54 protein-coding genes, 3 tRNA genes and 2 pseudogenes (1 of these 59 cut by a window edge) are annotated in these 54,649 nt (G+C 66.6%); 27 read left to right on the forward strand and 32 right to left on the reverse strand.

Going from position 1 to position 54,649, the window contains the following annotated elements:
* Together I6N89_RS13470 and I6N89_RS13475 are read left to right on the forward strand one after the other, a co-directional pair.
* Positions 1-123, forward strand: a pseudogene (locus I6N89_RS13470) (IS3 family transposase); the annotation flags it as partial.
* Positions 108-399, forward strand: a pseudogene (locus I6N89_RS13475) (IS5/IS1182 family transposase); the annotation flags it as partial. The pseudogenes I6N89_RS13470 and I6N89_RS13475, both read left to right, overlap by 16 nt.
* Here I6N89_RS13475 and I6N89_RS13480 read toward each other — a convergent pair.
* From I6N89_RS13480 to I6N89_RS13505, 6 genes are all read right to left on the reverse strand, one after another.
* Positions 315-761 (reverse strand): metallophosphoesterase, encoded by a 447-nt coding sequence (locus tag I6N89_RS13480; protein ID WP_236016625.1) that lies wholly within the window; start codon positions 759-761, stop codon positions 315-317. The pseudogene I6N89_RS13475 and the gene I6N89_RS13480 sit on opposite strands and share 85 nt — an antisense overlap.
* Before the next feature lie 277 nt (positions 762-1,038).
* Positions 1,039-1,113: transfer RNA gene (locus I6N89_RS13485), tRNA-Gln, on the reverse strand.
* 82 nt (positions 1,114-1,195) lie between these two features.
* Positions 1,196-2,185: a GGDEF domain-containing protein gene (locus I6N89_RS13490; RefSeq protein ID WP_207018969.1), complete on the reverse strand. Its 990-nt coding sequence runs from the start codon at positions 2,183-2,185 to the stop codon at positions 1,196-1,198.
* Positions 2,182-2,799, reverse strand: coding sequence for a heme NO-binding domain-containing protein (locus I6N89_RS13495; RefSeq protein ID WP_207018970.1), 618 nt, complete (start codon positions 2,797-2,799; stop codon positions 2,182-2,184). The genes I6N89_RS13490 and I6N89_RS13495 overlap by 4 nt, the downstream gene beginning before the upstream one ends.
* 93 nt (positions 2,800-2,892) lie before the next feature.
* Positions 2,893-3,591, reverse strand: a complete 699-nt coding sequence (locus I6N89_RS13500) for an HAD family hydrolase (RefSeq protein ID WP_207018971.1) — start codon at positions 3,589-3,591, stop codon at positions 2,893-2,895.
* Positions 3,588-3,872 (reverse strand): DUF3572 domain-containing protein, encoded by a 285-nt coding sequence (locus I6N89_RS13505; RefSeq protein WP_207019158.1) that lies wholly within the window; start codon positions 3,870-3,872, stop codon positions 3,588-3,590. The genes I6N89_RS13500 and I6N89_RS13505 overlap by 4 nt, the downstream gene beginning before the upstream one ends.
* A gap of 105 nt (positions 3,873-3,977) precedes the next feature.
* On the opposite strand from I6N89_RS13505, the gene I6N89_RS13510 reads away from it, so the two are divergent.
* Positions 3,978-5,387, forward strand: a complete 1,410-nt coding sequence (locus I6N89_RS13510; RefSeq protein ID WP_207018972.1) for a diguanylate cyclase — start codon at positions 3,978-3,980, stop codon at positions 5,385-5,387.
* A 14-nt stretch (positions 5,388-5,401) separates the two neighbouring features.
* On the opposite strand, the gene I6N89_RS13515 is transcribed toward I6N89_RS13510, so the two are convergent.
* The 4 genes from I6N89_RS13515 to I6N89_RS13530 all read right to left on the reverse strand — a co-directional run bounded on the left by I6N89_RS13515 (position 5,402) and on the right by I6N89_RS13530 (position 7,659).
* Positions 5,402-5,911: a periplasmic heavy metal sensor gene (locus I6N89_RS13515; protein ID WP_207018973.1), complete on the reverse strand. Its 510-nt coding sequence runs from the start codon at positions 5,909-5,911 to the stop codon at positions 5,402-5,404.
* A 3-nt stretch (positions 5,912-5,914) separates the two neighbouring features.
* Positions 5,915-6,292: a hypothetical protein gene (locus I6N89_RS13520; RefSeq protein WP_207018974.1), complete on the reverse strand. Its 378-nt coding sequence runs from the start codon at positions 6,290-6,292 to the stop codon at positions 5,915-5,917.
* A complete protein-coding gene (locus tag I6N89_RS13525; protein WP_419247623.1) occupies positions 6,279-6,863 on the reverse strand; it encodes an RNA polymerase sigma factor in 585 nt (194 codons plus the stop codon). Before I6N89_RS13525 ends, I6N89_RS13520 begins: the two co-directional genes overlap by 14 nt.
* Before the next feature lie 85 nt (positions 6,864-6,948).
* Complete coding sequence (locus I6N89_RS13530) at positions 6,949-7,659, reverse strand: EF-hand domain-containing protein (RefSeq protein ID WP_207018976.1); 711 nt, start codon at positions 7,657-7,659, stop codon at positions 6,949-6,951.
* A 244-nt stretch (positions 7,660-7,903) separates the two neighbouring features.
* On the opposite strand from I6N89_RS13530, the gene I6N89_RS13535 reads away from it, so the two are divergent.
* Together I6N89_RS13535 and I6N89_RS13540 are read left to right on the forward strand one after the other, a co-directional pair.
* The gene (locus I6N89_RS13535; RefSeq protein WP_207018977.1) at positions 7,904-8,365 is read left to right on the forward strand and encodes a DUF983 domain-containing protein; all 462 of its coding nucleotides are present in this window, start codon (positions 7,904-7,906) and stop codon (positions 8,363-8,365) included.
* 96 nt (positions 8,366-8,461) lie between these two features.
* Positions 8,462-9,106: an NUDIX hydrolase gene (locus I6N89_RS13540; protein ID WP_207018978.1), complete on the forward strand. Its 645-nt coding sequence runs from the start codon at positions 8,462-8,464 to the stop codon at positions 9,104-9,106.
* A 149-nt stretch (positions 9,107-9,255) separates the two neighbouring features.
* Here I6N89_RS13540 and I6N89_RS13545 read toward each other — a convergent pair whose 3' ends face one another.
* A complete protein-coding gene (locus I6N89_RS13545; protein ID WP_207018979.1) occupies positions 9,256-9,636 on the reverse strand; it encodes a hypothetical protein in 381 nt (126 codons plus the stop codon).
* 121 nt (positions 9,637-9,757) lie between these two features.
* Between I6N89_RS13545 and I6N89_RS13550 the strand changes: the two genes are divergently transcribed.
* Positions 9,758-10,522, forward strand: a complete 765-nt coding sequence (locus tag I6N89_RS13550; protein WP_207018980.1) for an alpha/beta fold hydrolase — start codon at positions 9,758-9,760, stop codon at positions 10,520-10,522.
* A gap of 27 nt (positions 10,523-10,549) precedes the next feature.
* Here the strand turns inward: I6N89_RS13550 and I6N89_RS13555 are convergent, their stop codons facing one another.
* The 3 genes from I6N89_RS13555 to I6N89_RS25475 form a co-directional block, all read right to left on the reverse strand.
* Positions 10,550-11,518, reverse strand: coding sequence for a LysR family transcriptional regulator (locus I6N89_RS13555; protein ID WP_207018981.1), 969 nt, complete (start codon positions 11,516-11,518; stop codon positions 10,550-10,552).
* 113 nt (positions 11,519-11,631) lie between these two features.
* Entirely contained in the window at positions 11,632-11,973 is a 342-nt protein-coding gene (locus I6N89_RS13560) for a hypothetical protein (RefSeq protein WP_076705275.1), read from the reverse strand.
* A 195-nt stretch (positions 11,974-12,168) separates the two neighbouring features.
* Positions 12,169-13,644, reverse strand: coding sequence for a hypothetical protein (locus I6N89_RS25475; RefSeq protein ID WP_236016627.1), 1,476 nt, complete (start codon positions 13,642-13,644; stop codon positions 12,169-12,171).
* A 68-nt stretch (positions 13,645-13,712) separates the two neighbouring features.
* Between I6N89_RS25475 and lepA the strand changes: the two genes are divergently transcribed.
* The 4 genes from lepA (at position 13,713) to I6N89_RS13585 (ending at position 17,158) form a co-directional block, all read left to right on the forward strand.
* On the forward strand, positions 13,713-15,512 hold the full coding sequence (gene lepA / locus I6N89_RS13570; protein ID WP_207018982.1) for a translation elongation factor 4: 1,800 nt from the start codon (positions 13,713-13,715) through the stop codon (positions 15,510-15,512).
* A 173-nt stretch (positions 15,513-15,685) separates the two neighbouring features.
* A complete protein-coding gene (locus I6N89_RS13575; RefSeq protein ID WP_207018983.1) occupies positions 15,686-15,928 on the forward strand; it encodes a DUF4160 domain-containing protein in 243 nt (80 codons plus the stop codon).
* A complete protein-coding gene (locus tag I6N89_RS13580; RefSeq protein WP_207018984.1) occupies positions 15,909-16,163 on the forward strand; it encodes a DUF2442 domain-containing protein in 255 nt (84 codons plus the stop codon). Before I6N89_RS13575 ends, I6N89_RS13580 begins: the two co-directional genes overlap by 20 nt.
* An 80-nt stretch (positions 16,164-16,243) precedes the next feature.
* The gene (locus I6N89_RS13585) at positions 16,244-17,158 is read left to right on the forward strand and encodes a hypothetical protein (protein WP_207018985.1); all 915 of its coding nucleotides are present in this window, start codon (positions 16,244-16,246) and stop codon (positions 17,156-17,158) included.
* Positions 17,159-17,255: 97 nt separating this feature from the next.
* Here the strand turns inward: I6N89_RS13585 and I6N89_RS13590 are convergent, their stop codons facing one another.
* A complete protein-coding gene (locus I6N89_RS13590) occupies positions 17,256-17,675 on the reverse strand; it encodes a DUF4168 domain-containing protein (protein ID WP_207018986.1) in 420 nt (139 codons plus the stop codon).
* 400 nt (positions 17,676-18,075) lie between these two features.
* Between I6N89_RS13590 and I6N89_RS13595 the strand changes: the two genes are divergently transcribed.
* From I6N89_RS13595 to I6N89_RS13625, 7 genes are all read left to right on the forward strand, one after another.
* Positions 18,076-18,675, forward strand: a complete 600-nt coding sequence (locus tag I6N89_RS13595; protein WP_207018987.1) for an outer membrane protein — start codon at positions 18,076-18,078, stop codon at positions 18,673-18,675.
* Positions 18,676-18,762: 87 nt separating this feature from the next.
* Positions 18,763-19,038 (forward strand): hypothetical protein, encoded by a 276-nt coding sequence (locus tag I6N89_RS13600; protein WP_236016628.1) that lies wholly within the window; start codon positions 18,763-18,765, stop codon positions 19,036-19,038.
* 112 nt (positions 19,039-19,150) lie between these two features.
* Positions 19,151-21,109: a DNA topoisomerase IV subunit B gene (gene parE, locus I6N89_RS13605; RefSeq protein ID WP_207018989.1), complete on the forward strand. Its 1,959-nt coding sequence runs from the start codon at positions 19,151-19,153 to the stop codon at positions 21,107-21,109.
* An 11-nt stretch (positions 21,110-21,120) separates the two neighbouring features.
* Positions 21,121-21,699 carry a hypothetical protein gene (locus I6N89_RS13610; protein WP_207018990.1) on the forward strand — a complete coding sequence of 193 codons (579 nt, stop codon included), beginning with the start codon at positions 21,121-21,123 and terminating at the stop codon, positions 21,697-21,699.
* Positions 21,700-22,152: 453 nt separating this feature from the next.
* A complete protein-coding gene (locus tag I6N89_RS13615; protein WP_207018991.1) occupies positions 22,153-22,794 on the forward strand; it encodes an adenosylcobinamide amidohydrolase in 642 nt (213 codons plus the stop codon).
* 97 nt (positions 22,795-22,891) lie between these two features.
* A complete protein-coding gene (locus I6N89_RS13620) occupies positions 22,892-23,596 on the forward strand; it encodes a DUF1194 domain-containing protein (RefSeq protein ID WP_207018992.1) in 705 nt (234 codons plus the stop codon).
* Positions 23,597-23,643: 47 nt separating this feature from the next.
* Positions 23,644-24,327, forward strand: a complete 684-nt coding sequence (locus I6N89_RS13625; RefSeq protein ID WP_207018993.1) for a hypothetical protein — start codon at positions 23,644-23,646, stop codon at positions 24,325-24,327.
* A gap of 281 nt (positions 24,328-24,608) precedes the next feature.
* On the opposite strand, the gene I6N89_RS13630 is transcribed toward I6N89_RS13625, so the two are convergent.
* The 3 genes from I6N89_RS13630 to I6N89_RS13640 form a co-directional block, all read right to left on the reverse strand.
* Positions 24,609-25,031, reverse strand: coding sequence for a L,D-transpeptidase (locus I6N89_RS13630; protein WP_207018994.1), 423 nt, complete (start codon positions 25,029-25,031; stop codon positions 24,609-24,611).
* Between the two features lie 22 nt (positions 25,032-25,053).
* The gene (locus I6N89_RS13635; RefSeq protein ID WP_207018995.1) at positions 25,054-25,461 is read right to left on the reverse strand and encodes a c-type cytochrome; all 408 of its coding nucleotides are present in this window, start codon (positions 25,459-25,461) and stop codon (positions 25,054-25,056) included.
* An 82-nt stretch (positions 25,462-25,543) separates the two neighbouring features.
* Entirely contained in the window at positions 25,544-27,043 is a 1,500-nt protein-coding gene (locus tag I6N89_RS13640) for a bromoperoxidase (RefSeq protein ID WP_207018996.1), read from the reverse strand.
* A 263-nt stretch (positions 27,044-27,306) separates the two neighbouring features.
* Here I6N89_RS13640 and I6N89_RS13645 point away from each other — a divergent pair, with 263 nt between their 5' ends.
* Complete coding sequence (locus I6N89_RS13645) at positions 27,307-29,343, forward strand: S8 family serine peptidase (RefSeq protein ID WP_207018997.1); 2,037 nt, start codon at positions 27,307-27,309, stop codon at positions 29,341-29,343.
* A gap of 89 nt (positions 29,344-29,432) precedes the next feature.
* Here the strand turns inward: I6N89_RS13645 and I6N89_RS13650 are convergent, their stop codons facing one another.
* Complete coding sequence (locus I6N89_RS13650; protein WP_207018998.1) at positions 29,433-30,530, reverse strand: phosphatase PAP2 family protein; 1,098 nt, start codon at positions 30,528-30,530, stop codon at positions 29,433-29,435.
* A 197-nt stretch (positions 30,531-30,727) separates the two neighbouring features.
* On the opposite strand from I6N89_RS13650, the gene I6N89_RS13655 reads away from it, so the two are divergent.
* Positions 30,728-32,326, forward strand: coding sequence for a transcriptional regulator (locus I6N89_RS13655; protein WP_207018999.1), 1,599 nt, complete (start codon positions 30,728-30,730; stop codon positions 32,324-32,326).
* Between the two features lie 7 nt (positions 32,327-32,333).
* On the opposite strand, the gene I6N89_RS13660 is transcribed toward I6N89_RS13655, so the two are convergent.
* Complete coding sequence (locus I6N89_RS13660; RefSeq protein ID WP_207019000.1) at positions 32,334-32,849, reverse strand: MarR family winged helix-turn-helix transcriptional regulator; 516 nt, start codon at positions 32,847-32,849, stop codon at positions 32,334-32,336.
* Positions 32,850-33,118: 269 nt separating this feature from the next.
* Between I6N89_RS13660 and ectA the strand changes: the two genes are divergently transcribed.
* From ectA to I6N89_RS13680, 4 genes are read left to right on the forward strand one after another with little or no spacing between them, the layout of a single operon-like run.
* Positions 33,119-33,655: a diaminobutyrate acetyltransferase gene (gene ectA / locus I6N89_RS13665; protein WP_207019001.1), complete on the forward strand. Its 537-nt coding sequence runs from the start codon at positions 33,119-33,121 to the stop codon at positions 33,653-33,655.
* Between the two features lie 53 nt (positions 33,656-33,708).
* Entirely contained in the window at positions 33,709-34,983 is a 1,275-nt protein-coding gene (ectB, locus tag I6N89_RS13670; RefSeq protein WP_207019002.1) for a diaminobutyrate--2-oxoglutarate transaminase, read from the forward strand.
* Between the two features lie 5 nt (positions 34,984-34,988).
* Positions 34,989-35,381, forward strand: a complete 393-nt coding sequence (locus tag I6N89_RS13675) for an ectoine synthase (protein WP_076705323.1) — start codon at positions 34,989-34,991, stop codon at positions 35,379-35,381.
* A gap of 3 nt (positions 35,382-35,384) precedes the next feature.
* Positions 35,385-36,812 carry an aspartate kinase gene (locus I6N89_RS13680; RefSeq protein ID WP_207019003.1) on the forward strand — a complete coding sequence of 476 codons (1,428 nt, stop codon included), beginning with the start codon at positions 35,385-35,387 and terminating at the stop codon, positions 36,810-36,812.
* Between the two features lie 108 nt (positions 36,813-36,920).
* Here I6N89_RS13680 and I6N89_RS13685 read toward each other — a convergent pair whose 3' ends face one another.
* The 3 genes from I6N89_RS13685 to I6N89_RS13695 form a co-directional block, all read right to left on the reverse strand.
* The gene (locus tag I6N89_RS13685) at positions 36,921-38,180 is read right to left on the reverse strand and encodes a vWA domain-containing protein (RefSeq protein WP_207019004.1); all 1,260 of its coding nucleotides are present in this window, start codon (positions 38,178-38,180) and stop codon (positions 36,921-36,923) included.
* 76 nt (positions 38,181-38,256) lie between these two features.
* Positions 38,257-38,523, reverse strand: a complete 267-nt coding sequence (locus I6N89_RS13690) for a hypothetical protein (RefSeq protein WP_207019005.1) — start codon at positions 38,521-38,523, stop codon at positions 38,257-38,259.
* Positions 38,520-41,300 carry a glutamine-synthetase adenylyltransferase gene (locus I6N89_RS13695; RefSeq protein WP_207019006.1) on the reverse strand — a complete coding sequence of 927 codons (2,781 nt, stop codon included), beginning with the start codon at positions 41,298-41,300 and terminating at the stop codon, positions 38,520-38,522. Before I6N89_RS13695 ends, I6N89_RS13690 begins: the two co-directional genes overlap by 4 nt.
* A 104-nt stretch (positions 41,301-41,404) precedes the next feature.
* Between I6N89_RS13695 and I6N89_RS13700 the strand changes: the two genes are divergently transcribed.
* The 3 genes from I6N89_RS13700 to I6N89_RS13710 all read left to right on the forward strand — a co-directional run bounded on the left by I6N89_RS13700 (position 41,405) and on the right by I6N89_RS13710 (position 43,270).
* The gene (locus tag I6N89_RS13700; protein ID WP_207019007.1) at positions 41,405-41,872 is read left to right on the forward strand and encodes a YbaK/EbsC family protein; all 468 of its coding nucleotides are present in this window, start codon (positions 41,405-41,407) and stop codon (positions 41,870-41,872) included.
* 67 nt (positions 41,873-41,939) lie between these two features.
* Positions 41,940-43,004, forward strand: a complete 1,065-nt coding sequence (locus I6N89_RS13705) for a site-2 protease family protein (RefSeq protein ID WP_207019008.1) — start codon at positions 41,940-41,942, stop codon at positions 43,002-43,004.
* 189 nt (positions 43,005-43,193) lie between these two features.
* Positions 43,194-43,270: transfer RNA gene (locus I6N89_RS13710), tRNA-Ile, on the forward strand.
* 500 nt (positions 43,271-43,770) lie between these two features.
* Here I6N89_RS13710 and I6N89_RS13715 read toward each other — a convergent pair.
* The 6 genes from I6N89_RS13715 to I6N89_RS13740 all read right to left on the reverse strand — a co-directional run bounded on the left by I6N89_RS13715 (position 43,771) and on the right by I6N89_RS13740 (position 49,289).
* Positions 43,771-43,845, reverse strand: a tRNA-Glu gene (locus tag I6N89_RS13715).
* A gap of 147 nt (positions 43,846-43,992) precedes the next feature.
* A complete protein-coding gene (recJ, locus tag I6N89_RS13720; RefSeq protein WP_207019009.1) occupies positions 43,993-45,732 on the reverse strand; it encodes a single-stranded-DNA-specific exonuclease RecJ in 1,740 nt (579 codons plus the stop codon).
* 124 nt (positions 45,733-45,856) lie between these two features.
* The gene (gene glpX / locus I6N89_RS13725; protein WP_207019010.1) at positions 45,857-46,819 is read right to left on the reverse strand and encodes a class II fructose-bisphosphatase; all 963 of its coding nucleotides are present in this window, start codon (positions 46,817-46,819) and stop codon (positions 45,857-45,859) included.
* 158 nt (positions 46,820-46,977) lie between these two features.
* Complete coding sequence (locus I6N89_RS13730; RefSeq protein ID WP_207019011.1) at positions 46,978-48,264, reverse strand: homoserine dehydrogenase; 1,287 nt, start codon at positions 48,262-48,264, stop codon at positions 46,978-46,980.
* Positions 48,265-48,408: 144 nt separating this feature from the next.
* Positions 48,409-49,017, reverse strand: a complete 609-nt coding sequence (locus I6N89_RS13735; RefSeq protein ID WP_207019012.1) for a GNAT family N-acetyltransferase — start codon at positions 49,015-49,017, stop codon at positions 48,409-48,411.
* Complete coding sequence (locus I6N89_RS13740; protein WP_207019013.1) at positions 49,005-49,289, reverse strand: hypothetical protein; 285 nt, start codon at positions 49,287-49,289, stop codon at positions 49,005-49,007. Before I6N89_RS13740 ends, I6N89_RS13735 begins: the two co-directional genes overlap by 13 nt.
* A 97-nt stretch (positions 49,290-49,386) precedes the next feature.
* Here I6N89_RS13740 and I6N89_RS13745 point away from each other — a divergent pair, with 97 nt between their 5' ends.
* The gene (locus tag I6N89_RS13745; protein WP_207019014.1) at positions 49,387-49,998 is read left to right on the forward strand and encodes a TetR/AcrR family transcriptional regulator; all 612 of its coding nucleotides are present in this window, start codon (positions 49,387-49,389) and stop codon (positions 49,996-49,998) included.
* 85 nt (positions 49,999-50,083) lie between these two features.
* Here I6N89_RS13745 and purH read toward each other — a convergent pair whose 3' ends face one another.
* The 3 genes in view from purH to I6N89_RS13760 are tightly spaced (at most 51 nt apart) and all read right to left on the reverse strand, a layout consistent with a single transcriptional unit that may run on beyond the window.
* Positions 50,084-51,673, reverse strand: coding sequence for a bifunctional phosphoribosylaminoimidazolecarboxamide formyltransferase/IMP cyclohydrolase (gene purH / locus I6N89_RS13750; protein WP_207019015.1), 1,590 nt, complete (start codon positions 51,671-51,673; stop codon positions 50,084-50,086).
* A 22-nt stretch (positions 51,674-51,695) separates the two neighbouring features.
* Positions 51,696-53,444, reverse strand: coding sequence for a heparinase II/III family protein (locus I6N89_RS13755; protein WP_207019016.1), 1,749 nt, complete (start codon positions 53,442-53,444; stop codon positions 51,696-51,698).
* A gap of 51 nt (positions 53,445-53,495) precedes the next feature.
* On the reverse strand, positions 53,496-54,649 hold the 3' portion of the coding sequence (locus I6N89_RS13760; RefSeq protein ID WP_207019017.1) for an RsmB/NOP family class I SAM-dependent RNA methyltransferase. 151 nt of this gene lie beyond the right edge of the window; the window shows 1,154 of its 1,305 coding nt (coding positions 152-1,305); its start codon lies beyond the right edge, outside the window; the stop codon is at positions 53,496-53,498.

Below are 54,649 nucleotides of genomic sequence, written 5' to 3' on the forward strand. Positions count from 1 at the left end.
GCCGCCTACTTCGCCAAGGACCAACTGTGATGTTTGGGTTTGTAGCGAAGCACCGAGGGGTCTGGCCCGTAAGTTGGATGTGTGATGCGCTCGGTGTGTCACGAAGCGGCTTCCATGCCGTCATACCGCCCCGCAAGAACGCGAAGCCGTGGAAGACCATCACCGCCGGAGCCATGGCGCGAAACGAGGCTCTGCGCGCGGCGAAATACCTGGGCCGCGCGCTCTGGAGATGATGGAGCGGATACCACCGCCGAAGCCGCGTCGAGACAAAAAAATGCACTGTGTGAAGTTGCTGGGGCAGCGCCTTGTGGCGCTCAGGTCGCTGAACTCCAGGTCCGCATCGCCGTCCTGAACGGATACACCGCGCTTGGCATACCCGTCACGGAAGCTGTGGGATAAGTTCTTCTGGGGAAAGGGGAGCCTCGGCCATCACCCGATTTGTACAACAGAGTCTGGCCGACCAGCTGCAGGGCGCCTCTGCGTGCGCCGTTCCAAGTGATCATCGGATAGTGGCAAAGGGCGAGGCTATGTTCGCCGTCCTGGATCTCGGCCATGTACTCGGTGCTTGCCCAGGGGAGAGAGATGACCGCTTCATCGTCGTGGTTGCCAATGATCAGATGCTTGCGACCGGGGAGGCTGTGAAACCAGCTCTCGAACTGTGCATTATCATCAGCGCGGCCAAAGGCGAAATCACCCAAAATCCAGAGGTCATCATCGTGCGCGACGCAGGCCTGGAAGTTGGCGATCAGGGCTGCGTTCATCTCCGCGGTTGAGGCGAAGGGGCGCTTGCAGAAGTCGATGATGCGGTGGTGGCCGAAGTGCAGGTCGGCCGTATACCAGTTGGCATAGCTGTGCCCTCCCGTGTTCGTCAGACCTCAGTTTAGGGACGACATCATACGGGCGCAAATGTCTGTCAGTTCAGAGGGATTCTGGATGGTGAGACGTTTGGAATATCAGCAGATGCCAGTCTTGCCCGGGCAAGATGCCAAGTGGAACCGGATAGGTTCCAATCTTCGGCGAACGTCACAATTAGGAAACTGGCTGGGGTGGCAGGATTCGAACCTGCGGTACGCGGTACCAAAAACCGTTGCCTTACCACTTGGCTACACCCCAACCGTGGCGGCGGTCTTACGCTACCCGTTCACGGGGATCAAGACCTCCAATCGCAAAAAAATGCGCCTTTCTCGCGAAGCCGTCAGCGCGGGCCTGCAACGCTCTCGGCCTCGTGAAAGGCGTGCTGCCCGCGACCAAGCCGTTTGGCGGTGTAAAGCGCGATATCCGCTTGTTCCAGAAGCGCTTCGGCGGCCTGTGGCGCATCGTTTCCCGGCCGGTTCAGGGCGATACCGATACTGGCCGAAACCCGGCACAGCGCGTCGTCGAGCGGGATCGGTCGCTCGATCCGGCGGATCAGCCGCTCGGCCAGTTCCGACAGCCGCGCGACATCGGTCAGCCCGGCCAGCAGGATCACGAACTCGTCGCCGCCGACCCGTGCCACGGTGTCCTCCTTGCGGGTCAGATCGAGCATGATGCGCGCCACCGCCTGCAAAACCTGATCCCCCGCCGCATGGCCGCGCGTATCGTTCACCTGCTTGAAGAAATCGAGGTCGAGATGCAGCACCGCGAACTGTTCGCCGCCGCGGAGCAGCCGGTGCAGCACGTGATCCATGGCGCGTCGGTTGCGCAGCCCCGTCAGCGTGTCGGTATAGGCGCGCTGCTCGGCCGCGAGCATGGCGCCCTGAAGCCGGCGGTTGAGCGTGCGCGAGGCCTCCATCGCCGCGGATTTCGCCTCCACCAGATAGAGCATGTCGATGGCCAGATCGGTGACCGCGAAATCGGTGCTGGTCAGCGCGTGCAGCCGCACCGCATCGACCACGCTGATCCCGAAGGAGAGATTGACGATCGCCCCGCCCTCCCCGTCGGGCATCGCCAGACCCTTCAGCGTCATGCGCGGCCCGCAGCAGAGCCGCAATTGCAGCTTGCGGCCCGCCATCTCCAGCAGTGACGGCAGTGTGGTCACGCGTTTGGGGCGGAAGACCTGGATCACCTCGGCAAAGGGCATGCCGCGCCCGCAGCGCCCCTCCAGAAGCTTGTGCAGTGTCGGCCCCAGGCGCCGCACGCACCCATCCGCCCCGATCTGGAGATACATCGGGCAGAGCGTGTCCATGGTTTCCGGTGGCAGGCTCATAACGCGGAACTCCGTCGTGCCGGCAGCGCCGCGCCGAGATCAAAATCCCGCCCCTCGGCGAAATCGGTTTCGACCACGGTAATGTCGACGATCTCGGCCCCGTCGAGCGCGCCGCGATGGTCGAGGATCACCAGCGCACCGTAATCGTCGGCCATCGCCCGCAGCACCCCCACCAGCACATGGCCAAAACCCGGCAGATCACGCAGGCTGCCATGGCAGGAGAGCAGGAACTGACCGGGTGAGGAATCGGTCAGCTCCAGCTCGGGCAGATCGAGATCGGCGACGGCCAGCCGGGCGCGCCCCGGCAGATCCTCCAGCGAATGCAGGAAGTCGATGAAGTCGACCCCGCCATAGCGCATCAGCCGCCTCAGCCCCTCATTGTTGGGGTGGGTGATGAGATAGGTGCCGATATCCTCAAGAATCGCCTCGCGCGGCTTGTCCAGCCGCGTCACGGCGGCGTCGAGCACCTGCTCGACCACGCGGGTCTCGTAGTCGAGCATCGCCTCGAAATCCGCGAAATCGATATCCGCGTTATGCGCGATCTCCTGCCACGCCGTCTGCCCGTAGGTATCCTGCAGGAAACACTGAAGTGTCCTGGCGATCAGCCCGTGCATCGGTTTGTCCTGCTTGCCTGTCGTTGCGTGCAGAGTTGCAGAGCGGGCTTAAGAAGTCGGTAATAGCGACAATTGTCGGCAAAAGCCCTGACCTCAGACGGCACCGAGCCAGGCGGGCAGATGGCCGATATCGGGCAGCACGACATCGGCGAGCGGCGCCAGCTCCGCCGCGCCGATAGGCCCGGTGAGCACCGCCACGGTCTGCATCCCCGCCGCCCGACCGGCGGAAAGATCGTGCGGGCTGTCGCCGACCATGACGACGCGTCCGGGCAACAGACCCACCGCATCGGCAAAGGCCAGAAGCGGCGCCGGGTCCGGCTTGGCGCCAAAGCCACTGTCGAAACCGGCGATAAAGCGGAAAGCCATCTCGATCCCGGCGCTGCGCAGATGCGCGCGTGCGGCGATCTCGGCGTCGTTGGTCATCACCCCCAGCGCCAGCCCCAGCGCGTCGAGCCGCGCCATCAGCGGCACCAGCGGCACCGCCTCGATCAGCGGCGCCTCGCTGCCGGTTTCCGTGAGGTAGCGCTCGACCTCCTCGGCCACCAGATGCGGCAGCGCGCCGGCCAGGCACTCCGCCGCCTCGCGGTTGGTGCCGGCCACCACCGGACTGTCGGGCAGAAACGCGCCCTGCACCAGATCGAAGCGCGACGCGGTGGCCAAAGCGCTCAGCGACGCATCGCAGCCGCCCGCGAGCTCGCGCAGCGCATTATGGCCCCAGGCGTTCCAGGTGGCGCCGAATTCGAACAGGGTGCCGTCCTTGTCAAACAGCACCGCATCGGCGCGCAGGCTCATGTCCAGTGCACCTCGCCGCCGCCGGGCAGCATGGCGCGGGCGGCGCGCGGGCGCTCGTAATCGAGCCCCTCCGCCTCGCAGAACGCCGACACCCAGGCATCGTCCATCAGGATGAAATCCAGCACTGCGCCCTGAAAGCCCGGATCCTCAAGCCCGGCGCGGAACTCCTCCACGGAGGCCCCGGTCGCGCCGAGAAACACCGGCAAGAGCTCTTCGTTCGCCGCCAGCCAGGCGACGGCCCGCAAACCGATCAGTTCGGCGGATTCCCGCGACAGCATGATTTCGCCTCAAATCCGAAAGAGTTTGTTAACCGTTTCTAAGGAAGACTGGCATCAACAGGAAGCGCAAGCCATGCGCCTGCCTACCCCATGGCCGGGACTGGTTCAATGACGGGAAGGATACTGATCGCCGATGGTGTGCCCACCAATCGGATTTTGCTGCGGGTTGCCCTGAACACCGCGTTCTACAGCGTGTCGCAGGCCGGCACCGGGGCGGAGGCGCTGGTCGCGGTCCGGCGCGATCCGCCGCATCTGGTGATCGCCTCGACAGAGCTGCCGGATATGAGCGCGGAGGATTTCTGCACCCGGCTGCGCGCCCTGCCCGGTGCCGCCGGAACCCAGGTGATCCTCGTGCATCCCGATCCCGACCGTGCGCAGCGTCTGCGCGCGTTGGCCGCCGGCGCCGACGACGCCATCGCGCGGCCGGTCGGCGAACAGGTGCTGCTCGCCCGCATCCGCAACCTGCTGCGCGCCCGCCTCGCGGAGGATGAGTTGCAGCTGCGCGACGACACCCGCCGTGCGCTCGGCCTGTCCGAGCCGCCTGCGGGATGGCAGAGCCCGGCACGCGTCGCGGTGGTGCCCGTCGATCCCGATCTCAACCTCTACGAGGGGCTCGCGGCGCTGCGCCGCGGGCTGCCCGACAAATTCGACCCGATCCCTCCAGAAGAGGTCCTGCGCGCCGATCCGGCCCCGGAAGTCTTTGTCATCGTCGATACCGGGGCGGCGCCGAGCAGCGGGCTGAACCTGCTCACGCAGCTGCGTGCGAGCCCGGCACGGCGGCATTCCGCGATCATCTACATCACAGGCAGGGACGCCGTGCAGCTGGGGATCAGCGCCCTGGATCTCGGCGCCAACGACCTGCTGGAAAACGGCTTCGACGCCGAAGAGCTGGTGCTGCGCCTGCCGCGCCAGATCGCACGCAAACGCACAGCCGACCGGCTACGCGCCAATATGCGCCAGGGGCTGCGCGCGGCGGTGACCGATCCGCTGACCGGGCTCTACAACCGCCGCTACGCCCTGCCCCATCTCGCCCGGCTGTCGGAGCACTCAGCAGGGCGGAGCCGGCCCTATGCGCTGCTGCTCGCCGATCTCGACCATTTCAAGCGGATCAATGACAGCCATGGACACACCGCCGGCGATGCGGTGCTGATCGAGGTGGCGCGGCGGATCTCTGAAAACCTGCGGGCGGCGGATCTGGTGGCACGCATCGGCGGCGAGGAGTTTCTCGTTGCGATGCCGGATACCGGGCGAGAGGCGGCACTGCGCACCGCCGACCGGTTGCGGCGGGTGATCGAGTGCAGCACCGTGAGCCTGCCCGGCGGCGGCGCGCGCATCGGCACCACGGTCAGCATCGGTGTGGCAATGGCGCGGCATGGCGTGACCGAACGGCCCGAAACCCTGCTCGACCGTGCCGACCGGGCGCTGTATCTGGCCAAGGGTGCCGGGCGCAACCGGATCGCGCTGGCCGCCGATGACGACCCGGGCGCGGCAGACCGCGCCGCCTCCGCGCTGAGCTGACGCCCTGCGCCGGCTCAGCGGCGGTATTTCTGGAACCGCTCCGCCATCTCGTCGATTTCAGCCTCGAGCCGGTCGGCATAGGCCACGCGCGCCTCTGGCGGCAGCGAGGCCACATAATCGATCAGCACGCGCTGGCCTGCCGCCTGCCGCGCCTCGGCGCGGGCGCTCTGCGCGTCGAGCGCGGCACTGAAGGCCTGCGGATCGAAGGGCTCGGCGCGCAAGACGTCAAGCGCCGCGCGATAGCCGCCGAGCAGGCCGCCATGCATCGGCGCGCGGGCGCGGTCCCGCTCGAAGGCGCCGCGCAGATTTCGGCCCAGCTCGCGGCGCTGCCCCTCGTCGAAGGCGCGGGTATAGGGAAAGACGAAGTCGCGCCCATGCGGCGGCCCGGCCCGGTCGAAGGGCGGGCGCAGCAGCACGGCGCCGAGCACCACCCCCACCACCGCGAGGTTCGCCGCCAGAGAGGCGAAAAGCGCGAGGCGCAGCCAGCGCGCCGATTTCTTAGGTGTTTTCGCGTCGTCACTCATCGGTCAAAGCCCCAGCATGGCGTAATCGAACCCGCTTGCCGGTTCGAGCGCCGTGATCGCGTCGCCCTCGGAGACCGACAGCCAGTCCGGCAGCCCCGAGGGTGCCGCCGCGCCGAACCAGATGCCCGTGGCGCAGGCCGCCGCCAGACCGGCCATGGCCGGCCAGCCGCCAAGCGCCGCAAGCATCTCGCGCAACCGGCCGCGGCGCGCAGGCTGCGGCACAGGAACCTCGACCGCCCGGGGCGCGGGCTGTTCCTCCAGCGCCATCGCCTCCATCCGCGCGAGCCAGTCTCCCGACGGCGCCGGCGCCTCGGCGCGGCCCGCCTCGAACCAGGGGGCCAGCCCCCCTTCCTCCGCCTTGCGCTTGTCAGTCATCGTCATATCCCAACTCCGCGCGCCTGGAGCGCAACAGCCCCTCCAGCGCCTTGCGGCCGCGCGCGGTCAGACTTTCGACCGCACGCACGCCAATGTCCATGATCGCGGCGATCTCGGGGTTCGAAAGCCCCTCGAGATGCCGCAGTACCACCGCCTGTTTCTGCCGTTCGGGCAATGTGTCGAGCGCCGCCTGCAAGGCCGCGCCACGGGCGCTTTCCTGCAATTCACTCTCTGCCGAAGGCGCCGGATCGGCGGGTTCGGCAATCGCGTCGAGATCGACAGTGCCACCGCGTCGCCGGCGCATGCGGTCGATGCAGAGGTTCGACACCACCCGGTAGAGCCAGGTCGAGACCTTCGCCTCGCCCTCGCGCCAGCCCGGCGCCGCGCGCCAGAGCCGCAAGAGCGCCTCCTGCGCCACGTCCTCGGCCTCGGCCCGGTCCTTCAGCATGCGCATGGCGAGACCGAAAGCCCGCGGCCCCAGCCGCAGCGTCAGCGCACGCGCCGCCGCCGGCTCGCCCGCCGCATAGGCCGCAAGCAGGGACTCATCGCTCCTGTCACTCATCGCGTCATACGGCATCCGGTCCATCCCAATGCGCTAGCCCGAAGCCGGGCCCGGCGCAACGGTCCCGGGCGGCAGGCGCCGCCCGGTGCCTCGCCTCGGCTCAGCGGTTCCAGCGCGGCATCTGACCGCAATCGCCCGGGCGCATGCCGCCCTGCGGGCCGTACCCTTGCGGGCCGTATCCTTGGTGGCCATAGCCCTGCGGTCCATAGCCCTGGCCATGCATATACATACCGTGGCCGTAATGGCCGTGCGGCGCGCCCCAATGACCGTGCATATACTGGCGGTTCATGTCAGGGCCGCGCTGGCGGTCGTCCGGACGGTTCATCCGCATGCGCGAGCCATTGCCCTGCCGACCGAAATCGAAGGCGCCCATTTCCTCCTCGCTCACCGCTCCGTCATTATCGGTGTCGAGACGGTCGAACATGCGCTGCGGACCCTGCGCGGTCGCCTGAAGCTCTTCAAGGCTCAGCTTGCCGTCGCCATCGGTATCGAAGCGTTGCAGCATGCGCTGCTGGCGCTGCGCCTCGCGGGCAGCCTGGCGGGCGGCCTGAAAGGCGGTCAATTCGTCGCCTTCGAGCAGCCCGTCATCATTGGCGTCCGCATCCGCAAAAGCCGAGCCCGGCCCCATCGCCTCCAGCTCCGCTTGCGTGACGCTGCCGTCGCCATCGGTGTCGAGCCGTTCGAACATCTGCTGGAACATCGGCGCGCGGCCCTGGGCGTTGCCGCCCTGCCCGTTGCCGCCCGGAAAGGCCGAGGCAAGACCCGCGGTGCCCATCACGAGGATGGCGGCACCGGTAAGAAGTTTGGTCATGCGTGTCATCGCTGCGATCTCCTGTCTGTCGCGTCTGTGTCGGCATCCTCTCCGGCGCCGATCTGTTCCTTGCACGCGCCAGCACCGCCATCCCGTCGAAAATATTTGCATGCGCCGGTTCCAACCGCGACAAACAAAGATGTATGCTTCACCCCCGTTTGCGACATCGCGCCGCAAGGACAGTCTGCCCACTTTTTTGTTACGCCCCCCTGCTGCACCGTGCCGGGAGGAGACGAGGAACCCGATGTCCGAAATGACGCAACACGAAACCGCCGCAGAGACCGCCCGCCCCAGCGACCCCGCCGAGGTGGCGCTCGATGCCGCCCCCGACACCAGCGCCGCCGCCACGCAGGAGGAGCGCGAGACCTGGCCCGCGGTGTGGAAAGGCTTTCGCCGGCGCTGCCCGAATTGCGGCACGGGCCCGATCCTGAGCAGCTATCTCAAGGTGCGCGACCATTGCCCGGTCTGCCGCGAAGAGCTGTTCCACCATCGCGCCGATGACGGTCCGGCCTACCTGACCATCCTGATCGTCGGCCATATCATGGCGCCGGCACTGCTTTGGGTATTCACCACCTGGCGCCCGGAGCCGCTGATCCTGATTACCATTTTCTCCATTGGCTGCATCGGCTTGTCGCTCTATCTTCTGCCGAGGCTGAAAGGGGCGATCGTGGCATTCCAGTGGGCGCGCCACATGCACGGGTTCTAGCGTGAGGAGGCGCGGCACCCGCGCCGCGCCCAGGCGTCAGGAGGAGGACGAGGCATCGACAAGACGGCGATCCGAGACGCGGCCACGGTGATCGTGATGCGCGACCGCGACAGCGCACCGCGCATCCTGATGGGCCAGCGCGGCGCCGCTGCGGCCTTCATGCCCAACAAATTCGTCTTTCCCGGCGGGGCGGTAGACCGCGAAGACGCCGATGTGCCGCTGACCCGGCCGCTGCCGCCGCTTTGCCAGACCCGGCTGTCCGAGGATTCGCGCGCCGGCATGGCGCATCCGCTGGCGGTGGCGGCGATTCGCGAGCTCTGGGAGGAAACCGGCCTGATCCTCGGCGCCCCCGGCGACTGGGCCGACCCGCCCGCCGACTGGCGCAGCTTTGCCGCCACCGGCCATGTGCCCGATGCGTCGGCGCTGCGCTTCGTGTTCCGCGCCATCACACCGCCGGGCCGTCCGCGCCGCTTCGACGCCCGGTTCTTTCTCGTCGATGCCGATGCCATCGCCACCAACCCCGACGATTTCTCCGCCGCCAGCGACGAGTTGAGCCACCTGCAATGGATCGGGCTGGAGGAGCTGAGGCATTTCGACATGCCCTTCATCACCGAGGTGGTCCTTGCCGAGGTCACCGCGCTGACCCATGACGGCGCCCCGCCGGCGTCGGTGCCGTTTTTCCGCAACGATGACGAGGAAAGCCTGTTCCTGCGCCTCAAGGGCTATCCGATGACCGAGTGAGGCGGTGGTGGTTCAGGGTTTTTCGCGCGGCGGCGGCTGGCGGAGAGACGGTCATGCGAACGGTGGGCAGATTGCCCACCCTACCTTACCCGAACGCTGCCTCTTAGGGTGGGCAATCTGCCCACCGAACCGTCAACCTAACCGTCGGCTCAGAGATATCCGCGCCAAGCCAGTAGTCCCAAAACCAGCACAAAGACCACCAACAGGTTCAGCATCACCGCTGCGAGCAGCGCCAGCCACCTCCCCCGCCGCCGATCCGCAATATCGAGACGCTTGAGATGCAACTCAACACGCCCCGCCGCGGCGAGAACGGCGGCCCGGTCGATCATCCGCGCAAGCCGGGGATGGCCCGCCATATGGCGCGCCTCGGCCACTTTTTCCAGATCGCCGCGCAGTGCCCGCGGCAGCGCCCGGCGCGCCCGTGCCGCACGCCCCTCGAGCGCACCGCGCCGCAACGACAGCTTTTCCTCGAAAAGCCGCTCGAGCCGCGCCACCGCGCCGCCGATCTCCGGATCCACCATCATCGTCATGCCCGCCAGATCTGCGCAAATCCGCGCCCGATGCAAGCCCTTCGCGCGCGCCTGCGCAAAAACCGCGAAGGGAGCGCCCTGCCCCATTCCCTTCGCCGCGCGCATCTCCTAGACAGAGCGCATGCTGAATACGATCCTGCATGGCACGCCCGGTGCCGAACCGCCGCTTCTCATCGTCCACGGCCTCTTCGGCTCCGCCCGCAACTGGGGGGTGATCGCCAAGCGGCTGTCCGACGAGCGTCAGGTGATCGCCGTCGACCAGCGCAATCATGGCGAGTCGGCCTGGACCGAGAGCCACAGCTATCCCGACATGGCGGCGGATCTCGCCGAGGTGATCGATGCCCATGGCGGACGCGCCGACGTGCTCGGCCATTCCATGGGCGGCAAGGCGGCGATGGTGCTGGCGCTGACCCGGCCCGAGATGGTGGACCGTCTGATCCTCGCCGATATCGCGCCGGTGACCTACGAGCATTCGCAGATGCAATATGTCGATGCCATGCGCGCGGTCGATCTATCGCGGGTCGAGAAACGCTCCGATGCCAGCGAGCAGCTCGCCCGCACTGTGCCCGACCCGACGCTTCAGGCCTTCTTCACCCAGTCGCTCGACGTCAAGGAGAAGCGCTGGAAGCTCAATCTCGACCTGCTGGCCAGGGAGATGCCCAAGATCCTCTCCTTCCCCAAGATCGACGGCCGGTTCGACGGCCCCACCCTGTTCCTTTCCGGCGCTGAGAGCGACTACGTCAAACGCGACTACCGCGACCGGATCCTGACGCTGTTCCCCGCCGCGCGCTTTGCCAAGATCCCCGGCGCGGGGCACTGGCTGCACGCGGAAAAGCCGCGCGAATTCGAGGCGGCGGTGCGCGCCTGCCTCGCCGCCGAGCGCTGACAGTTTCACGATTTCCGAAACTGGGCGCTACTCCCCCGCCAGCACCCGCAGCTCGCCTTCGAGCCAGGGAAGCTGGCGCAGCGCCGGGTCGATGACCAGTTCCGAGACCAGCTTGCGCATGGTGCGCGCCACATCGCGCGGCACCCGGTCGCTCCAGTCCGAGGCCGCAAACAGCGAGATCGTGCGCGCGAAGGGCTGCACCGGCAGCGGATGCGCCTCCATCCGGTCGTGCAGCCGGCCCGCGCGCATATAACCCAGCGGCGTGGTGATGCTCCAGCCCACCCCGCGCGCCACCAGCGTCATCAGCGACAGATGCGCGCCGATCTCGAACCGTTCGGGGAATTCCAGTTGTTGCCGCGCCAGATGCGCCTCGATCTGCCGCCCGATGAGCTGCTCGCGATCGTAGCGCAGCATCGGCAGCGCGCGCATCAGCGCCTCTGCCCCGCCCGCCTCGGCCAGCGCGCCGCGGGCGCAGACCAGCACGAAAGGATCGCGCACCAGCGGGTATTCCACCACCCCGTCCAGCACCGCGCCGGAGCTTGCCGCGATGGCGATATGCAGCTTGCGCTCGCGCATCGCCTGGGCGATCTCGTGGCTCGGCGCGGTGACCAGCTTGAAGCGGCAGCGGGTCATGTTCTCGGCGAGAATCGTCACAAGCTGCGGCGTCAGATCGTTGTCGAAATCGTCGATCACGCCAAGATTCAGCGTGCTGAGATGGGTGAGATCCATCACCGTCAGCTCGTTCTGCGCCAGCCGCAGCTGGCCCAGCACGCTCTGGGTGCGCAGCAGGAAGGAGCGCCCGGCGGGGGTGAGCTGCATCGGCCGGCGGCCGTGATCGACCAGCTCCGCCCCCAGCGCCGCCTCGAGATTGCGCATCTGCTGGCTGACGGCGGGCTGGCTGAGCCCGGTCAGGTCGGCGGCCTGTGCCACCGAGCCGCTCGCGGCCAGCGCCTCGAACACTTCGAGCCCGCGCAGGGTCACCCCTTTCATCAGCATGGCCATCCTCCGCCGCGCCGCCCATGCCAGAGGGGCGACTTTCACCTTTTGTGAAACTCCGGGCGGTCGGGGTCAAGCGCGCAGGCGGCAGACCCGCCCGTGCCGTGCGGGGCTCAGACGCCCTTGCACATACGCTCGGCGCGGTCGACGAAGGCGCTGTAGCGCTTCCAGAAGGCCTCGTGGCTGGCGCGGTCGGACTGGCGGATCTCCTGCGCGCGATGCGGATCGCGGTAGAACCCCACGGCCATGCGCTGGTCGCCATTGCTCAGCTCGACATTGGCGGCGGCCTGGATGCAGCCGCAGAGCTGCGGGCTGCGCGCCTTGCGGTCGGACGAGATACAGGCATCGCTGATCGGTCCGCTCGCCATGCGCGTCACCCGGTAATCGCTGCGCGAGCCGCCGCCGCCGCATCCCGCGACCACGGCCAGCACCACTACAAAGGAAATCGCTCTCATCCGCCTGCCATCCTTGCGCCTGCTCGTCCCCTCGGGGGCTTTGCGCCCTGCTCTGTGGGGAGGTTTTGACACAAAATGCCCCAAAACGCGGCGGGGTTCAATTCACCAGAGTGTCAGGTGGGCGGTCTGGTGCAGGCCTAGACAGCGCTCGAAAACCAAATGAGATGAAACTATCCCCTCTGAGTCGTCTCGGCATCAGATGACACCGAACAGGAACAGCCCCAGCCTCACCATCTCCGCCAGAAGCGCCGACACTGTCAGGCCCAAGCGAAGCGTTTTGAATTCCGGGCTATCGAAGATCTGCGCGCCCTTCTTACTCGCCTTGTTCAATTCGTCACGAAGGAGCTTGATGCGAGACACCCGATAGAAGATCCGCGTCGTCTCGTCGACTCCGGGCAACGGTGGCGCGCCGCTCGGCGAAGGCTGGGTCGCATCGTTGAGGAGCTGAGGAATATCCGCGCGGAAATCCTCCTGCATGACCTCTTCGGACAGCTCTTCGAGAACCGGCAAAGCATCTTCGAGAAGCGCGCGGTCTTCCTCCGGCAGTTCCCTCAGCTTTTGCTGGGCAAGCCTGTCCCGGTTCTCCGCAACCTCGGGGTGATGCGCCCGGATCGCCAGCGCGCCCTCCTCGACCGCTTCGAGGAGCGCCTGATTGTCGTCGGTCTCCGCGAGTTCCTTGATCTCGAACTGACGCCGCAGGCTGATGGCGACGGAGGTATAGTCCAGCTCGATCCGCTGCGGATCGTTGGCATAGCGGGCATGGGTCCGGCGCAGCACGCGCACGTCGCGCATATCGTCCCGCAAGCCGTTGCGCCCTTGCAGGGCATCGTCCAGCGCATCTTCGGTTCGGGAAAGCATGGCGCCGATGAGCGGTGCGTTCTCCATTGGCGCTGGGTCCACACGGAATTTTCCGGTCTCGGCGTTGAAGGATACCGTTTCCGCAAGTCGTGTTTTATCCGCGAGAAATTCAGCCTCAATCCGCGCGATCTCTTCGGCCACCCGGCGCGGAGCATCCTCGCCGGTCCAGATCTCATCGGGGATCTCGGTGGCGATGCGGTATTGCAGATCGAAATCGAGCGGCTCGCCACGGTCGGCGGCCTCGTACCAGCGGATCCAGAAATCAAAATTCGGATCAGAAGCCGAGATCGGTCTGGATCGTTTCAGGATGTCGGACAGAAAGTCGGGACGTTCGTCACCCCAAAGCAGCCTCGTCCTCAACGCCTCCAAGGAATGATCCGCGTCACTATGGACGGCGGCGAAGGCGGCGGAGCGGGCGGCGTCGGCGGCGGCGGAGCGGGCGGCGTCGGCGGCGGCGGAGCGGGCGGCGTCGGCGGCGGCGGAGCGGAAGGCGGCGGAGCGGGCGGCGGAGCGGGCGGCGGAGCGGGCGGCGTCGGCGGCGGCGGAGCGGAAGGCGGCGGCGGCGAAGGCGGCGTCGGCGGCGGCCTCTTTGATTTCGGGGGTTGGTGAAACAGCCGCAACCCCCGAAATCAGCATCGCACGTCCTGTCGAGAGCGCAAGTCTTCGATGCCTATCGGTGAGGCTGTTGTCGTCCCAAAGCCAGGCGATTGCCCACCAGCCCCGCATCGCCGCCCGCGTCGCGATCATGACGCAGATCTCCTGCGGCTGGGTCTTCAGCCACGCCTCGAATTCGTCGTCGTCCCTAAACGCCACGCCTACCCGCGCCCCATCTCACACAGCACCTTGACCGACCGCCCAAACCCCATCATATCCACGAAATCATGACCGACCTCGCGCATATCCGCAACTTCTCCATCGTTGCCCATATCGACCACGGGAAATCCACCCTGGCCGACCGGCTGATCCAATCCACCAACACCGTCACCGAGCGGGAGATGAAGGAGCAGTTGCTCGATGCCATGGACATCGAGCGCGAACGTGGCATCACCATCAAGGCCAACACCGTCCGCATCGAGTATATCGCCGATGACGGCGAAAAATACGTGCTAAACCTCATCGACACGCCCGGCCATGTGGACTTTGCCTATGAGGTGTCGCGCTCGATGCGCGCGGTCGAGGGCTCGCTGCTGGTGGTGGACAGCACGCAGGGCGTCGAGGCGCAGACGCTGGCGAACGTGTATCAGGCCATCGACGCCGATCACGAGATCGTCCCGGTGCTGAACAAGATCGACCTGCCCGCCTCGGAACCCGAACGCGTCAAGGAACAGATCGAGGACGTGATCGGCATCGACGCCTCCGAGGCGCTGCTGGTCTCGGCCAAGTCCGGCATCGGCATCAAGGAGACGCTGGAGGCGATCATCCACCGCCTGCCCGCCCCCAAGGGCGACCGCGACGCGCCGCTCAAGGCGATGCTGGTGGATTCGTGGTACGACCCCTATCTCGGCGTGGTCGTGCTGGTGCGGATCATGGACGGCGTGCTGAAGAAGGGCGACAATATCAAGATGATGCAGACCGGGGCGAAATACCCGGTCGACCGCATCGGCGTCTTCCGCCCGGCGATGCAGACCGTCGACGAGCTCGGCCCCGGCGAGATCGGCTTTCTCACCGCGCAGATCAAGCAGGTGCGCGACACCAAGGTGGGCGACACGATCACCCATGAGAAGAAGGGCTGCGAGACACCCCTGCCCGGCTTCAAGCCTTCGGTGCCGGTGGTGTTCTGCGGGCTCTTCCCGGTGGATTCGGCCCAGTTCGAGGATCTGCGCGACGCCATCGAGAAGCTGGCGCTCAACGACGCCTCCTTCAGCTTCGAGATGGAGACCTCCGCCGCGCTCGGCTTCGGCTTCCGCTGCGGCTTTCTCGGGCTGCTGCATCTCGAGGTGATCCGCGACCGGCTGGAGCGCGAATACAATATCGACCTGATCACCACCGCGCCCTCGGTCATCTACAATGTCTTCATGAAGGACGGCGAGCTGATCGAGCTGCACAACCCCGCCGACATGCCCGACATGTCGAAGGTGGCGCATGTGGAGGAGCCGCGGATCAAGGCGACGATCCTGGTGCCCGACGACTATCTCGGCGACGTGCTGAAGCTCTGCCAGGACCGGCGCGGCATTCAGCTCGACCTGACCTATGCGGGCAACCGCGCCATGGTGGTCTATGACCTGCCGCTCAACGAGGTGGTGTTCGATTTCTACGACCGGCTGAAATCGGTGACCAAAGGCTATGCCAGCTTCGATTACCAGTGGATCGGCTATCGCGAGGACAATCTCGTGAAGATGCAGGTGCTGGTGAATGACGAGCCGGTGGATGCGCTGTCGATGATGGTGCATCGCGACCGCGCCGAGATGCGCGGCCGGGCGATGTGCGAGAAGCTCAAGGACCTGATCCCGCGCCACATGTTCAAGATCCCGATCCAGGCGGCCATCGGCGGCAAGGTGATCGCGCGCGAGACGCTCTCGGCGCTGCGCAAGGACGTGACGGCCAAGTGTTACGGCGGGGATGCGTCGCGGAAGAAGAAGCTGCTGGAGAAGCAGAAGGCCGGCAAGAAGAAGATGCGCCAGTTCGGCAAGGTCGACATCCCGCAGGAAGCGTTTATTTCCGCCCTCAAGATGGACAGCTAAGTCCATCTTGAGGGCGCGCGGGCGACAGCGGGTTTGGCTATGCCAGATCCCGCGTGCCCGCACGGCTGAGGGGCGCACACCCCCACCGCTCTCCCCACCCGTCCCGGCCCCCGCGCCGGGACCACTCCCTCTCCATGGATGACAGGCCCGGCAAGTCGCGCTAAGCTTCCGCCATGCCGACGGTCTTTCGCCATGACGGGTTCCGGCTCTTTTTCTATTCCAACGAGGGCGATCCTCGGGAGCCGGTTCATATACACGTCATGAAGGGCGGCGGCGAAGCGAAATTCTGGCTGCATCCGGTCAGCGTCGCGCGCAGTTCCGGGTTCGATGCCCGCGCATTGCGCCAGCTTTCGGGACTCGTGGCTGCGAATGCCGATCGGATAGAGGATGCCTGGCATGAGTATTTCAGCGACTGAGGTGCGGTTCGACACCGATACGATGTGGGTGGGCCTGTCCGATGGCCGCACCCTCGGCGTGCCGTTAGCATGGTTTCCCCGGTTGCTGGAGGCATCCCCAGACGACCGCGCAGCAGTTCAGATTAGCGCGTTCGGGTTGCACTGGGAGACTTTGGACGAGGATATCTCGGTGCCCGCTCTGCTGGCGGGGTGGCGCGATGTACAATCTTCCCCAATAAACTCGTTAGTTTCCTGAAACTAGATTTCGTCTTGCATCATTCCTTCGACTAGTCAGATTAGGTTTCAACAAGAGAGATAAAGTGATCAGAGTAGACGATGATTGACTCAGACAATGAGCTCACGGTCAAGCTGACCGGCGGACTAAGCGAGACACATTCTGTGCCGGCGTTCACTGCATTAGACAGCGCCCACGGCATATCACAAGCTCTAATGATGACGGTCCATTTTGCGCAAACTGGCGAGATCAGACGTCGGAATTTTAAAGATCTCTCGACACGCGTCGAACTAAAATCTATTCAAGCTGGGTCATTTGAGTTCGTCTTTGTTTTCTCACAGCTTGCTCCTTATCTCGTGGACGCCTATGCATCCGGCCTCGCAAACGCTAGCTGGAAGCTCATTGAAACTGTATTTAATCGAGCGACCGGACTTTCCGGAAACTCAGAAATTGAAGAAGCTGAGAGTGACGGTAGAATTAACGCTGGCGACCTTGGAGCTCTAATTCAAGCGACTGAGCCATCCATCCGAAGAGCGCATTCTGTGATTAATCACGGCTCATCAAACATTAACATTTTTGTCAACGGAGACAAGAATAAGATTATTTTAGACTCCGAAAGCAAAGAATATATGCACGAAAACATCTTTAATGATGAAACAAGATCGCAGAGGTTCCTTGTTACAAGTTTTGACGGTAGAAACCGAACTGGACGCCTATTTGATTTGGAACTCGAGCAAGCATTTACATTCGACCTGCTGAATGAGGCTGATCGAAAATCTCTAACTGTAATAGCAGATGCGGCACATGCTTACGCCTTGCGTCAAAAGGGAAAGTTTGACGAACACATGGAGGCGGTTTGCGCGTTTACTTCGGTCGACGCTCCTGATGGGCGACAAAAGCGGCTAAAAGTGTTCGCAGCAGCACGAGATTTTGACGAACTTGAAGTCTCTGAGATTCCCAGCGTTAATGATGAGCCCAAGCTGCTAGGTAGCGATGACGACGACGTCGTTGAGTAATAGAATATTCTCTAGGCATTGAGGCCGTAGCAAGAAGTCTGAGTGTATGGAGACCGCCCCTCCCGGGGCGGCCCGCATCACACAACCAAACCAAACCTCACTCCGTCATCGTCTGCTCGCCGCGCTGGCGGGTCTCCACCATCGCGAGGATCCGCTCGTTGAGCTCCGGGTCGCTCTGGGCGGCCTGGCCGATGCGGTTGTAGGTCGTCACGTCCATGCCCTCGGTCTCCTCGACCGCTGCCGTCATCTCGGTATTGGCCTCCTGGATCAGCGCCTTTTTCTCATCCTCGGCAGCCGCGGCCTCGATCTGCGTCATGTAATCCTTCTGCACCGCCTGAACCTGCAACGCCGCATCGACGAAGGAGCTGAGCTGGTCCTCGGAGAAATCCGCCGCGGGTGCTGTCTGGGCCTGGGCCTCGGGGGCGGTTTCGGCGGTCTGGGCCATGACCGGCGCCACCGGCGCGGCGATCAGGGCGGCGATGATCGTGGATTTGAGCAGGGTGCCGTTCAGTTTCATAAGCTCTCCTTCCGGGAAGTCCCGGCTGTCTGTGGTCGGGCACGGGATCATCCCGCGCCGTCGCCTCAAGAGCTATGCAGTCCCGCGCCCACGTCAAACGCCCAGCCGCCCACCAGCGGAAAGACAGCAAAGCCCCGCCGAAAGCGCGCTCAAAGGGCGGCGGGCTGCCGCCGGCGGCCCGTGGTTCCATTGACGTCGCGGCACTGCGCCAAACCCCGCCAACGCCCGATCACGCGCCGGCAAGCCTTTGCCGAGACAGCGAAAAACCCGCAATTCCGTCGCAGTTCCGCAACAGCAAAATGATGTGATCGTCCCGTGTGGAGCGATCCGCCGGCCGCGTCGTTACCTCCTCAGTCGCGGGAGCCACTCACCCCGCACAATGTGACAGGAGCAGACGACAATGACCTTCAAACCGCTTATCCTTGTGCCCTTCCTCGCCACCCCCGCCTTTGCCGGCTCGCTCGACCAGGCCGCGCCGGAACCCGCGCCCGCCGCACCGGTGATGCCGGTCGCCACGCCGGTCACCGGCGATTGGACCGGCCCTTCGGTCGGTGTGCAGCTCGGCTATGGCAGCGCCGATGCGGACGGCCCCGCCGATGACAGTGAAGAAGGTGCGCTTTATGGCGTGCGTGCCTTCTACGACCACGATTTCGGCAACTGGGTCGCCGGTGGCGGGCTGCAATATGACGGCGCCGATATCGACCTCGGCGACGCCGGCAATATCGACGGCATCGCCAAGCTCGGCGGTCGGGTCGGCTATGATATGGGCCGGACGATGATCTATGGCTCGGGCGGCTATGCCCATGCCTCCACCGATGGCGGCGCGCTCGATGCGGGCAGCTCCGACGGCTATTACGTGGGCATCGGCGCCGAGACCTATGTGGCCGACAATGTCACCGTGAGCGGCGAGCTGAACTACAACGAGTTCGAGGATTTCGACGCCAACGACCTGAAGGTCGGCGCCACCACCGCTACCGTGGGTCTGAACTACCGCTTCTGACCCCGGCCCCCGCGTCCGGCCCCTTCCCCGGGCGCGGGATTTGCAGACCGTCATGAAACCGTTACTCTTTCGTGTATGCGGTCACTTTTGCTGATTCCCCTCCTCCTGCCCACGGCGCTGCCCGCCGCCTCTCCCATCGCGGAGGTGCTTTGCGAGCCTGGGCCCCGCATGACCGAACGCCTGACCACGCGCCACGGCGCCACGCTCACCTCGACCGGGCTGCGCAACCCCGAGGAGGTGGTCGAGCTCTGGACCGATGCGCAGGGCGACTGGACCATGGTCATCGCCTATGCCTCCGGCACCTCCTGCATCGTCGCGATGGGCGAGCACTGGGCGACGCGCGTGCCACAAGATCCGGCGTAATCCACAGGCTTTCCCCCATGATCGTGGGGTCTGACGCCGCGCGGCCCCTTCCCCCGCCCGCGCCGCTCTGCCATACTCGGCGCCAATCATCGCACAAGACGAGCAGGGCACCATGGCAGACGATCTCCTCGCGGCTACCGAAGCATCCAGTTACGACGCCTCCTCCATCGAGGTGCTCGAAGGGCTGGAGCCGGTGCGCAAGCGCCCGGGCATGTATATCGGCGGCACCGACGAGCGGGCGCTGCATCACATGGTGGCCGAGGTGCTCGACAACTCCATGGACGAGGCGGTGGCGGGCCATGCCAACCGCATCGAGGTCGAGCTGCACGCCGATTACGCGGTGACGATCCGCGACAACGGCCGCGGCATCCCGATCGACCCGCACCCCAAATTCCCCGGCAAATCGGCGCTGGAGGTGATCCTCTGCACCCTGCACGCGGGCGGCAAGTTCTCCGGCAAGGCCTATGAGACCTCGGGCGGCCTGCACGGGGTCGGCGCCTCGGTGGTTAACGCGCTCAGCGATTCCATGGTCGTGCAGGTGGCGCGCAACAAGGAGCTCTACGAGCAGCGCTTTTCCCGTGGCCTGCCGCTGGGCGGGGTGGAAAAGGTCGGCGCGGCGCCCAACCGGCGCGGCACCACCGTGACCTTCCATGCCGATGAGCAGATCTTTCACCACCATCGCTTCAAACCGGCGCGGCTCTTCAAGATGGTGCGCTCCAAGGCCTATCTCTTCTCGGGCGTGGAGATCCGCTGGAAATCCGCCATCGACGACAAGGAAACGCCGACCGAGGCCACCTTCCACTTCCCCGGCGGTCTGGCGGATTACCTTTCCGAGACGATGAACGGCTCCTCCACCTATGCGGACAAGCCCTTTTCCGGCACGGTGGATTTCAAGGAAAAGTTCAACACGCCGGGCAAGGTGGAATGGGCGATCAACTGGACGCCCTCGCGCGACGGCTTCATCCAGAGCTACTGTAACACCGTCCCCACCCCCGAGGGCGGCACGCATGAGGCCGGGTTCTGGTCGGCGATCCTCAAGGGCATCCGCGCCTATGGCGAGCTCGTCAGCAACAAGAAGGCCAGCCAGATCACCCGTGACGACCTGATCACCGGCGGCTGCGCGCTGGTCTCCTGCTTTATCCGCGAGCCGGAATTCGTCGGCCAGACCAAGGACCGGCTGGCCACCACCGAGGCGCAGCGGCTGGTCGAGGGCGCGGTGCGCGATCATTTCGACAACTGGCTGGCCTCGGATACGAAATCCGCCGGCGCCATTCTCGATTTCCTCGTGCTGCGCGCCGAGGAGCGGCTGCGGCGGCGTCAGGAGAAAGAGACCGCGCGCAAATCGGCGACGAAAAAGCTGCGCCTGCCGGGCAAGCTCACCGACTGCACCGCCAAGAACCGCGAGGGCACGGAGCTGTTCATCGTCGAGGGCGACTCCGCCGGCGGCTCCGCCAAGGGCGCGCGCTTCCGCGAGACCCAGGCGCTCTTGCCGCTCAAGGGCAAGATCCTGAACGTGCTGGGGGCGGCGTCGAACAAGCTCAGCTCCAACGCCGAGATCCGCGATCTTTGCGAGGCGCTCGGCGTCGGGCTCGGCACCAAGTTCACCATCGACGATCTGCGTTACGACAAGATCATCATCATGACCGACGCGGATGTGGACGGCGCCCATATCGCCTCGCTCCTGATGACCTTCTTCTACACCCAGATGCGGCCGCTGATCGACCAGGGGCATTTGTATCTGGCCTGCCCGCCCTTGTATCGCCTGACGCAAGGCGCGCGGCGGATCTATGTGGCGGACGATGCCGAGAAGGAGGAGATGCTGGCCAAGGGTCTGGGCGGCAAGGGCAAGATCGACGTGCAGCGCTTCAAGGGTCTGGGCGAGATGGACGCCAAGGACCTCAAGGAAACGACCATGGACCCGGCGACGCGCAAGCTCATCCGGGTGACCATCGACGAGGACGAACCGGGCGAAACCGGAGATCTGGTGGAGCGCCTGATGGGCAAGAAGCCCGAATTGCGGTTCCAATATATCCAGGAGAACGCGCGGTTTGTGGAGGAGTTGGATGTTTAAGGGTAGTTGACATGAACAAGCTAACCTTAGTGTTTGCGATTTTAATCGTAGCAATTCTGGCAGTTGGCACGTTATATTTAGGTTATCAAGCATTTTCTATCGCAGTTGCCGTGTACCAAGGCGCAAAAACATTAGAACCTAGTGTATATGTACCCCTTACCGTAACAGTTATTACCGCCACCCTCGGGCTTGGAGCAACTTTGTACTCTCAACAAGTAGCGAGGCGGAGAGAAATAGAATCCGCTCATCGAGATAGGAAACTTGAAATATACCTTCAATTCATGGAAATACTTGAGAAAATCACCCTATCCCAAAAACCCGAGTTAGGAGGTGAGAAGGTTGACGAGAATGAAATTGCCCGCGATCTAGTTGGAATACGCACAAAGGCAGTACTTTGGGGTTCGCCCGGCGTTCTAAAGGGCCTGCATCAGTTAACTCAACAGGGTCAATCTCCCAAGAGTTTGCTTGACGCTATGGAAGAAATCCAGAAGGAGATGCGAAAAGATCTGGGGCTTTCAAACTTTGGGTTAGAGAAAGGATTTTTCGCGAAACTTCCACTAACGGACCCTGAAGAGTACGACAAACTCTAACAACACTCAATAAAAGAGAATCAATTTAGTTTTTCACCCGGGACGTTTTTTTTCACATAATTCCCCAGCTCGGAGCAACCTGAAAAGAACCTCAGACAAGTTTGTCTTAACCTACTTAAGTTTCGACCGAGCCGCGCCATCGCCGGCCCGCGGGGTGGCGATCCGACCGGCGAGCCTCTCGATTTATCCCAGCCACATCCGAAAGACCTCGACACGCAGCGCCCAGCCCTACCAAATCGCCAGCCCGATGGGGCGGGCCGGCGATGGCGCGGCGGCGCTGCGCGCCTTGATTCCGCGCCCGTGGCAACGCTCGGATGTCGACTGAAGGGCGGTGCTCATAGCAAGGGCATAGCGCTTCAAGGTCAGCAACCGAGCACCCCACAAATCCCCCAGGGCTTGCACCCCGCCGCACAAGCAGGTTCAACACCCCGGCAGCAGATACGCGGGCCCGACATGCTCCACCTCTCCCCTCCCTGGCTCAGCCTCGATCTCGGGCAGGACATGCCCGTCCTTTCCTGGGCGCCGCATAACGGCGGCCTGACCCGCGCGCGCCGCATCCTCTGGCGCGAGGTGCGCAATGCCGATCTGACCGAGGCGCTCGACGTCACCGACTGGCTGCGCCGCGAACTCGATGCCATAAGCGCAACCGATGCCGTCTGCTTTCTCACCTCCCGCAAACTGTCCGCCGCAATCACGCGCGAGCATACCGAGGGCGGGATCACCGCAAAAGCCGTGGTCACCGCCGGGCTCTCCAATGCCGAGCGTATCGGCACGCGGCTGCCGCAGACCTGGAAGGACTGGGGCACGATCAATATCGCCCTCACCCTTTCCGCGCCCCTGACCCTGCCCGCGCGGATCGAGGCGCTGAGCCTTGTCGCCGAGGCCCGCACGACCGCCGTGATCGACACCGGCGTCACCCTGCCCACGGGCGCCGCCACCGGCACGGGCACCGATTGCATCGCGGTCGCGGCCCCGGAGGGCGAGACCGCCTATGCCGGCAAGCACACCGATGCCGGCCACGCCATCGGCCGCGCGGTCCATGACGCCACGCGGACCGCCGTGCAGGACTGGCTGCGCGACAGCGCCCGCTGGTGAGCGCCTCACATCTGCGTCAGCCGCGCCGCGCGGCGCTAGGCGCCCGCCCTGCCCCCGGCTAGCCTCTTCTCCATCGCCTCGCCGACGGAGATCCGCCATGCGCCGCACCGCCCTCGCCCTCTGCCTTCTCGCCGCCCCCGCCGCCGCGCAGGACACCGATCTCGAGCTGGTGCTTCTGGCCGATGCCTCGGGCTCGATCACACCGGGCGAGCTGATGTTCCAGCGCGAGGGCTATGCGCAGGCGATCACCGATCCCGAGGTGCTCGCGGCCATCGGCAACACCGCCTATGGCGAGATCGCGGTGACCTATGTGGAATGGGCAGCGAACCAGGCGCAGGTGGTGGGCTGGACGCGGATCGCGGGGCACGAGGACGCCGAAGCCTTTGCCGAAGAGCTGATGGTGCAGCCGCGCCAGGCCTATGGGCGCAACGCCATCGGCGCGGCGCTGCTCGAGGCGCTGCGGCTGATGGAGGAGAACGACATCGACGGCTGGCGCCGGGTGATCGACTTTTCCGGCGACAGCGCCGGCAACTGGTCCGGCCCGCCCATCGAGGCGGCGCGCGACGCGGTGGTGGCCGAAGGGGTGACGATCAACGCGCTGCCGATCCTGCGCCCCGACGATCCGGGCCGTGCGCAGGGCGGGCTGGAGGCGATCTATGAGCAGCGCATCATCGGCGGGCTCGGCGCCTTCGTCGTCACCGCCGACAGCCGCGAGCGCTTTGCCGAGGCGGTGAAGCGCAAGCTGATCCTTGAGATCTCGCATTCGGGCATGGTGGAAAAGCGCCGGGCCCTGGCCGATTGAAGACACGGGGCTTGCGCCCATGCGCGACTCCTGCCCCTAATCCGGCCATGCGTATTCTCCTGCTTCTGCTCTGCCTGACGCTCGCCGCCTGCGGCCGCCCGCTCACCCAGAACGAGCGCGCCTTTCTGAGCGCCGTGCAGGGCGATCAGGTCGATACCTCGCGGGTGCGGTTCCATGACGGGCTGGCGGCGGGCTCGGTCACCTATCAGCGCCCGATCCGCCCGCGCCTGACCTGCATGGAACGGATCTGGCCGCCCTCGCGCGGCGAGACGGTGACCGTCTCGCCCGGCGCCATGACGCTGTTCAACCGGGTGTTCTACCGCAAGGACCTCTACCGCGAGGATTACATGCCGCAATATCCCAAGCGGGTGGATCTGCTCGACACGATGCTGCTGGCACATGAGATGGTGCATGTCTGGCAATGGCAGAACCGCGACCGCACCGGCTATTCGCCGCTGAAGGCCGCCACCGAGCACGGGCGCTCGGACGATCCCTATCTCTTCGATCCCGACAGCTCCGCGCAGTTTCTCGATCACGGTTACGAGCAGCAGGGCGCGATCATGGAGGAATATGTCTGCTGCCACATCCTCGACCCGCAGGCGCCGCGCACCGCGCGGCTGCGCGAGATGATCGGGGCGGAGATGCCGGTGGCGCGGCTCGACGCGGCGCTGCGCGATCCCGAGGTTCTGGTGCCCTGGGCCGGGATCCAGAGCGAGGGGATCTGCCGGTGAGCCCTGCGCGGGGCGGTGGGCAGATTGCCCACCCTACGGGGCCGCGCGTCTCTCGAGGGACAGCGCGGGACGGCTGGCGTCCGCAGGCGTATTTTTCAAAGAGAAGACGCACAGAGAGAAGCGCGTTGTCTTTCTTCTCTTTGCAAATACGCAATTCGGCGCAGGGCCGGGCGGGCGCCGCGGGTGCCGATGAAGCGAACCGGCCCTTTGTTTCTTAGGATGCAGAGCATCTGTAGGGTGGGCAATCTGCCCACCGCCGCCCACGGACGCCCGACATCGCGCTATGGCCGGATCAAGATCTGCGTCTCCGCGAGCCCCGCCGCCTGCACCGCCTCATAGAGCACGCGGGCGTTTTCCGGCGCCAGCCGCACGCAGCCCGCCGAAGCGGGGGTGCCGAGCCGCTCCACCGCCGTGGTGCCGTGGATGGCGTAATTGCCGTGGAAAAAGATCGACCAGGGCATCGGCGCATTGTCGTAAAGCGTGGAGTAGTGCATCCGCTCCAGCAGATAGGGCGTGAAACCGCCCACCGGCGTCACCTTGCCGGCGCGCGCGGTCGAGACCGGCCATACATAGGCGGCGCCACGGTCGAACACCACCATCTGCTGATCCGAGAGGTCGATCTCCACCCAGAGGCTCTGTGCCGCAGCCGCCCCGGCGCTCAGCCCGGCACAGACCACCATCGCTGCCAGACGCCGCAGGCGCATCCGCTGCCCTCCTCCTCCGCCGTCAGTCGATCTTCTGGATCTCGCGCAGATAGGCGACCAAATCGACCACCGGCTGCGAGGTCAGTACCGGCTGGCCCGACTCCGTCCTGATCGGCACGTCGAACATGCGCTCGAAATAGTCGCCATAGACCGGCATTGGCGAACCGTGGCTGACCAGCGGGTCGCGGCCGTCGATGCGCTTCACCACCCGCTCCACCGGAAAACTGCCGCCATTGGCGGCGGCGAGCTCGGTGAGGTTCACCGGCTTGATCGTCAACACACCCTCCATCGGCCCGTCGCCGCGGCCTTCGAGCCCGTGGCAGGTGGCGCAATGGGTGTGATAGAGCGAGCGCCCGATATCGGCATCCTGCGCCACAGCACCGGAGCCGAGCGCCGCCAGAGCCGCGAGTGTCATGATGAAGTTGCGCATTTTGGCCTCCCGTTCCTGCCGCGCGAGTGTCTCACCCCCGCGCGGTGCCCGCCTTGATCCCGGTCAAGCGCAGGCGCGGAGATCAGACCACGGCAAGATGGGTGCTGGCGCGCAGCGCCTCCATCGGCCAGGGCGCGTGGCGCCCGTCGCGGTGGAAGGTGGCATGGCCCTGCCCCTGCCCGCTCGGGTTGACCGCGATGCTGACCGGAGCGCCGTTGAAATCGGTGAAGCCGAGCGACGCGCTCTGACCCAGCATTTCCAGCCGTTCGCGCAGCACATGGCAGGCCAGCGCCTCGCCGAGGCGCAGGTCGAGATAGTTTTCCGCCTGGAAATAGCCGCCCGCCACCGAACGGGCGAGTGCGATATCGGCGGCGAGACGGTCGGCTTCGGTGCCGATATCGACGCCGCTGCCATCGCTGCCCACCATGCGCAGCCGGGCGTGGCGGCGGGTGTCGAACAGTGCCTTGAGCAGCGTCGACAGAGCGCCCGCGATCACCGCCTGGGCGGCATAGTCGGCGCGGTGCAGCGGCACGCTGCTCTTGAGCGGCGGCAACAGAAGCATCGGCACCTTGCCCGCGTCGCGCCCGAAGGCACGGTTCATGCGGTCGATCCAGTGCAGCAGGTTCGGCGCCTTGCCCGAAAGCTCCTCGGCACAGGCGCGCAGCAGACTCGGCTCGCCGGCCATGGGATCGTCCTGTTGCAACAGCGCCGTCAGCCGCGCCGCGAACACGCCCGGGCGGCTCAGCCGGTTGGCGCGCCCATGCGCCCGCATCGCGGCACCAAAGGCACGGTCGGCGGTTTCGGCCATCAGCGACAGGATGTTCTGCGCCGAGACCGGCGCCGACTCGCCGGCGGCATGCAGGCCGGGGTCGAATTTCACCCCGCGCGCCAGAAGCCGCAGCACGGCGTTGTAATAGATCCGGCAGGGATGGCTCTGCTGCACCCGCGCCACCAGTTCGCGTGGCGTGGCCAGACCCGGCATGATTTCCTCGCCCTGCCCCGGCAGCGCCAGCGCGGCGCCGGAGAACCGCTCGATCCAGTCGAGCCAGCGCGACATCGGCGCATCGGAGGCGGGCGGTTCGGAGGGTTCGAGCTCGAGCTCGCCGTCGCGGTCGGTATGGTGAAAGGCCGAAAGTCGCAGCGCCTCGCCATTATGGCCGACGACACCGCGAAACAGCGTGCGCAACGTCAGCTGACCATCGCCGTTCCGCCGCAGGCCGCGGCGATGGTCAGCCTCGCCGCAGACGGTCCGGGAGCAAAAGACCGTCTCGACCGGGCCCGGAGCAGGCAGCGCCTGCTCGTCGAACCAGCTCAGGCTGCGCAGCTCGCAAAGCAGCTCGTGCAGAGTGAAATGCGTCGCACCGTCGATCCAGATGCGGCAATGGGGATCCTGCATCACTGAAAACGGCAAATCGCGCACCAGCGACAGCGCGTAGAGCTCGGCCATCTCGGCGGCCAGTTCGGCGGGGCCCATCTCGGGCGGCGGCGGCAGTTGCAGGCTCATCGTGGGCGGCGTGCCCGGCTCGCGGCCGCCGTCTATCACACGGAGCCCTGCACGGGCGCTGTCGGTCCGGACGGTCATGGTATGATCCCCTGTCGTTTCGGCCTTGATCACGAACGCTCTGATTTACGGAACGTAAACGCAATGTGCCGACTCAGCGTGAACACACCGTGATTACACCACGAAAACAGCGTAAACTTGGCCCTGATTTGGTAAGAAATGGCCCCTGACTGCAAGGGCAGGCGCGTGAATATTGCGCAAATTCCGCGGGTTTTCTTGACGCAAAGGCCGGCTAAGGCTTTGCTTGGACCATATTTCATCCATGAATTCACGAGGAAACTGCGATGCCCCTGACATGGAGCGATCCCCAGAGCGCCGATTTTCGCGACCCTTATGTCGATTTCTCCTGGATGCTGCGGCAAAGGCGCCAGCCCCCGGTCGGCGATCACATTTATCAGCCGGTCTTTATTCGCCTCAGGGGCGCCAATCTGCGCACGGCACGCAAGGAGCTTTTGCACCTGGTTGACGACCCGGCCGCGCCGCTCCTTATGGAGCCGCACGAGCGCACCATTCTAGAAAGCCGCGCCACCGGGCGCGATCCCGATGCCGGGCTGCCGGACGAATACGCGCTCTATATCGCGCAGGGCACCGCCACCGATGCCTATGCCGCGCTGTTCGACACGCTCGACACCGGCACGCCCGTGGCGCTCGACCCGAGCGGCACACCCGAGGCGCCCGCGCCCACAGCCACACCGGCCCCGGCACCCGGCCAGGTGCAGCCCATCGTGGCGATCATCGACGACGGGCTGGCCTTTCTCAACGCGCGCTTCCGCAAGGGCGGGGAGACACGGTTTCACGCGGTCTGGCTTCAGGCGCTGGAGCGCAGCGGCCCCGGCGCGAAATCCATGTATCTCGGCGAGGTCATGACCCGTGCCGAGATCGACGCGCTGCTCGCCAAGGGCGCGGCACTGAACGAGCCGGCGGAATACGCGGCGGTGAACACGCGGCTGGCGCGCTACGACGCGCGCCGCTCCACCGATCACGGCACCAGTCACGGCACCCATGTGCTCGACCTCGCAGCCGGAGCCGATCCGCAGGACGCCGACGACCCGGCGCGCGACTGGCCGCTGATCGGCGTGCAGCTGCCGCCGCAGGCGGTGGCCGACACCTCGGGCACACGGTTCGAAAGCTACATGGTGCAGGCAATGCGCTGGATCCTGCGCCAGGCGCAGCAGATCGACCCGCGCGCGCCGGTGATCGTCAACCTGTCGATGGGCATGCTCGCCGGCCCCAAGGACGGCACCCGTTTCGCCGAATACCAGATCGCCCGTGAGGCGGCCTTATGGGAAGAGGCCAAGGGCCAGCCGGTGCGCGTGGTCTGGTCCTTCGGCAACGATTACCGCAAGCGGCTGGTGGCGCGGTTCGACTACCCCGAGGCGCATCCCCGCAGCGCCACCGACCGCAGCATCGAGTGGATCGTGCAGCCCGGCGACCAGACCGAGAGCTTTCTGGAGCTGCGCAGCGGCGCCGGCCAGCCGCTGGACGGGCTGCACCTGTCGCTCACCACCCCCGCCGGTCTGAGCTCGGGCTTTGCGCCCCTCGCCCCGGGCGAAAGCCGCAGCCTCACGCTCGGCTCCGAGGCGGTGGCGCGGATCTATCACGTTCCCGACTACCGGCTCGACGACGATACCGTGCAGCGCGCCTACTACCTGATCGCGCTGGCCCCCACCGCCTCCTGCCATGGCGAGGCGCTGGCCCCCGCCGGCACCTGGCGGCTGGCCTGCCGGCACGCGGGCGGCGAGGCGCTGAGCCTGCATTTGCAGATCCAGCGCGACGACAGCCTCACCGGCTACCGCGCCAGGGCCCGGCAGAGCTATTTCGACAGCGCCGACGGCTATGGCTGGAGCAATGCCTATCTCGATCACAGCGCGCTGGAGGCCGATTGCACCATCCGACACGAGGGCAGCCACAACGCGCTGGCCTCGTCGACCGCGCGGCAGGTGTTTCTGGTGGGCGCAGCGCGGCAGAGCCGCGAGACGGCGCAACTGGTGCCTGCCGACTATACCGGCGAGGGTGCCGACTGGTCTGTACCCGGCCCCACCGCCGCCACCGTGGCCGACCGCAGCCGCATCCGCCCCGGTGTGCAGGGCAGCGGCACGCTGAGCGGCAGCACGCGGTTCCTCAACGGCACCAGCGCCGCCGCCGGGCGGCTGACCCGGGCGCTGGCGCTGTCGCATGCGCAGCTCGTGGCCAATGCCGGGGGCCCGCATAGCGACGACTTCGACCGTTCCCTGCTGACGCTGTCGCAGGTGCCGGACGCACAGAAGCCCCGGCTCGGCGCCTATGTGATCGGGACCGGCGAGACCGCCCTCGCGGTCTGAGGCCCTCAAGAAAAACGGCCGGGGCAAACGCCCCGGCCCACTCGCACCCTCAGGCCGACAGAGCCAGCCCCCACGCGTTAAACGCTCTTTCAAACCTCGGTCTGCACCTCGGCCCACATATCCTTCAGCCACCTCGGCACGACCGACGGGTCGATCTGCACGGTGGATTCGGTGATCTTGTCCTGCGCCGCGATCTCGGCATTCAGCAGCGACAGGTTGAAATCGCCGTCATAGAGATCGCCGCGATAGATCCGCGCCGTGGTCTCGGTCTTGCCGTCAAGCAGATTGACCAGCGCCTCGGCCATGGTCACCCCCAGCACAGCGCCGGCCATGCTGTCGGTCGGGTAGTGCACCCCGGCGACGGTGCGGTTGATCGCGATCCGCTCCGCATGGCGGTAAAGCTGGTTCTGCTGTTGCAGCGCCGCGCCGGGATCGAACGCCGCCCCCTCCGCGTGATCGTAGAAGATCCGGCTGAGAAACGTCGCGCCGGCAAAACTCTCGGTCGCGTGGCCGCTGGGCCAGGCGCCGTGGCCCGGGGTCTGGATGATCGGCTGCACCTCATAGGCCAGCGTCATCGGACGCGGCAGGTCGAAACCCAGCTTCACTGGCATCTCGACCCGCGTGCAGAGCCGGAACACCGCCTGAAGCAATGCCATGGTCCATTTCGTGGCGCCCGAGGACATATAGCTGACACCGGCAAAGAAAGACTGGATATTGCTGGTCTCGACCCGGATCTCGGTCAGCCGGTCGAAACGCAGATCGGCGGCGGCGCGCAGATGGGGCAACTGGGTGGTCTTGACCAGCTCCAGCCCCGGCCGGTGCAGCGTCACCAGCGGTTGGTTCTGGAAACTCACCATGCCGGTGTCGTTGGCGTACTCGCTGCTCTGGAACTCCACCGCAAAGAGGCTCTGGATCGCCTGATCCATCACCGCGCGGCGCGGCGTTATGTCCAGCGCCCTGACCGCCTGCCAGGAGCTGCGCCCCTCGACCCGGCTTTCGCGACTGGGCAGCCCATCCCAATAGCCGACGGTGCCGTCGCGGGCGCGGCCGAGCGCCGAGCTCAGCGCCGAGGAGCCGCCGCCCCCTTCGTGACCCTCATGGCCCTCATGACCTTCATGCCCCTCATGGCCTTCGTGACCCTCGTGGCCCTCATGTCCTTCGTGACCTTCATGTCCATAAATCGGCATATCGCACCTCCTCCCTCAGGAGCCAAATTCACAAAATAATCGCTTTCCTCAGGGTAAATTGGCAGAAAACACACGCAAGCGTCAAAGACTTGTCGGGTCGCTCGCGCGCGATTCACGGAGTATTCACGACAGTTGCCGCTACTGAGGGCCGGTGTTACCCTCACGTCATATCCGTGCCTCCTGAACAGGACCAAGCAATGCGCGACAGTGCGCCTACGATCCGAATTTCGGTGCTCGGCCCGCTGCGTGTGCAGTCGGCGGAAGGCCTGTCTCTGACACCGAAAGGCGCGAAAAATCAGGCGCTTCTGGCGCTGCTGGCGCTCAGCCCCGAAATGTCCCGCCCGCGCCGCTGGCTGGAGGACAAGCTCTGGAGCCAGTTCGGTCCGGAACAGGCCAGCGCCAATCTGCGCCAGGCGCTCAGCAAGCTGCGCAGCAGCTTCGGCGCCCATGACGGCGTGCTTCTCGCCGACCGCAATTCCGTCGCGCTCGACCCCTCGCGCATCGCCGTCGATCTGCGCGACAACGGGTTGCCCGGCGATCTGCGCGTCGAACTGCTCGAAGGGCTCGATGCGCGCGACCCGGAATTCGAGGAATGGCTGCGCATGGAGCGCGCCGATCTCCAGACCCGGCTGTCGCGCGCCGCGCCGCAGGAGGCCAAGGGCATCCTGATCGCCTGCCGCTCCTCCGCCTCGGACGGCAACGGGCGGATCATGGGCGATGTGCTGGCCAACCAGATCGGCGAGAACATCGCCGAGCAGATCCGCGCCTGGCGGCAGGCCAACGAGCCGGACCTGCCCGCCGATCTGCCGGTCAGCGATCTGTCGATCGGCTGCGATCTGGTGCAGACCGATGACGGTCACAAGGTTTTCGTCAAGGGGCTGCACCTGCCCACCGGGCGCATCCTCTATTCCAAGCTGCAAAGCGTCGGGCGGCTCGACGACATTCTCGGCGCCGAGGAAGGCATCGCCCGGCTGGTCTTCGAGGCCGCCGACTGCATCATCGGCAAGCTGCCGCAGGTGCTCGACAGCAGCCGCCCGGAAAGCCGCGCCACGGCGCTGTCGCGGCTCAGCATGTACCGCATGTTCAGCTTCGAGCGCGACGCGCTGCGCGAGGCCTATTCGCTGCTCAAGCAGGCGCACGAACTGGATGGCAACGGCGTTTATCTCGCTTGGAGCAGCATGGTGCGGATGATCCAGCTCATGGAGCTGCTGGAGGACGACCGCGAGGCACTGCGCGAGGAGGCCATCGCGCTGAATTACCGCGCCATCGAGGACAGCCAGGACAATGCGCTGGTGCAGGCGCTGATTTCCAAGGTGCGCGGCACCGCGCAGCGCGACGCGGCGGGCGCCTATGAGCTGGCCGAGCGCGCGGTCGGGCGCAACGCGGCCTCCGCCTTCGCGTGGAAATCACTGGCCGAAGCGCATATGCTCAAGGGCGATGTGACCGCCGCCTTCGACGCCTCTGCCCGGGCCCGCGCCATCGCGCACAGCTCGCCCTTCCGGCAATGGTGGGACATGGGGCACTGCATCATCGCCATCGCCTGCAACCGCCCGCACGAGGCCATCGAGGCGGGCGAGGCGGCGGCGCGCGCCGCGCCACTCTCGCGCCCGGCGCACAGGCATCTTCTGGCGCTCTACGCGCTCGACGGGCAATTGGACAAGGCGCAGGAAACAGCGGTAAAACTGGCCAAGATCGAGCCGGGCTTTACCCTCGACCAGATCGTGAACGACGAAAGCTATCCGGTGCGGACGCTGCGCAACAAGGGGCTACTGGAGCCGATCCGCGCCCTGCTCTGAGCCGCGCTCAGGAGGCGCGCTTGTCGGGGGTCTTGTCGGCGCTCTTGCCCGAGGAATCGAGCGCACCGACGGTCAGCACCGGCGAGGCGTCTATATCGCGCGCATCCAGCATCGCGGCCACGCGCTCGAGCGAGGACAGCAGCTGCGCCTGCTCCCAGTCTTCCAGACGTTCGAATTCGCGGACGAAGCGCTGTTGCAGCGCGTCCGGCGCGCGTTCCAGCGTGCGCAGCCCTGCCTCGGTCAGCATCACATTGACCTGACGGCGGTCGGTTTCCGATTGCGCGCGGCGCACCATGCCGGACTTGACCAGCTTGTCCACCAGACCGGTGATCGTCGCCTGACTGACCCCCATCTGGGTGGCCAGCGCCTTGGGCGTGGCGCTGCCGCCGCGCATCTGAACGATCTGCATCACGCGCAGCGTCGCAGGGGACACACCGGCGGCACTGGCCAGGTCCCTCTCATAGAGCTCCGTCGCTCGCAGAATGCGGCGCAAGGCAATCAAGCTGTCATCCGTTCGATCCATCGGACCTCGGCCTCGTCACTGGTTTGGCGAATGGTCCTTAGTTGCACAGAACGGGAGAAAACTTCAACCACCTAAGCATCTCCCGCTTTTTCTTTACGGGACTAAGGATATACCATCGAATAAACTTTTCAAGGCCTGCGATTTTTCCCTTTATTATCAGCACGTACCTGCGCAGATCGGCAAAAATCCGTTCAAAATGCTTTAGAGCTTGAAACTTTGGCTTCGCCGCATTAGTTTATCCACCAAAGGAAAGAGAGGGACCAGACCCGATGCCGAAAGACAGCTTCACGCCCCGCAAAGACACGCTCGTGCTGCGCAAGCCCGAGTCGACCGATGGCGCCGCCATTTGGGAGCTCGTGCGCGCGTGCAAGCCACTCGACGAGAATTCCATGTACTGCAATCTCGTGCAGGCCGAGCATTTCCGCGACACCTGTGTCGTGGCCGAGCTCAACGGCGAGGTTGTCGGCTGGATTTCGGGTCACATGATCCCGAACCAGGATGCCTTCTTCGTGTGGCAGGTCGCCGTCAGCGCCAAGGCGCGCGGGCTGGGGCTTGGCCGCAAGATGCTGACGCATCTCGTCAATCGCGACGAATGCGCAGAGGCCGAATGCCTCAAGACCACCATCACCGAGGACAATGACGCCTCCTGGGGGCTCTTCCGCAGCTTCGCCCGCAATCTTGGCGGCGAGCTCACCGACGAGCCGCATTACGAAAAAGACGTGCATTTCGACGGGCACCACGACACCGAGCACATGGTGACCATCACCCTGCCCCGCGAAGAGGCAGAGGTGCTGCGCGCGGCCTGAACCGCGCCCGCCCGTCATTCCCCGAACATCGAGAAGACGAAAGGACGTCTCTTATGACACGCGACATTTACACGCGCCGCGAAAGCGAAGCGCGCTCTTACTGCCGTAGCTTTCCCACCAGCTTCGTGAAAGCCAGCGGCTCCATTCTCACCGACGACGAAGGCCGCGAGTATATCGACTTTCTCGCCGGCTGCTCCTCGCTGAACTACGGCCATAACGACGCCGACATGAAGGCCGCGCTGATCGAGCACATCACCGCCGACGGCGTGACCCACGGGCTCGACATGCACACCGCGCAGAAAGAAGCCTTTCTGACCGCCTTCGAGGAGATCATCCTAAAGCCGCGCGGCATGGACCACAAGGTGATGATGACCGGCCCGACCGGCACCAATGCCGTCGAGGCCGCGATGAAGCTGGCCCGCAAGGTCACCGGCCGCCACAATATCGTGGCCTTCACCAACGGTTTCCACGGCATGACCATGGGCTCGCTCGCCGCGACCGGCAATGCCGGCAAGCGCGCCGGCGGTGCGATGCCGCTTCAGGGCGTCACTCACCTGCCCTATGACGGTGCCTTCGGCGAAGGCGTGGACACGTTGAAACAGATCGAGTGGATGCTCGACAACCCGTCCTCGGGGCTCGACGCCCCCGCCGCCTTCCTGGTGGAGCCGGTGCAGGGCGAAGGCGGCCTCAACGCCGCCTCCAGGGAATGGATGCAGGGCATCGCCAAGCTCGCCAAGAAACACGGCGCGCTGCTGATTGCCGACGACATTCAGGCCGGCATCGGCCGCACCGGTACGTTCTTCTCCTTCGAGGAGTTCGGCATCGAGCCCGACCTGATCCCGATGGCGAAATCGCTTTCGGGCATGGGTCTGCCCTTTGCCGCGCTGCTGGTGAAGCCCGAACACGACATCTGGAAGCCCGCCGAGCATAACGGCACCTTCCGGGGCAACACCCACGCCTTTGTCACTGCCCGCGTGGCGCTGGAGAAATTCTGGAAAGACAAGAGCTTCCAGAGCGATCTTCAGGCGAAGGCCAAGCTTGTCGAGGACGGGCTGACCTCCATCGCCGAGATGGTCGAGGGCGCCTATCTCAAGGGCCGCGGCCTGATGCGCGGCGTCGATGTGGGCTCGGGCGAGCTGGCCGGCGCGATCTGCGCCGAGGCCTTCAAGCGCGGCCTCATCATCGAGACATCGGGCGCCCATGACGAGGTGGTCAAGGTGCTGGCACCGCTGACCACCACGGATGAGCAGTTCGCCAAAGGGTTCGAGATCCTGCGCGACGCCACCCGTGCCGCCCTGACCGGAACCAACAAGATTGCTGCGGAGTAACCGACATGATCGTTCGCGACTTCAACAAACTGAAAAACACCGACAAATGCGTGGCCGATGCCCGCTGGACCTCGACCCGCCTGCTGCTGGCGGATGACGGCATGGGGTTCTCGTTCCACATCACCGTGATCGAGGCGGGCTCGGAACACACGTTCCACTACAAGCACCATTTCGAGAGCGTCTACTGCATGGCCGGCAAGGGCCGGATCACCGATCTCGCCACCGGCGAGACGCATGAGATCACCCCCGGCGTCATGTATGCGCTCGACAAGCACGACAAGCACACGCTTGTCGCCGACGAAGAGCTGCACCTCGCCTGCTGCTTCAACCCGCCGATCACCGGCACCGAAGTGCACCGCGAAGACGGCTCCTATGCACCGGCCGAGGAGGTGGCGTAAGCCATGGCAGAGCATACCGTTGAAAAGATCGGCGGGACGTCCATGTCCCGTCTCAACGAATTGCGCGACACGCTGCTGATCGGTGACCGCGAGGGCGCGGATCTCTATGGCCGCATTTTCGTGGTCTCGGCCTTCGGCGGTATCACCAACCTGCTGCTGGAGCACAAGAAATCCGGCGAGCCGGGGGTCTATGGCCAGTTCGCGGAATCCGACAACAGCCATGGCTGGCACGACGCGCTGAACCGCGTCGGCGACGCGATGATCGAGGCGCATACCGCCGTGCTCGACCATCCCGCCGACATCCAGCAGGCCACCGATTTCGTGCGCACCCGCATCGACGGCGCGCGCAACTGCCTGATCGATCTGGCCCGCGTCTGCTCCTACGGGCACTTCCGCCTCTCCGAGCACATGCTGCAAACCCGCGAGCTGCTCTCCGGTCTGGGCGAGGCGCATTCCGCCTTTGTCACCGTGCAGATGCTTCAGCGCGCGGGCGTCGACGCCCGGTTCGTCGATCTCTCGGGCTGGCGCGGCGATGGCGACGTGACGCTCGAGGAGCGCATCCTCGGCGCGCTCGAGGGCATCGACCCGATGACCGAGCTGCCCATCGTCACCGGCTATGCGCAGTGCAAAGAGGGCCTGATGAGCGAGTTCGACCGCGGCTATTCCGAGGTCACCTTCTCGCATCTCGCCGCCCTCACCCAGGCGCGCGAGGCGATCATCCACAAGGAGTTCCACCTCTCCTCGGCCGACCCCAATCTGGTGGGCCAGGACGCGGTGCGCAAGCTCGGCCGGACCAACTATGACGTGGCCGACCAGCTGTCGAACATGGGGATGGAGGCGATTCACCCCAAGGCGGCCAAGACGCTGCGCCAGGCCGATGTGCCGCTGCGCGTGACCAACGCTTTCGAGCCGAAGGATCCGGGCACGCTGATCGACGATCAGCCGGCGGAGGCTTCGGCGGTGGAGATCGTCACCGGTCTCGACATCATCGCGCTGGAGCTCTTCGAGCAAGACATGGTGGGGGTGAAGGGCTATGACGCCACGATCCTCGACGTGCTGACGCGCCACGATGTGCGCATCGTGTCCAAGGTGTCGAACGCCAACACGATCACCCACTATGTGGACGCCTCGCTGAAGAGCATGCGCCGGGTCGAGAAGGATCTGTCGAAGCTCTACCCCTCGGCGCGGATCTCGTCGCGGACGCTCGCCATGGCCTCGGTCATCGGGCGCGACCTGAACGGGCTGAGCTGCCTGCAACGCGGGCTCGTGGCCATTGCCGAGGAAGGGCTGGAAGCCATCGGCGCAAGCCAGGGGCCGCGCAATGTGGATGTGCAGTTCGTGCTGGAGCGCGAGATCCTCAAGCCGGTCATCAAGGCGCTGCACCGGACCTTCATCGAGGACGAAGCCCCGGCCATCCGCAAAGCCGCCTGAGACCAGGCGACGGATATCGCTATGTAGGGTGGGCAATTCGCCCACCCTTTTTTTGCCTTGGGAGCCGGGCCCGGCGCAGGCCTTCCCCGCAGGCCTTCCCCGCAGCCGCTACCCCGCCATCATTCGCATCAACCGATCCTTTTCGCCCGCATCCTCAGGGCGCGATATCGCTTGTGCAAGATCCTCCAGCGAGGCAATCGAATGCCCGGCGCGGAAGCTGTCCACATGCGGCAGCATCGCGCGGATGCCCGAGGCCTTGGGCGCGAACCCGTCCCAGCGCAGCAGCGGGTTCAGCCAGATCAGCCGGCGCGCCGAGAGATGCAGCCGCTCCATCTCGCTTTCCAGCGCCGCCGCGTCGTCGCGGTCGAGCCCGTCGGTGATCAGCAGCACCACCGCGCCCTGCCCCATGACCCGGCGCGACCAGTCGCGGTTGAAGGCGTGCAGGCAGTCACCGATGCGCGTGCCGCCCTCCCAGTCCTGCGCCTCGGCGCCCGCCGCCTTCAGCGCCGCGTCCACGTCGCGGGTCGCCAGATGGCGGGTGATATTGGTGAGCCGCGTGCCGAAGGTGAAGGCATGCACCCTGGCCCAGCCCGCGCCCTTCTCGTTCGCCACCGCGTGCAGGAAATGCAGCACCATGCGGGAATATTGGCTCATCGAGCCGGAGATATCGCAGAGCACCACCAGATTGGGCCAGCGCGGGCGCGGCTTGAGATGCGCCAGCGAGCGCATCTCGCCGCCCTGCCGCATCGAGGCGCGCAGGGTACGGCGCCAGTCGATGCGCCGCCCGTCCACCGCCGCCATGCCCCGGCGCGAGGGGATCGGCTTCACCGGCAGTTTCAGCCGCGCCAGCATGCGCTTGGCCTGCATGATCTCCTCGGTCGACATCTGCTCGAAATCGAGCGTCTTGAGCTTTTCCTCCGCCGAGATGGTGAAGGAGCTGTCGACCTCGATTTTGGTCGCCTCCTCCTCCTCGCCCTCGGGTTTCGGCAACTCGGGCATCTGGTCGCCGAGCAGCGCCTGGGCCGCGCGTTTCTCGGCGCTTTGGGCGCGCTTTTCCTCCTGCACGCCGCGCACCGCCGGCAGCATCATCGACATCATGTGTTCGAGATAACGCGGATCGCGCCAGTAGAGCCGGAAGATCTGGGCAAAGACCACGCGGTGCTCGGGGCGGTTCACGAAACAGGCATGCAGGGTCCAGTAGAAATCCATCCGGTCGGTGAACCCCGCCGCCGCCACCGCGCGGATCGCGTCGATGACCCGGCCCGGCCCCACCGGCAGGCCGGCGCGGCGCAGGGCGCGGGCGAAATGGATGATGTTCTGCGCGAGCCGCGGGTGATCGGGGATCGCGATGGGCACGTATTCGGGCATTCTCTCTCCTCGCCTGCCCCAGCCAAGCGCATGCGCGCGCCCGGGGCAAGCGCTGCCTTGGTCGCCCCCCTGCGGTTCAGTGGCGGCGCCCGGATGCCCCGCCCCGCCGGCGCGGCGGGCCGGAGCGCGAAAGCCCCTCGCGCAGCACCTCGGTCATCGGATGGCCCTCCTGCCCGTGGCGCGCCAGCAGCGCCTCGACATGCTCGCGCGCCTCGGCGTCGCGGGGCAGCGACAGCGCCCAGTCGAGAAAAATCGAGCGGCATTCGCCGATGCCGATCCCCTCGATCTTGTAGGCCTCGGCGATGAGCCCCTTGGGGTCGTCCGGCGTGCCCTTCTTCTTCATGGTTTCACCTCCGGTAGCGCGGCGTCGATGATCTCCGCCGCTCTCGTGGTCATCTCGGCGAGCTTTGTCCGCATCTCCGCCGCGCTCTTGGTTCCGGTCAGGCGGGTGAGGAAGGTGCAGCCCCCCGCGCCCACCGTCTCCGGATCGAGCGCGCCCTCGGTGATCAGCCGCGCGCCGATCTGGAGGCTCCAGCACAGCCGGTAGGTGGCGGCGAGGTGATCGGCGCCGGCTTTCTCCAGCCAGCCCTCGCGCGCCGCCGCCGTCAACCCGCGCGCGGTGCGGCGCGGCGCCTGGCCCGAGAGCAGCGCGCCGGCCTGCGCCAGGAGCTCGATATCCTGCATCCGCCCGCGCCCGAGCTTGGGATCCCACGGGTCGCCCTGCCCCTTGGCCGCGGCGATGCGCGCGCGCATCCCGGCCAGCTCGCCCAGCACCTTGTCGCGCGGCGGCGGCGCGGCCAGGATCTCTGCCCGCAGCGCCTCGACCTCGCCGGCAAGCGCTGCCGGCCCCGCCACCACCCGCGCCCGGGTCAGCGCCAGATGCTCCCAGACCCAGGCCTGCTTGCGCTGATATTCGGTGAAGGAGGAGAGCGAGGTCGCCACCGGCCCCTGATTGCCCGAAGGCCGCAGCCGCATATCGACCTCGTAGAGCTTGCCCTCGGCCATGGGCGCGGTCATCGCGGTGATCAGCGCCTGGGTCAGCCGGGCGTAATACTGCCGCGCGGGCAGCGGTCGGCGGCCCTCCGAGGCCTCCACACCCGCCGGGTCGTAAATCACGATCAGGTCGAGATCGGAGAGCGCATGCAGCCGCCGCGCCCCGAGCGAGCCCATGCCCACCACCACCGCGCCGCGCCCCGGCGGCGCGCCGTGCTTGCGGGCGAACTCCTCCTGCACCACCGGGAACACCGCCGCCAGCGCCGCCTCGGCGAGATCGGCGTAATGCTGCCCTGCCTCCTCGGTCTCGGTCAGCCCGCGCAGCAGATGCACACCGGCGCGGAAATGCCATTCCCGGGCCCAGCGGCGCGCCATGTCGAGCCGGCGCTCGTAATCCTCCTCACGCGAGAGGATCTCCGTCAGCTCCGCGGTCAGCGCCGCCGGCCCCGGCCAGGGGCTGAAGAAATCGCCGCCGATCACCGCGTCGAACACGGCGGAATTGCGCGACAGGTGACGCGCCAGATCCGGCGAGGTCGCGACGATATCGACCAACAGGTCGATAAGCTGCGGATTGGCCTCGAACAGCGAAAAGAGCTGCACACCGGCGGGCAGACCGGCAAGAAAGCCGTCGAAGGCGGTCAGCGCCTCCTCGGGCTTTGCGGCGCGGGCGAGCCGGCTGAGGATCTCGGGCTTCAGCCGCTTGAAGATCTCGGTCGCACGGCCCGAGCGCAGCGCTGGGTAGCTCGTCCAGCGCGCCACAAGCGGGCTGGTCTCCAGCGCCTCGGGCACCTCGCAGGGCGCGCTGTCACGGCTGTCGGGGGCAAAGAACCCCTCGGTCAGTTCGTGCACCTCTTCGAGCCGCGCGCGGATATCGCTCTCCAGCTCGCCGCGCTCGCGCCCGGTCAGCGCCGCCAGCCGCTCGAACCCGGCGTCATTGGCGGGCAGCAGATGGGTCTGCGCATCGTTGACCATCTGCACCCGGTGCTCGATCTCGCGATGGGCGCGGTAGTGATCGGCGAGCTTGCCGGTCACCTCGCCCGGCACCCAGCCGGTTTCGGTCAGCACCCGCAGCCCGTCCACCGTGCCGCGCACCCGCAGTTCCGGATCGCGCCCGCCGGCGATGATCTGGCGGGTCTGGGTGAAGAACTCGATCTCGCGGATGCCGCCGCGCCCCAGCTTCATGTCATGGCCCGGCAGGGTGATCGGCCCGTGCCCTTTCTTGTCGCGGTAGCGCAGGCGCATATCGTGGGCGTCCTGAATGGCGGCGTAATCCAGATGCCGGCGCCAGACGAAGGGGCGCAGCGTGTCAAGAAAGCGCTCGCCGGCTCCGATATCGCCGGCGCAGGGCCGCGCCTTGATATATGCGGCGCGCTCCCAGGCCCGCCCGAGGCTTTCATAATAGCGTTCGCCTGCCTCCATGGCGATGCAGACCGGGGTCACCGCCGGATCGGGACGCAGCCGCAGATCGGTGCGGAAAACATAGCCCTCGCCGGTCAGGTCGCTCAGCGTTGCCGACATCTTGCGCGTGGCCCGCACGAAGGCGCTGCGGGCCTCGTGGAAATCGTCGCGCTCGAACCGGTCCTGATCGAAGAGGCAGATGAGGTCGATATCCGAGCTGTAATTCAGCTCGAAGGCGCCCATCTTGCCCATGGCGAGCACCACCATGCCGCCGGCGCTGGCGATATCGTCCTCGGTGGCGCCCGGCAGCTTGCCGCGCCGGATCTCGCGCGCGATGGCGGCCTGTAGCGCCAGCCGCACCGAGAGATCGGCAAAACGGGTGAGCGTGCCGGTCACCATCTCCAGCGGCCAGACGCCGGCGAGATCGGCCAGAGCGGTCAGCAGCGCCACCCGCCGCTTGCCCTGGCGCAGCGCGCTCTCGATGCCCTCGCCCGTCGCCTCCAGCCCGGCCAGCAGCGTCTCGACCGCGCCTTCGGGATCCGCGAGCGCGCCCTCCAGCCAGCCCGTCTCCTTGCGGATCAGACCGTTGAGATAAGGGCTCGATCCGCCCGCGCCGGCCAGCAGTGCCGCAACATCGCCCGAGGCCCAGGGCGCGGCGGCGCGCGCCTCCTCTCCAAGATCGGGCTCGAAGGGGCGCGGCAGGCGGGTGATGCGGGATACGAAACTCATGCCGCCTATATGGCGGAGCGATACGGGATTGCGCAATGCCCCAAGGGGTTGCGGACGATAGCGCATCGCGCTCTAACCCCTGCAAGAAACGACAGGAGTCCCTGATGAGCAAGAGCCTCAAACGCGTCCGCGCGGCACTCGAAGCCGCCGGGCTGGAGCCGGATATCCGCGAGGTGGGTCAGGCCCGCACCGCACAGGAGGCCGCCGACAGCGTCGGTTGCGAGATCGACCAGATCGCCAAGTCGATCATCTTTCGCGCCGAGGAGAGCGGCGAAGCGGTGCTGTTCCTCACCGCCGGCGGCAACAAGGTCTGCGCCGACAAGGCATCAGAGCTGGCGGGCGAACCGCTGGGCAAGGCCGATGCCGATCTGATCCGGTCGCAGACGGGCTTTGCCATCGGCGGCGTGGCCCCGGTCGGGCACCTGAACCCGATCCGCGCCTGGATCGATCCGCGGCTGCTGGAATTCACCCGGATCTGGGCCGCCGCCGGCACGCCCCGCCATGTCTTTGCGCTCGATGCGCATCTGCTGCCCGGGCTGACCGGCGCGGTGGCCGCGCCCTTCACCGAATAGCGCAGGCCTTGCTGCCTGCGATCCGCTGCCGCATGGTGGCGCCACGTCAAGCACGGGAGTGCAACGCATGAGCTGGTCTTTCTCCATCGGGCGCCTTTTCGGCTCGGAACTTCGGGTGCATGCCACCTTCTTCCTGTTGCTGGCCTGGGTCGCGGCGGCGGCCTGGCCCCAGGGCGGCGCGGTGGCGGCGCTGCAAAACGTGGTCTTTGTGCTGGCGCTCTTCGCCTGCGTAGTGGCGCATGAGTTCGGCCACGCGCTGACCGCGCGGCGCTATGGCATCAAGACGCCCGACATCACCCTGCTGCCGATCGGCGGCATGGCGCGGCTGGAGCGCATGCCCGAAAAACCCGCGCAGGAGATCCTTGTGGCGCTCGCGGGGCCGGCGGTGAATATCGTGATCTGGGCAGTGCTGATCACGTTCGGCGCCAGCACCGATCTCGAGGAGCTGGCGAATTTCGGCGGCTCGCCGGGCGCCTTCCTGGGCCAGCTCGCAGCGGTAAACCTGTTCCTGGCGCTGTTCAACCTGCTGCCGGCCTTCCCGATGGATGGTGGCCGGGTGCTGCGCGCGCTGCTGGCCACGCGCATGGACCGGGTGCACGCCACGCGGGCGGCGGCGAATGCCGGTCAGGTGATGGCGTTTCTCTTTGCGTTCTGGGGGCTTGCCTCGGGCAACTTCATGCTGCTGCTGATCGCGCTCTTCGTCTATTTCGCCGGTCAGGCGGAAAGCCAGGACGTGACCTCGCGCGCGGTGGCCAGCGGGCTGATGGCGCGCGATGCGATGATCACCAGCTTCGAGAGCCTGCGCCCCGAGGATCCGCTGCATGTGGCGGCGCAGACCCTGATCCGCACCACGCAGCACGAATTCCCGGTGCTCGATCCCGAGGGCAAGCTCGCCGGCTTCCTCACCCGCACGGCGCTGTTTCAGGGCATGGCCGAGGGCCACAACACCCTGCCCGTGGGCGATGCGATGGAGGACGTGCCGCAGGTGACCCTCGGCACGCCGCTGAGCCAGGTGCTGGACGCGCTGGCCGACGCTCCGGCGCTGGCGGTCACCGATCCCGGCGGGCATGTGCTGGGCTATATCACCCGCGAGAATGTCGGCGAGCTGATGGTGCTGCGCAGCCCGCGCTGAGCGGCCGGGCCTTTCGCGAGGCGGGCGGTGGGCAGATTGCCCCCCCTTACATGACGGGCGCGCCCGCACTGCCCCGTCAGGCATCTCCCGGATCGCGCCCGCCCCGCGATAAGAGCAGCAAAGCCGCGCATGGCGGCGGCTTGAAAACCTTGACCCCGCCCGCGCGGATGCTACTGAGGCAGACACGGTGGGCCTGTAGCTCAATTGGTTAGAGCAGGGCGCTCATAACGCCTTGGTTGGGGGTTCAAGTCCCTCCGGGCCTACCAAAAACGGATTTTTCCGTTTAAAATCAGCGCCAAGATGGGCCGCGCGGCCCTTCCTGACCTTGTTGTGAACCAATGGGTTACAGGAAGAGTGGACCACGCAAATCTCAGTTCAATCCGCTCCGACCCAGCCGTTGCCCTGGCCGCGATGCGGTGCGAACAGATGCGCGCGGCAACCACATGCTGCCGCAATGAGCCGCGGTTGCAGAATGACCATATCTGCCCATGACTAGGGCACTGTTGAAGGCAGCCCTTCGACACGAGGTATGCGGCTGCCGTCGACAGGTTTTCCTGATGCTCGATCAACATGTCTTTGGCGCCCCCCTTTGCACCCTCCGATTGGTCACGGACCGGTGACGTAGGAAGCGAAGCCCCCCGCTCCAAGTACCGGCGCGCGCGCAAGGGAAACAGTCCTTCGCTCAACAAGCAGTCGTGCATAAGGAGGAGTGCAACGAGATACAGATACCTCGTTTTCTTTAATTTCAGCAATTTAGAGGAATAAGTGGCAGCCCGTAGGGGAATCGAACCCCTCTTTCCAGGTTGAAAACCTGGCGTCCTAACCGATAGACGAACGGGCCAGCGCTGCTGGTGAGGGGCCTTTTAGGCAAAGCCCGCAGACCTTGCAAGCGCAAAATTACGAAAAAAGTGACCCCCGTGCGGTTTTTTCAAAAAACACTCCGGGATGGAAATTCCCGTAACGATCACAATCGCTTAAACGGCCCTCCTCAGGCCGGCGCCGCGTCCTCCAGACGCAGTTGCACCGTGCGGCGCCCGTTCCATTCGTTGATCTCAAGACGCCCCGCCACGTGGAATCGTCGTCCCTGATGCCCCGACAGTTCCGACCCCAGCGCGCCGTCGAAAGCGCCAAAGCAAATCGCCTCGAGTTTCGCCCCCAGACCGTCGCCGAGAGACAGTTTCAGATGCCCCGCACCGACCTGCTTGGCAAAGCCGATCTGCACATCCGGCAGCGCGAACCGCGGCGCCGGCGCGCCCGCGCCGAAGGGGCCCGCACGTTCCATCCCCTCGCAGAGATCCAGCGTCGCCGCCCCCGGCATCAGCACCCCGTCGAGCTTCAGATCGGCGGCGCCGCCTTGCCCGGCGCCTTGCTTCGCCAGCAGCTCGGAAAGCCGCGCCATGGCGCTTTCCAGCGCCTCGCGCGCCACGGTGAGCCCGGCGGCCATCTTGTGCCCGCCGCCCTTCAGCAACAGCCCCTCGGCCGCCAGCCGCTGCACGCTGGCGCCGAGATCGACGCCCGAGACCGAGCGGCCCGAGCCCTTGCCCTCGGCGCCGTCCAGCCCGATCACCACCGCCGGGCGGTTGGTCAGCTCCTTCAAGCGCGAGGCGACAATGCCCACCACACCCGGGTGCCAGCCCTCGCCCGCCGCCCAGACCAGCGGCGCATCGAGCCCGCGCTCCTCGGCCTGCGCAAGCGCGGCGGCACGCACCGCCTCCTCGACCTCGCGGCGCTCGGTGTTGAGCTGGTCGAGCCGTTCCGCCAGCGCGCCGGCCTCGTGCCGGTCGCGGCAGGCCAGCAGCCGCGCGCCCAGATCCGCCTGCCCGATGCGCCCGCCGGCATTGACGCGCGGCCCCAGCACATAGCCCAGATGATAGGACGAGGGCGCGGTATCGAGCCGCGCCACATCCGCCAGCGCCACCAGCCCGGGCCGCGCGCGCCGCGCCATCACCGCAAGCCCCTGGCGCACCAGCGCCCGGTTCACCCCCTTGAGCGGCGCCACGTCGGCCACCGTGGCCAGCGCCACCAGATCCAGCATGGCGATCAGATCCGGCCCACGCTCGCCCGCCTCGCGCAACTGCCGGCCGCATTCCACCAGCATCAGGAACACCACCCCCGCCGCGCAGAGATGCGCCAGCGCGCCGTCCTCGTCCTGCCGGTTGGGGTTCACCACCGCCACGCAATCGGGCAGCGTCTCGCCCGCGAGGTGGTGGTCGAGCACCACCACATCCGCACCCTGCGCCGCCGCGATGGGACCATGCGACAGCGTTCCGCAATCGACGCAGACGATCAGGTCATGCGTTTCGGCCAGCTTTGCCATCGCCGGCTCGTTCGGCCCGTAGCCCTCGTCGATCCGGTCGGGGATATAAAGCGTCGCCGCCATACCGCGTTGATGCAGCCAGTCGAGCAGCAGTGCCGCCGAGGCGCCGCCGTCGACATCGTAATCGGCAAAGACCGCCACCCGCTCGCGCCGGCTCACCGCCGCCAGCAGCCGCGCCGCCGCCGTCTCCATGTCGCGCAGGCTGCGCGGGTCGGGCAGCAGGTCGCGCAGCTTCGGCTCCAGATAGCCCGGCACCTCCGCCACATCGACGCCGAGCCGCGCCAGCACCTGGCAGAGCCCACGCGGCAAGGCTGTCTGCTGCGACAGCGCCTCGGCCTGACGCTCCTGCTCCACCCCGGGCCCGACCCAGCGCCGCCCGGTCAGCGAGGTCTCGACCCCAAGATAGCTCATGCCCCTGCCCCCAATGTCTGAAACCGCCCCCGCCTTAACGCGAAAAAGCAGGGACCGGAACACCGCCCCCTGCTTTCATCTTTCCAAAAATACTCACAAGCCGACCCTGCGGCCGGGCGCCCCCTCAGTTGAAGGGGTTGCGGTAGATCACCCGCCGCACCGAGCCGGTCTTGGAGCGCATCAGCAGCGTCTCGGTGGTGATCCAGCCGACCTCGCGCTTGATCCCCGAAAGGATCGAACCGTTGGTCACGCCGGTGGCCGCAAAGATCACATCCGCGGTCACCATCTCGTCGCGGGTATAGATCTTGTTCAGATCGGTGATGCCGGCCTTTGCGGCGCGGGCCTTCTCGTCGTCGTTGCGGAACAGCAGCCGGCCATACATCTGGCCGCCCATGCATTTCAGCGCCGCCGAAGCGAGCACGCCCTCGGGCGCCCCGCCCGAGCCCATATACATGTCGATACCGGTGATATGCGCCTCAGCGCAATGCATCACGCCGGCCACGTCGCCATCGGTGATCAGGCGGATCGCGGCGCCGGTGGCGCGGACCTCGGCGATCATCTCCTCATGGCGCGGACGCTCGAGGATGCAGACGGTGATATCGGTGTTGTCGCAGCCCTTGGCCTTGGCCAGCGCCTCGACCCGCTCGGAGGGCGACATCTCCAGCGTAACAACATGATCGGGATAGCCCGGGCCGATGGCCAGCTTGTCCATGTAGACGTCGGGCGCGTGCAACATCGAGCCGCGCGGCCCCATGGCAATCACGGTCAGCGCGTTGGGCATGTCCTTGGCTGTCAGCGTGGTGCCTTCCAGCGGGTCGAGCGCAATGTCCACCCCCGGACCGCCCTGGCCGACCTCTTCGCCAATGAACAGCATCGGCGCTTCGTCGCGCTCGCCCTCGCCGATCACCACCACCCCGGAAATCTCGAGCTTGTTCAGCTCGTTCCGCATGGCGTTCACGGCGGCCTGGTCGGCGGCCTTCTCGTCGCCGTGGCCGATCAGCTTCGCCGAGGCGATGGCGGCCTGCTCCGCCACGCGGGCGAGGCCCAGAGACAACATGCGGTCATTGAAATCCTTGGGGGTCGACATGGAGACTTCCTTTAAAATGACGGTCGCAGAGGGTGTAGCCCGCCGGGCAAAGCACTGGCAAGTCCCGACGCGCTAACGCCCGGGAATCCGGCACCTTCGCGGCGGGCTTTGCCCGCTGCGAGGCCGGATCCTGTACCGCGGGCCCGGAATCGGCGATCTCAGACCTGTTCGATGCGCAGCGCCACCGGCGTGTCGTCGACCACGCCGGTCGCCGGCATCGCCGCCAGCGCCGCGTCGAGCGCCGCGCGGGTGGTCTTGTGGGTGACGATCAGCACGGGCGCCGCATCGGCGGCATGATCGTACTGCCGCATGCGGTGGATCGAGACCCCCGCCTCGCCCAGCGCCGAGGCGACCTTGGCCAGCGCGCCGGGTTTGTCGGCCAGCGCGAAGCGCAGGTAATAGGGCGCGGGCGTCGCCGCCTTTGCGGGCGTCGAAGCCACCAGCTGGCTCGCCGGTGCGCCAAAGGTCGTAACGCGGATGCCGCGCGCAATGTCCATGATGTCGCCCATCACCGCGCTGGCGGTCGGGCCTTCGCCCGCACCGGCTCCGCGCAGCACGATCTGACCGACCTGATCGCCCTCGATCACCACCATATTGGTGCCGCCCTCGAGCTGCCCCAGCGGCGATGTCGCGGGCACCAGGCAGGGCGACATCGACTGTTCCAGCCCGCGCCCGCTCATCCGGCAGACACCCAGCAGCTTGATCTTGTAGCCCATGTCGGCGGCCTGGCGGATATCCTCGATGCTGACCCGGCCGATGCCCTCCAGCTCCACCGCGTCAAAGGCCACCTGGGTGCCATAGGCGATGGCCGAAAGCAGCGACAGCTTGTGCCCGGCGTCGATACCGCCCACGTCGAGCTCGGGATCGGCTTCGAGATAGCCCAGCGCGTCCGCCTCGGCAAAGGCCTCGTCATAGCTCAGCCCGCCATTTTCCATGCGCGTCAGGATATAGTTGCAGGTGCCGTTCATCACCCCCATGACGCGGGTGATCTCATTGGCGGCCAGCCCCTCGGTCAGCGCCTTGATCACCGGGATGCCGCCCGCGACCGCCGCCTCGAAGCGCAGCACGCAGCCATTGGCCTCGGCCAGCTCCGCCAACGCCTGACCGTGATGCGCGAGCAGCGCCTTGTTTGCGGTCACCACATCCTTGCCGGCCTTCAGCGCCGCCTCGACCGCCGCCTTTGCCGGCCCGTCCGAGCCGCCGACCAGTTCGACGAATACGTCGACATCGTCGCGGGTGGCCAGCGTCACCGGGTCGTCTTCCCAGGCATAGGAGCTGAGCGGCACGCCGCGATCCTTGTCACGGTTGCGCGCCGAGACCGCCGAAATCGCGATCCTGCGCCCGGTGCGGGCCTCCAGCAGCGCCGCTTTCTGACGCACGATCTTGACGACGCCGGCACCGACGGTGCCCAGGCCCGCGATCCCGAGACGGAGAGGGTCTGACATGGGTGGGCTCCTTCTGTTGTTTTCGCGATGCGATCGGTTCCGATCCGCCTTAGCCGCAAGGCGCGGCAGGTGCAACGGGATGCGGCGGCGAACGCCCGGCCTTTCCCCTGCCCGCCCGGCAGAGAGCCGACAAGAGCGGCGTTGTCAGGCCCCGGGCGCGCCTGGGCGCTGCCACTCGGCGCGCAGCAGCGCATAGATCAGCTCATCGCCCCAGACCCCGTTGAAGCGGTCGTTCTGCACGAGATGCGCCTCGCGCCGCAGGCCGAGCCGCTCGACCACCCCCACCGACCCGGCATTGAGCGGGTCGAGCCGGGCAAAGATCCGGTGAAAGCCGATCTGCCCGAAGCCCAGATCGAGGATCGCCCGCACCGCCTCGGTGGCATATCCCTTCCCGGCAAAATCGGGGTTGAAGATATAGCCGACCTCCCCCTGGAGCGCCGCAAGGCTGGCGATGCTCAGCGAGACCTGCCCGAGCAGCGCCGCATCCGCGCGTCTGGTGACCGCGAGGCGCAGCCGGTCGCCCTCGGCGGCGAAGGGTGTGTCGAGAAAGCCCGCGAATTTTTCCGCCATCGCGTCGCCTTCGGGGATCTCCTGATAGAGATAGCGATAGACCTCGGCGCGGCTGTGATAAGCGGCAAAGGCGGGCAGATCGTCGGGACGGAAGCGCCGCAGCGTCAGGCGCTCGGTCGCCAGCGGCAGGCCGGAGAGATCGCGCGTCAGATCGCCGTCCTCGGCACCGGTCAATACGGCCACGCGATCCCCTGCGTCATCCGCGCCCGGTCGCTGGCCGGGACCACCGGCCCCTGAAGCCGCGCCGCGCGGGCGCGCAGCCCGGCCACCCGGCCCTCGATCCCCGCCCGCATTTCGGGCGTGGCGCGCGGCTCCGGACCGTCGAGCAGCCCGTCGAGCGGCAGCAGGGCCGGAAAGGGCATCGCCTCCACCCCTGGCGTGCGCGCGGCATCCAGCTCGGGGAACTGGGCGCAGCCGACAAGGGCGAGCAGGAGCAGAGAAGGCGAAAGGCGCATGGGCAGGTCCGTCTGGTCTGTCACCCTCTTGCCGCAGTCCGGCGCGCGGAGCAAGCACCCGGCTTGATCTGAACGTATGTTCAGATAGCCTGTAGCAATGGCCCGCACCCAAGGATCGCATTCCGATATCACCGGCCCGCGCGTGCGGGCGGCGGCGCTGCGTCTTTTTGCGCAGCACGGCTATGCCGCCGTCTCCATGCGCCAGATCGCCCGCGAGGTGGGGGTTCAGGTTGGAGCGCTCTACAATTACACCCCCGACAAGCAGGCGCTACTTTTCTCGCTGCTCAAGGGCCATATGGACGATCTGCTGGAGGAGTGGCAGGCGGAGCAGCGCCCCGAAGCGCCCCGCGCCCGGCTCGAAGCCTTCGTGCGCTTTCACATCCGCTTCAACCTCGCCCGGCCCGAAGCGATCTTCATCTCCTATATGGAGCTGCGCAATCTGACGCCGGAGAATTTCGCGGTGATCGAGGCGCTGCGCAAGCGCTACGAGGGCGCGCTGGAAGAGATCCTGCGCGACGGCCAGGCGGACGGCGCGTTTTCCGTGCCCGATACACGACTGGCCTCTTACGCGCTTATCGCCATGCTGACCGGGGTCAACACCTGGTATCGCGCCGGCGGCCGGCTCTCGATCCCCGAGGTTGCCGATATCTACTGGGACATGGTGCGCAAGGCGGTCTCTGCCGACATGTCGGGCAACGCCCCGCGATAGCGACACGCAAACGGGCCGGAGCAGCGCGTCGGCCCGTCCATTCTGCTGCGGGGAATGCCCGCAAGGGCTTGAGGAGCGCGCCGGCTCAGTGCCGGAAATGCCGCATCCCGGTGAACACCATCGCCAGCCCCGCCTCGTCCGCCGCCGCGATCACCTCGTCGTCGCGCATCGAGCCGCCCGGCTGGATCACCGTGCTGGCCCCTGCCGCCGCCGCTTCCAGCAGCCCGTCGGCAAAGGGAAAGAACGCGTCCGAGGCCACCGCCGAGCCCTTGGTCAACGGCTCCGGCAGGCCCATCGCCTCGGCCATGCGCTCGGCCTTCTTGGCGGCGATCAGCGCCGAATCGAGCCGGCTCATCTGGCCCGCGCCCACGCCCACCGTGGCGCCGTCCTTGACATAGACGATGGCGTTCGACTTGACGTGCTTGGCCACTTTCCAGGCAAACAGCAGGTCGCGCAGCTCGGCCTCGGTGGGCTGGCGCTTGGTCACCACCTTCAGATCGTCGAGGCCGATCATCCCGGTATCCTTGTCCTGCACCAGAAAGCCGCCCGCCACCTGACGATAGGTCAGCCCCGGCACGCCGGGATTGGCAACGCCGCTGGTGGTCAGCAGGCGCAGGTTCTTCTTCTTGGCAAAGATCTCCTTTGCCGCGTCGTCGGCCCCCGGCGCGATGACCACCTCGGTAAAGATCTCGGTGATCGCCTCGGCGGTCTCCGCATCCAGCTTGCCGTTCAGCGCCACGATGCCGCCGAAGGCCGAGGTGCGGTCGCAGTCGAACGCCTTCTGATAGGCTTCCTTCAGCGTCGCGCCCTTGGCCACGCCCGAGGGGTTGGCGTGCTTGATGATCGCCACCGCCGGCCCGTCCCCGGGCAGGAATTCCGACACCAGCTCAAAGGCGGCATCGGTGTCGTTGATATTGTTGTAGCTGAGTTCCTTGCCCTGATGCTGCACCGCGTTCGCCACGCCCGGACGGTCGGAGCCGTCGCGGTAGAAGCTGGCGCTCTGATGCGGGTTCTCGCCATAGCGCAGGGTCTGGGCCAGTTCGCCGGCAAAGGCCCGGCGGCGCGGCGCCGCCTCGTCCAGCGCGCCCGCCATCCAGGCCGAAACGGCGCTGTCATAGGCGGCGGTGCGGGCATAGGCGGTCAGCGCCAGTTTCTGGCGGAACGCATAGCTCGTCGCACCGTCATTGGCGTCGAGCTCCGCCAGCAGCGGGGCGTAATCGGCCACATCCACCACCACATTGACGAAACCGTGGTTCTTGGCGGCGGCGCGGATCATCGCCGGGCCGCCGATGTCGATATTCTCGATGCAGGTCTCGTAATCGGCGCCCTTGGCCACCGTCTCCTCGAACGGATAGAGATTGACCACCAGCAGGTCGATCTCGGGAATGCCGTGGCCTTTCATCGCGCCCCGGTGTTCGGCATTGTCGCGCAGCGCCAGCAGCCCGCCATGGATGCGCGGATGCAGCGTCTTGACCCGCCCGTCCATCATCTCGGGAAACTCGGTGACCTCGGCCACGTCGCGCACAGCGACCCCCGCCTCGCGCAGCGCCTTCGCGGAGCCGCCGGTGGAGAGAATCTCGATCCCCCGCGCCGCGAGGGCCTCGCCCAGCTCGATCAGGCCGGTCTTGTCGGATACGGAAATCAGTGCGCGGGCGACTTTGTGCAGGTCAGGCATACGGTTGGGGTCCCCAGATGGTTCAATGCGTCGGCTCCGCCTCATCCGTCGCCAGGTCGCGCACCGCAATCGCGGTGTCCTGCGCCTTGGCCAGAGACCAGCGGATGCGCGTCGCATACTCCATCGCGCGACCGGATAAAACGATCTGTTTGGCGGCACGGGGCCGCAACCGGCCTTTTTCCAGATAAACCGAGGGCTCCAGCGTCAGCTCCGGCCCCGGATCGTGCCGAAACACCCAGATTTCCCCCGAGCGCAGCGCCAGCGAGACCGCGTTGCCGCCCATGTCGAGCTCTGCATCCACCTCCGGATGCAGGTGAAAACGAAGTTGCCAGGGCAGGCCCGAGAGCTTCACCGCATCCATGCGCCGGTCGAACAGCTTCTTGTCCACATCGGTGAGCGTCATCAGCAGATCCTCGCCCACCAGTCCGCGCCCGTCGAAGGTCAGCTCCAGAATGCGCGCATGGGTCAGCCCGTGGGTCGTGCGATAGCCGTCATGGCCGCCCTCGAAACGCAGCCCGTCCGATGCCTGCCCGATCTCTACCGGCACATTCTGCGGCGCATCCTCCAGCAGCTCGCGCTCCACCCCGCCGACCCGCCGCGGCGGCGCCAGCCGCGCGCTGGAATAGCCATCGAGACAAAGCGTCGAATGGCTGGGCGTGGCGCGGCCGGCGCGGCGCCAGTCCTCGCCAAAGACCGCGCCGGAGCCGCAGCTCACCACCAGCGGACGCCGCCCCGAGGTCAGCTCGAAGGCCAGCGTCGAGGCATGCGCATCCGCAGAGGCGCGCCCGCCCGGCGGCGGTGCCGCATCGACGATGACGCTGGTGCGCCCGGCGGAGAGCCGGGCATAGCCCATGGCCAGCCCCTCGGCCTGCCGCCTGCGGCTGCCCGAGGCCGCCAGCGCCTGATCGAGCCGCCCGTCGAGCCCGCGCCCGCCGCCCTGGAACCGCGCCAGCCCGCCATCGGCATGGCGCAGCGCGCGCAGGGTCGGCGCGATCCGTCCAAGGGCGGCCAGATGCGCGTCGTCGGGCACCGCGTCCGCCTCCTCCAGCGCCGCCTGCGCCCAGGTCAGCAGGGTGAACACCTCCAGCAGCTCTTCGGGGTTGCGGGTGGGAATGCCGCCCTGCGCATCCACCTGTCGGGTGCATTCCGCCCCCAGCGCGCGCCGCGCTGGCTCCACATAAGCGCCCATGCCCTCCAGCGACAGCCCGGCATAGAGCAGCCCCGTCAGTGCCTCGAATCGCGGCAGCCCGGGCGCCGAGCTCTGCCAGCGGCGGCTGAGAAAGATCGTCTGGCAGGCCAGCGCGCGGTAGAAATCGCCGGATTTCTCGCTATCGATGCCACGCAGCACAAAAAGCGCGTGCTGGATCGAGCGGATCAGCCGCCGCCCGGCGAGCTCCGGCGCCCAGCCGGCGCCCTTGCCGCTGCCATAGCGCGCGATCCAGCCCCAGAGCCAGGTCTGCGCCACGCCGCGCGCCCGCGCATCGCCCGCCGCCGCCAGATCGTCGAGCCAGCGGAAACTGTGGATCTCTTCCTCCCAGGCGGCATCCGGCGTGTCGAGATCCCAGATCATCGCGTCGGGCGCCTCGACCAGATGGCCCGCGAACATCAGGTTGCCGGCGCAAAGCTGCCTGCCCTTGGCGAAACTGCCGGTGCTGCGCGGTTCCTGCTGCGAGACGAATCCCAGCGCGGGACGGGAACGGGCGGCCATGCGCGCGTGAAAGCGGTTCAGAAACCGCGTCGCCGCGGCGGACCAGCTTTCCGTCTGTGACATGCGCCCTCGTGCCTCTCGCCCGCTCTTGCCGCGGCTGTTCTTGCGGCGATACTAACCAGTGGGGTCGGGCAAGTCACCTTGGAATGGCGCCGAACCGCCGGGTTTCCGCAGAACCGCCATGTAGAACCCGTCCATGCCGCCGCGTTCCGCCCAGAAATCGGGCCGCAGCCGCAGCCCGCCCTCGGGCGCGCGCCAGCCGGCCTCGATGCCCGGCGCCTCGGCTTGCAGCAGCTCAAGGCCCTCATGCCGCGCCAGCGCCGCCTCGATCTGGCATTCGCCCTCGTCGGGAATCAGCGAACAGGTGCAAAAGACCAGCCGCCCGCCCGGTTCCAGAAGCCCCAGCGCATGGTCGATCATCTTATCCTGAAGCCCGATCAGCTCCGAGATCCCCTCGCCCTGTTTCGCATGCGGCAGGTCGGGGTGGCGCCGGATCGTGCCGGTGGCCGAACAGGGCGCATCGAGCAGCACGGCATCATATGTGCCCCGATGCTCCAGCGCGTCGCCCGCCACGATCTCGGCCCTGAGCCCGGTGCGGGCGAGGTTCTCCGCCACCCGCGCCAGCCGTGTCTCCGACAGATCGAGCGCGGTCACATGCGCGCCCGCCGCCGCAAGCTGCATGGTCTTGCCGCCCGGCGCCGCGCACATATCGAGCACCCGCAGCCCCGCCACGTCGCCCAAGAGCCGCGCCGGCAGTGCTGCGGCGGCATCCTGTACCCACCAGTCGCCGGCCTCGTAGCCCGGCAGCGCCGAGACCTGCCCGGGCTCCGCCAGCCGCACCGAGCCGGTGGGCAGCAGTTGGCCGCCCACGGCCTGTGCCAGTGCCGCCGGGTCGCCCTTTGCCGTCAGGTCGAGCGGCGCGCCCGCCAGATGCGCCGCCTCCATCGCCGCCACCGCCTTGCCGCCCCAGGCGGCGACCAGCGGGTCGCGCAGCCAGCGCGGCAGGCGCGGCACCCGCAGCTTGGTCCATTCCGCCGGCCCGTCTGCGCTGAGCTTGCGCAGCACCGCGTTGACCAGCCCCTTCATGCTCTGCGCCTTGCGGTCCTGCGCGACGATCTGCACGCAGTCATTCACCACCCCATGCGCAGCACCGCCGGTGCAGAGCTCCCAGGCGCCCAGCCGCAGCACGTTCCTGACGAAGAGCGGCGGGCCCTTGCGCAGATGCGGCTTCAGCAGCCGGTCGCAGCGTTCGAGATTGCGCAGCACCT

This window comes from Salipiger abyssi, assembly GCF_017311415.1.
Lineage (GTDB): Bacteria > Pseudomonadota > Alphaproteobacteria > Rhodobacterales > Rhodobacteraceae > Salipiger > Salipiger abyssi_A.

What these genes read in the sequence shown, in the direction of transcription:
- purH (WP_207019015.1), bottom strand. Translation starts at nt 51,673, where the DNA reads ATGCCTGACCTGCACAAAGTCGCCCGCGCACTGATTTCCGTATCCGAC.
- I6N89_RS13530 (WP_207018976.1), bottom strand. Translation starts at nt 7,659, where the DNA reads ATGACCAAACTTCTTACCGGTGCCGCCATCCTCGTGATGGGCACCGCG.
- I6N89_RS13585 (WP_207018985.1), top strand. Translation starts at nt 16,244, where the DNA reads ATGATTGACTCAGACAATGAGCTCACGGTCAAGCTGACCGGCGGACTA.
- I6N89_RS13680 (WP_207019003.1), top strand. Translation starts at nt 35,385, where the DNA reads ATGGCAGAGCATACCGTTGAAAAGATCGGCGGGACGTCCATGTCCCGT.
- lepA (WP_207018982.1), top strand. Translation starts at nt 13,713, where the DNA reads ATGACCGACCTCGCGCATATCCGCAACTTCTCCATCGTTGCCCATATC.
- I6N89_RS13690 (WP_207019005.1), bottom strand. Translation starts at nt 38,523, where the DNA reads ATGAAGAAGAAGGGCACGCCGGACGACCCCAAGGGGCTCATCGCCGAG.
- I6N89_RS13595 (WP_207018987.1), top strand. Translation starts at nt 18,076, where the DNA reads ATGACCTTCAAACCGCTTATCCTTGTGCCCTTCCTCGCCACCCCCGCC.
- I6N89_RS13555 (WP_207018981.1), bottom strand. Translation starts at nt 11,518, where the DNA reads ATGCTGATGAAAGGGGTGACCCTGCGCGGGCTCGAAGTGTTCGAGGCG.
- glpX (WP_207019010.1), bottom strand. Translation starts at nt 46,819, where the DNA reads ATGTCGACCCCCAAGGATTTCAATGACCGCATGTTGTCTCTGGGCCTC.
- I6N89_RS13685 (WP_207019004.1), bottom strand. Translation starts at nt 38,180, where the DNA reads ATGCCCGAATACGTGCCCATCGCGATCCCCGATCACCCGCGGCTCGCG.
- I6N89_RS13545 (WP_207018979.1), bottom strand. Translation starts at nt 9,636, where the DNA reads ATGACGATGATGGTGGATCCGGAGATCGGCGGCGCGGTGGCGCGGCTC.
- I6N89_RS13590 (WP_207018986.1), bottom strand. Translation starts at nt 17,675, where the DNA reads ATGAAACTGAACGGCACCCTGCTCAAATCCACGATCATCGCCGCCCTG.
- I6N89_RS13575 (WP_207018983.1), top strand. Translation starts at nt 15,686, where the DNA reads ATGCCGACGGTCTTTCGCCATGACGGGTTCCGGCTCTTTTTCTATTCC.
- I6N89_RS13645 (WP_207018997.1), top strand. Translation starts at nt 27,307, where the DNA reads ATGCCCCTGACATGGAGCGATCCCCAGAGCGCCGATTTTCGCGACCCT.
- I6N89_RS13500 (WP_207018971.1), bottom strand. Translation starts at nt 3,591, where the DNA reads ATGAGCCTGCGCGCCGATGCGGTGCTGTTTGACAAGGACGGCACCCTG.
- I6N89_RS13515 (WP_207018973.1), bottom strand. Translation starts at nt 5,911, where the DNA reads ATGAGTGACGACGCGAAAACACCTAAGAAATCGGCGCGCTGGCTGCGC.
- I6N89_RS13655 (WP_207018999.1), top strand. Translation starts at nt 30,728, where the DNA reads ATGCGCGACAGTGCGCCTACGATCCGAATTTCGGTGCTCGGCCCGCTG.
- ectA (WP_207019001.1), top strand. Translation starts at nt 33,119, where the DNA reads ATGCCGAAAGACAGCTTCACGCCCCGCAAAGACACGCTCGTGCTGCGC.
- I6N89_RS13540 (WP_207018978.1), top strand. Translation starts at nt 8,462, where the DNA reads ATGCGCGACCGCGACAGCGCACCGCGCATCCTGATGGGCCAGCGCGGC.
- I6N89_RS13660 (WP_207019000.1), bottom strand. Translation starts at nt 32,849, where the DNA reads ATGGATCGAACGGATGACAGCTTGATTGCCTTGCGCCGCATTCTGCGA.
- I6N89_RS13490 (WP_207018969.1), bottom strand. Translation starts at nt 2,185, where the DNA reads ATGAGCCTGCCACCGGAAACCATGGACACGCTCTGCCCGATGTATCTC.
- ectB (WP_207019002.1), top strand. Translation starts at nt 33,709, where the DNA reads ATGACACGCGACATTTACACGCGCCGCGAAAGCGAAGCGCGCTCTTAC.
- I6N89_RS13700 (WP_207019007.1), top strand. Translation starts at nt 41,405, where the DNA reads ATGAGCAAGAGCCTCAAACGCGTCCGCGCGGCACTCGAAGCCGCCGGG.
- I6N89_RS13640 (WP_207018996.1), bottom strand. Translation starts at nt 27,043, where the DNA reads ATGACCGTCCGGACCGACAGCGCCCGTGCAGGGCTCCGTGTGATAGAC.
- I6N89_RS13615 (WP_207018991.1), top strand. Translation starts at nt 22,153, where the DNA reads ATGCTCCACCTCTCCCCTCCCTGGCTCAGCCTCGATCTCGGGCAGGAC.
- I6N89_RS13740 (WP_207019013.1), bottom strand. Translation starts at nt 49,289, where the DNA reads ATGCGCCTTTCGCCTTCTCTGCTCCTGCTCGCCCTTGTCGGCTGCGCC.
- I6N89_RS13625 (WP_207018993.1), top strand. Translation starts at nt 23,644, where the DNA reads ATGCGTATTCTCCTGCTTCTGCTCTGCCTGACGCTCGCCGCCTGCGGC.
- I6N89_RS13675 (WP_076705323.1), top strand. Translation starts at nt 34,989, where the DNA reads ATGATCGTTCGCGACTTCAACAAACTGAAAAACACCGACAAATGCGTG.
- parE (WP_207018989.1), top strand. Translation starts at nt 19,151, where the DNA reads ATGGCAGACGATCTCCTCGCGGCTACCGAAGCATCCAGTTACGACGCC.
- I6N89_RS13705 (WP_207019008.1), top strand. Translation starts at nt 41,940, where the DNA reads ATGAGCTGGTCTTTCTCCATCGGGCGCCTTTTCGGCTCGGAACTTCGG.
- I6N89_RS13495 (WP_207018970.1), bottom strand. Translation starts at nt 2,799, where the DNA reads ATGCACGGGCTGATCGCCAGGACACTTCAGTGTTTCCTGCAGGATACC.
- I6N89_RS13580 (WP_207018984.1), top strand. Translation starts at nt 15,909, where the DNA reads ATGAGTATTTCAGCGACTGAGGTGCGGTTCGACACCGATACGATGTGG.
- I6N89_RS13695 (WP_207019006.1), bottom strand. Translation starts at nt 41,300, where the DNA reads ATGAGTTTCGTATCCCGCATCACCCGCCTGCCGCGCCCCTTCGAGCCC.
- I6N89_RS13630 (WP_207018994.1), bottom strand. Translation starts at nt 25,031, where the DNA reads ATGCGCCTGCGGCGTCTGGCAGCGATGGTGGTCTGTGCCGGGCTGAGC.
- I6N89_RS13755 (WP_207019016.1), bottom strand. Translation starts at nt 53,444, where the DNA reads ATGTCACAGACGGAAAGCTGGTCCGCCGCGGCGACGCGGTTTCTGAAC.
- I6N89_RS13635 (WP_207018995.1), bottom strand. Translation starts at nt 25,461, where the DNA reads ATGCGCAACTTCATCATGACACTCGCGGCTCTGGCGGCGCTCGGCTCC.
- recJ (WP_207019009.1), bottom strand. Translation starts at nt 45,732, where the DNA reads ATGAGCTATCTTGGGGTCGAGACCTCGCTGACCGGGCGGCGCTGGGTC.
- I6N89_RS13730 (WP_207019011.1), bottom strand. Translation starts at nt 48,264, where the DNA reads ATGTCAGACCCTCTCCGTCTCGGGATCGCGGGCCTGGGCACCGTCGGT.
- I6N89_RS13610 (WP_207018990.1), top strand. Translation starts at nt 21,121, where the DNA reads ATGAACAAGCTAACCTTAGTGTTTGCGATTTTAATCGTAGCAATTCTG.
- I6N89_RS13510 (WP_207018972.1), top strand. Translation starts at nt 3,978, where the DNA reads ATGACGGGAAGGATACTGATCGCCGATGGTGTGCCCACCAATCGGATT.
- I6N89_RS13745 (WP_207019014.1), top strand. Translation starts at nt 49,387, where the DNA reads ATGGCCCGCACCCAAGGATCGCATTCCGATATCACCGGCCCGCGCGTG.
- I6N89_RS13525 (WP_419247623.1), bottom strand. Translation starts at nt 6,863, where the DNA reads ATGCCGTATGACGCGATGAGTGACAGGAGCGATGAGTCCCTGCTTGCG.
- I6N89_RS13550 (WP_207018980.1), top strand. Translation starts at nt 9,758, where the DNA reads ATGCTGAATACGATCCTGCATGGCACGCCCGGTGCCGAACCGCCGCTT.
- I6N89_RS13480 (WP_236016625.1), bottom strand. Translation starts at nt 761, where the DNA reads ATGAACGCAGCCCTGATCGCCAACTTCCAGGCCTGCGTCGCGCACGAT.
- I6N89_RS13650 (WP_207018998.1), bottom strand. Translation starts at nt 30,530, where the DNA reads ATGCCGATTTATGGACATGAAGGTCACGAAGGACATGAGGGCCACGAG.
- I6N89_RS13560 (WP_076705275.1), bottom strand. Translation starts at nt 11,973, where the DNA reads ATGAGAGCGATTTCCTTTGTAGTGGTGCTGGCCGTGGTCGCGGGATGC.
- I6N89_RS13535 (WP_207018977.1), top strand. Translation starts at nt 7,904, where the DNA reads ATGTCCGAAATGACGCAACACGAAACCGCCGCAGAGACCGCCCGCCCC.
- I6N89_RS13620 (WP_207018992.1), top strand. Translation starts at nt 22,892, where the DNA reads ATGCGCCGCACCGCCCTCGCCCTCTGCCTTCTCGCCGCCCCCGCCGCC.
- I6N89_RS13520 (WP_207018974.1), bottom strand. Translation starts at nt 6,292, where the DNA reads ATGACGATGACTGACAAGCGCAAGGCGGAGGAAGGGGGGCTGGCCCCC.